The 46,920-nt window shown below is 73.7% G+C and carries 40 protein-coding genes; 20 read left to right on the top strand and 20 right to left on the bottom strand.

Annotated elements, in window-relative coordinates; genetic code table 11:
- Window positions 1-117 precede the first annotated feature (117 nt).
- The 11 genes from ACFPZN_RS44665 to tkt all read right to left on the bottom strand — a co-directional run bounded on the left by ACFPZN_RS44665 (window position 118) and on the right by tkt (window position 15,858).
- Window positions 118-795: a response regulator transcription factor gene (locus tag ACFPZN_RS44665; protein ID WP_378289048.1), complete on the bottom strand. Its 678-nt coding sequence runs from the start codon at window positions 793-795 to the stop codon at window positions 118-120.
- A 110-nt stretch (window positions 796-905) separates the two neighbouring features.
- Window positions 906-2,126 (bottom strand): sensor histidine kinase, encoded by a 1,221-nt coding sequence (locus ACFPZN_RS44670; RefSeq protein ID WP_378289050.1) that lies wholly within the window; start codon window positions 2,124-2,126, stop codon window positions 906-908.
- 83 nt (window positions 2,127-2,209) lie between these two features.
- A complete protein-coding gene (locus ACFPZN_RS44675) occupies window positions 2,210-3,397 on the bottom strand; it encodes a L,D-transpeptidase (RefSeq protein WP_378289053.1) in 1,188 nt (395 codons plus the stop codon).
- A gap of 147 nt (window positions 3,398-3,544) precedes the next feature.
- Window positions 3,545-4,324, bottom strand: coding sequence for a 6-phosphogluconolactonase (gene pgl, locus ACFPZN_RS44680; RefSeq protein WP_378289055.1), 780 nt, complete (start codon window positions 4,322-4,324; stop codon window positions 3,545-3,547).
- Window positions 4,321-5,385, bottom strand: coding sequence for a glucose-6-phosphate dehydrogenase assembly protein OpcA (locus ACFPZN_RS44685; protein ID WP_378289057.1), 1,065 nt, complete (start codon window positions 5,383-5,385; stop codon window positions 4,321-4,323). The genes pgl and ACFPZN_RS44685 overlap by 4 nt, the downstream gene beginning before the upstream one ends.
- Window positions 5,386-5,387: 2 nt before the next feature.
- Complete coding sequence (gene zwf / locus ACFPZN_RS44690) at window positions 5,388-6,917, bottom strand: glucose-6-phosphate dehydrogenase (RefSeq protein ID WP_378289059.1); 1,530 nt, start codon at window positions 6,915-6,917, stop codon at window positions 5,388-5,390.
- Between the two features lie 225 nt (window positions 6,918-7,142).
- A complete protein-coding gene (locus tag ACFPZN_RS44695; RefSeq protein WP_378289061.1) occupies window positions 7,143-8,948 on the bottom strand; it encodes a hypothetical protein in 1,806 nt (601 codons plus the stop codon).
- Window positions 8,945-10,669, bottom strand: a complete 1,725-nt coding sequence (locus tag ACFPZN_RS44700) for a phosphoheptose isomerase (RefSeq protein ID WP_378289064.1) — start codon at window positions 10,667-10,669, stop codon at window positions 8,945-8,947. The genes ACFPZN_RS44695 and ACFPZN_RS44700 overlap by 4 nt, the downstream gene beginning before the upstream one ends.
- Window positions 10,670-10,822: 153 nt before the next feature.
- Window positions 10,823-12,610: a glucose-6-phosphate isomerase gene (locus ACFPZN_RS44705; RefSeq protein ID WP_378289066.1), complete on the bottom strand. Its 1,788-nt coding sequence runs from the start codon at window positions 12,608-12,610 to the stop codon at window positions 10,823-10,825.
- Window positions 12,607-13,737: a transaldolase gene (tal, locus tag ACFPZN_RS44710; RefSeq protein ID WP_378289068.1), complete on the bottom strand. Its 1,131-nt coding sequence runs from the start codon at window positions 13,735-13,737 to the stop codon at window positions 12,607-12,609. The genes ACFPZN_RS44705 and tal overlap by 4 nt, the downstream gene beginning before the upstream one ends.
- A 69-nt stretch (window positions 13,738-13,806) precedes the next feature.
- A complete protein-coding gene (gene tkt, locus ACFPZN_RS44715; protein ID WP_378289127.1) occupies window positions 13,807-15,858 on the bottom strand; it encodes a transketolase in 2,052 nt (683 codons plus the stop codon).
- A gap of 855 nt (window positions 15,859-16,713) precedes the next feature.
- On the opposite strand from tkt, the gene ACFPZN_RS44720 reads away from it, so the two are divergent.
- The 4 genes from ACFPZN_RS44720 to ACFPZN_RS44735 all read left to right on the top strand — a co-directional run bounded on the left by ACFPZN_RS44720 (window position 16,714) and on the right by ACFPZN_RS44735 (window position 23,394).
- Complete coding sequence (locus tag ACFPZN_RS44720) at window positions 16,714-17,655, top strand: heme o synthase (RefSeq protein ID WP_378289129.1); 942 nt, start codon at window positions 16,714-16,716, stop codon at window positions 17,653-17,655.
- Between the two features lie 146 nt (window positions 17,656-17,801).
- Complete coding sequence (locus tag ACFPZN_RS44725) at window positions 17,802-19,019, top strand: PrsW family intramembrane metalloprotease (protein ID WP_378289070.1); 1,218 nt, start codon at window positions 17,802-17,804, stop codon at window positions 19,017-19,019.
- 49 nt (window positions 19,020-19,068) lie between these two features.
- A complete protein-coding gene (locus tag ACFPZN_RS44730; protein ID WP_378289072.1) occupies window positions 19,069-20,055 on the top strand; it encodes a COX15/CtaA family protein in 987 nt (328 codons plus the stop codon).
- 48 nt (window positions 20,056-20,103) lie between these two features.
- The gene (locus ACFPZN_RS44735; protein WP_378289074.1) at window positions 20,104-23,394 is read left to right on the top strand and encodes a DUF4132 domain-containing protein; all 3,291 of its coding nucleotides are present in this window, start codon (window positions 20,104-20,106) and stop codon (window positions 23,392-23,394) included.
- Between the two features lie 340 nt (window positions 23,395-23,734).
- Here ACFPZN_RS44735 and polX read toward each other — a convergent pair whose 3' ends face one another.
- The 5 genes from polX to ACFPZN_RS44760 form a co-directional block, all read right to left on the bottom strand.
- Entirely contained in the window at window positions 23,735-25,456 is a 1,722-nt protein-coding gene (gene polX / locus ACFPZN_RS44740) for a DNA polymerase/3'-5' exonuclease PolX (RefSeq protein ID WP_378289076.1), read from the bottom strand.
- Window positions 25,457-25,485: 29 nt separating this feature from the next.
- Window positions 25,486-26,328 carry a proteasome subunit beta gene (gene prcB, locus ACFPZN_RS44745; RefSeq protein ID WP_378289078.1) on the bottom strand — a complete coding sequence of 281 codons (843 nt, stop codon included), beginning with the start codon at window positions 26,326-26,328 and terminating at the stop codon, window positions 25,486-25,488.
- Window positions 26,329-26,472: 144 nt separating this feature from the next.
- Complete coding sequence (locus ACFPZN_RS44750) at window positions 26,473-27,408, bottom strand: EamA family transporter (protein ID WP_378289080.1); 936 nt, start codon at window positions 27,406-27,408, stop codon at window positions 26,473-26,475.
- Window positions 27,409-27,474: 66 nt separating this feature from the next.
- Window positions 27,475-28,275 carry an ABC transporter permease gene (locus ACFPZN_RS44755; RefSeq protein ID WP_378289083.1) on the bottom strand — a complete coding sequence of 267 codons (801 nt, stop codon included), beginning with the start codon at window positions 28,273-28,275 and terminating at the stop codon, window positions 27,475-27,477.
- Entirely contained in the window at window positions 28,272-29,198 is a 927-nt protein-coding gene (locus ACFPZN_RS44760) for an ABC transporter ATP-binding protein (protein WP_378289085.1), read from the bottom strand. Before ACFPZN_RS44760 ends, ACFPZN_RS44755 begins: the two co-directional genes overlap by 4 nt.
- A 198-nt stretch (window positions 29,199-29,396) precedes the next feature.
- Here ACFPZN_RS44760 and ACFPZN_RS44765 point away from each other — a divergent pair, with 198 nt between their 5' ends.
- The 9 genes from ACFPZN_RS44765 to ACFPZN_RS44805 all read left to right on the top strand — a co-directional run bounded on the left by ACFPZN_RS44765 (window position 29,397) and on the right by ACFPZN_RS44805 (window position 36,763).
- Window positions 29,397-29,786 (top strand): DUF3040 domain-containing protein, encoded by a 390-nt coding sequence (locus ACFPZN_RS44765; protein WP_378289087.1) that lies wholly within the window; start codon window positions 29,397-29,399, stop codon window positions 29,784-29,786.
- A gap of 337 nt (window positions 29,787-30,123) precedes the next feature.
- Window positions 30,124-30,933: a helix-turn-helix transcriptional regulator gene (locus ACFPZN_RS44770; RefSeq protein ID WP_378289089.1), complete on the top strand. Its 810-nt coding sequence runs from the start codon at window positions 30,124-30,126 to the stop codon at window positions 30,931-30,933.
- Window positions 30,930-32,342, top strand: coding sequence for a Fe-S cluster assembly protein SufB (gene sufB / locus ACFPZN_RS44775; protein WP_378289092.1), 1,413 nt, complete (start codon window positions 30,930-30,932; stop codon window positions 32,340-32,342). Before ACFPZN_RS44770 ends, sufB begins: the two co-directional genes overlap by 4 nt.
- Window positions 32,342-33,481 (top strand): Fe-S cluster assembly protein SufD, encoded by a 1,140-nt coding sequence (gene sufD, locus ACFPZN_RS44780; RefSeq protein ID WP_378289094.1) that lies wholly within the window; start codon window positions 32,342-32,344, stop codon window positions 33,479-33,481. The genes sufB and sufD overlap by 1 nt, the downstream gene beginning before the upstream one ends.
- Window positions 33,478-33,843, top strand: coding sequence for a non-heme iron oxygenase ferredoxin subunit (locus ACFPZN_RS44785; RefSeq protein ID WP_378289096.1), 366 nt, complete (start codon window positions 33,478-33,480; stop codon window positions 33,841-33,843). Before sufD ends, ACFPZN_RS44785 begins: the two co-directional genes overlap by 4 nt.
- A gap of 24 nt (window positions 33,844-33,867) precedes the next feature.
- Window positions 33,868-34,635 carry a Fe-S cluster assembly ATPase SufC gene (gene sufC / locus ACFPZN_RS44790; RefSeq protein ID WP_378289098.1) on the top strand — a complete coding sequence of 256 codons (768 nt, stop codon included), beginning with the start codon at window positions 33,868-33,870 and terminating at the stop codon, window positions 34,633-34,635.
- Window positions 34,632-35,894: a cysteine desulfurase gene (locus tag ACFPZN_RS44795; RefSeq protein ID WP_378289101.1), complete on the top strand. Its 1,263-nt coding sequence runs from the start codon at window positions 34,632-34,634 to the stop codon at window positions 35,892-35,894. Before sufC ends, ACFPZN_RS44795 begins: the two co-directional genes overlap by 4 nt.
- A 27-nt stretch (window positions 35,895-35,921) precedes the next feature.
- Window positions 35,922-36,377: a Fe-S cluster assembly sulfur transfer protein SufU gene (gene sufU, locus ACFPZN_RS44800; protein WP_378289103.1), complete on the top strand. Its 456-nt coding sequence runs from the start codon at window positions 35,922-35,924 to the stop codon at window positions 36,375-36,377.
- Window positions 36,374-36,763, top strand: a complete 390-nt coding sequence (locus ACFPZN_RS44805; protein WP_378289105.1) for a metal-sulfur cluster assembly factor — start codon at window positions 36,374-36,376, stop codon at window positions 36,761-36,763. Before sufU ends, ACFPZN_RS44805 begins: the two co-directional genes overlap by 4 nt.
- Window positions 36,764-36,847: 84 nt before the next feature.
- Here ACFPZN_RS44805 and ACFPZN_RS44810 read toward each other — a convergent pair whose 3' ends face one another.
- On the bottom strand, window positions 36,848-37,438 hold the full coding sequence (locus ACFPZN_RS44810) for a hypothetical protein (protein ID WP_378289107.1): 591 nt from the start codon (window positions 37,436-37,438) through the stop codon (window positions 36,848-36,850).
- A gap of 176 nt (window positions 37,439-37,614) precedes the next feature.
- Here ACFPZN_RS44810 and ACFPZN_RS44815 point away from each other — a divergent pair, with 176 nt between their 5' ends.
- The gene (locus ACFPZN_RS44815; RefSeq protein ID WP_378289109.1) at window positions 37,615-38,790 is read left to right on the top strand and encodes a sensor histidine kinase; all 1,176 of its coding nucleotides are present in this window, start codon (window positions 37,615-37,617) and stop codon (window positions 38,788-38,790) included.
- Window positions 38,787-39,452 (top strand): response regulator, encoded by a 666-nt coding sequence (locus ACFPZN_RS44820; protein WP_378289112.1) that lies wholly within the window; start codon window positions 38,787-38,789, stop codon window positions 39,450-39,452. The genes ACFPZN_RS44815 and ACFPZN_RS44820 overlap by 4 nt, the downstream gene beginning before the upstream one ends.
- A gap of 72 nt (window positions 39,453-39,524) precedes the next feature.
- Here ACFPZN_RS44820 and ACFPZN_RS44825 read toward each other — a convergent pair whose 3' ends face one another.
- Complete coding sequence (locus ACFPZN_RS44825; RefSeq protein WP_378289114.1) at window positions 39,525-40,685, bottom strand: EAL domain-containing protein; 1,161 nt, start codon at window positions 40,683-40,685, stop codon at window positions 39,525-39,527.
- Between the two features lie 225 nt (window positions 40,686-40,910).
- Window positions 40,911-41,306: an ABC transporter permease gene (locus tag ACFPZN_RS44830; protein ID WP_378289116.1), complete on the bottom strand. Its 396-nt coding sequence runs from the start codon at window positions 41,304-41,306 to the stop codon at window positions 40,911-40,913.
- 182 nt (window positions 41,307-41,488) lie between these two features.
- Here ACFPZN_RS44830 and ACFPZN_RS44835 point away from each other — a divergent pair, with 182 nt between their 5' ends.
- Genes ACFPZN_RS44835 through ACFPZN_RS44845 form a run of 3 tightly spaced genes read left to right on the top strand, consistent with a single transcriptional unit; the run spans window position 41,489 to window position 43,567 of the window.
- Window positions 41,489-42,127: an AIM24 family protein gene (locus tag ACFPZN_RS44835; protein ID WP_378289119.1), complete on the top strand. Its 639-nt coding sequence runs from the start codon at window positions 41,489-41,491 to the stop codon at window positions 42,125-42,127.
- Between the two features lie 2 nt (window positions 42,128-42,129).
- Window positions 42,130-42,783: an AIM24 family protein gene (locus ACFPZN_RS44840; protein WP_378289121.1), complete on the top strand. Its 654-nt coding sequence runs from the start codon at window positions 42,130-42,132 to the stop codon at window positions 42,781-42,783.
- A 7-nt stretch (window positions 42,784-42,790) separates the two neighbouring features.
- Entirely contained in the window at window positions 42,791-43,567 is a 777-nt protein-coding gene (locus ACFPZN_RS44845; protein ID WP_378289131.1) for an AIM24 family protein, read from the top strand.
- 93 nt (window positions 43,568-43,660) lie between these two features.
- Here the strand turns inward: ACFPZN_RS44845 and ACFPZN_RS44850 are convergent, their stop codons facing one another.
- Window positions 43,661-44,419, bottom strand: coding sequence for a VOC family protein (locus ACFPZN_RS44850; protein WP_378289123.1), 759 nt, complete (start codon window positions 44,417-44,419; stop codon window positions 43,661-43,663).
- 299 nt (window positions 44,420-44,718) lie between these two features.
- Here ACFPZN_RS44850 and ACFPZN_RS44855 point away from each other — a divergent pair, with 299 nt between their 5' ends.
- Together ACFPZN_RS44855 and ACFPZN_RS44860 are read left to right on the top strand one after the other, a co-directional pair.
- Window positions 44,719-46,317, top strand: a complete 1,599-nt coding sequence (locus ACFPZN_RS44855) for an ABC-F family ATP-binding cassette domain-containing protein (protein WP_378289125.1) — start codon at window positions 44,719-44,721, stop codon at window positions 46,315-46,317.
- A 116-nt stretch (window positions 46,318-46,433) separates the two neighbouring features.
- Window positions 46,434-46,646: a helix-turn-helix domain-containing protein gene (locus ACFPZN_RS44860; protein WP_012852589.1), complete on the top strand. Its 213-nt coding sequence runs from the start codon at window positions 46,434-46,436 to the stop codon at window positions 46,644-46,646.
- Window positions 46,647-46,920: the final 274 nt, after the last annotated feature.

The raw sequence follows: 46,920 nt of genomic DNA on the forward strand, positions 1-46,920 counted from the left end.
TCTCCCACACATCCGGACCGACCCTCTCCCCGGCCCATTCACCCATCACCACACCACACCACACTGGCCCCGCCGCAACCGCGACGGGGCCAGAACCCCAAGATCTTCAGCAGTCTTCTAGGAGCGGGCCGCGTCCTCGTCGTCGCCCGCGTCGTGCACCAGCAGGGCGATCTGCACCCGGTTGTTGAGCTCCAGCTTGGTCAGCAGCCGCGACACGTACGCCTTGACCGTCGCCACGCTCAGCGACAGCTCCTTGCCGATCTCGCTGTTGGTCTTGCCCCGGCCCACCAGCGTGGCCACCGCCCGCTCGCCCTCGCTCAGCCGTCCCAGCAGCCCGCGGGCCCGCTCGCGGCGCGGGTCGACGCCCGTGCCCGCCACGTACGACATCATCCGCCGCAGCACCGCCGGCGAGATCATCGGCTCGCCCGCCGCCACCTGCCGGATCGCCCGGATGATGTCCGGCGGCGGGGTGTGCTTGAGCAGGAACCCGCTGGCCCCCGCCCGCATCGCGCGCAGGATGTGGTCGTCGGTGTCGAACGTGGTCAGGATGATGATCTCGGGCGGCTCGCGGCGGGCGCGCAGCCGCTCGGTGGCGGCCAGCCCGTCCAGCCGCGGCATCCGGATGTCCATCAGCACCACGTCGGGACGGTGCTCGTTCACCGCCGGGATCACCTCGGTCCCGTCGGCGACGTCGGCGACCACCCGCAGATCGTCGGCGCCCGCCAGCATCATGGTCAGGCCCGCGCGTACGAGGGCGTCGTCGTCCACGATGAGGACGCGGATGGGGGAGTCCATCCCGCCACCCTACGAGTTCGGGCCCCGCCGCGCGCCCGTCCCGCCGACGCCCCCCCCGGCCGCCGCCGGGCCCGCCTCGGCGTTCCGGCCGATCGCCGGGATCCGGGTCGTCAGCCGGGCCAGGGGAGGTGGGCGCACAGGCGGAAATGGCCGTCGGGGTCGCGGCCGTGGTCGAGTGTGCCGCCCAGCATGTCGACGCGTTCGCGCAGGCCCAGCAGGCCCGCGCCCGCGCCCGGCAGCCCGGGGGGAGGGGGCGGGCCGGGCGGCAGCGGGTTGGCGACCTCGATCGACAGCGCGCCGCCCGGTCCCGTCGACTCGACCGTGACGCGCACGTGCGCGCCCGGCGCGTGCTTGCGCGCGTTGGTCAGGGCCTCCTGCACGATCCGGTACGCGTGCCGGCCGATCCGGGACGGCACCGCGCCCGGGTCGGGCAGCCGGTCGTCGAAGGTGACGTGCGCCCCGGCCCGCTGCGACTCCTCGATCAGCGCGGGCAGGTCGGTCAGCGCCGGCTGCGGGCGCTCGCCCTCGCCGTCCCCGCCCGGGGCGGCAGCGCCCGGTGCCCCAGCCCCCCGCCCGGACGCGGCGCGCTCGCCGGCCGGGTCGGTGCGCAGCATGCCGATCACCTCGCGCAGGTCCTCCATGGCCTCGTACGCGCTGCGGCGGATGATCCCGGCGGCGTCGCGCTGGTCGGCGGGCGCGTCGGCGTGGAACTCCAGCGCCCCCGCGTGCACCGCCAGCAGCGAGATCCGGTGGGCCAGCACGTCGTGCATCTCCCGGGCGATCCGCTCGCGCTCCAGGTGCCGGGCCTCCTCGACCCGCAGCCGCTGCCCCTCCTCGGCCTGCCGCGCCCGCTCCCGCAGCGACTCGATCAGCTGCCGGCGCGAGCGGACCAGCAGACCGGTGATCACCAGGACCGCGTAGCCGAGCAGGAACACCACGATCGACTCCACGCGCTCGCGGCGGTTCATCTCGTCGACCTGGGTGAAGATCACCGTGATGAGCGTGACGTTGAGCGCGGTGAGCGCGGCGGTCGCCCGCCACGCGGAGTGCACCGCCACGGTGAACAGCGCCATCGCCATCGCCCCCCACGCCGAGGCGGAGAGGAAGCCGACGACCGTGAGGCCCAGCGCGACGCGGACCGGCCAGCGCCGCCGCCACAGCAGCAGGCCCGCGCACGCGAGCGCGCCGATCACCAGGTCCCGCGCGAGATGGAAGTCGCTCGGATGGGGATAGGTCTGCCGCGAGCCCTCCATCGTCAGCAGCCCGATGCCGACGGCGCCGGCCGCGACGCACACGTCGCGCACCCCTTGACGAGCCCTGCGGAACCTCACCGGACCAACGCTACTCAGCCCGGGGCGCTCCGGGAGGCGCCGCACGTCGGTGACCGCACCGACTTTGGTCGCGTCCGCACCGCTCAGCGGAGCGGCACGCCCTTGACCGGGGCCCCCAGCGCGCTGCCCTTCACCCAGTCCTGCCACGACTTGGCCCAGGGCGTCGGGCCGTTGCCGAACCGCAGCTTCCGGGTGGTGCCGGTGACCTCGATGACGTCGCCGCGGTTGGTGAACTCGTAGAACCACCTGGCGTCGGCGGGGGAGGCGTTCACGCAGCCGTGGCTGACGTTGGCGCTGCCCTGCGAGCCGGTGGACCACGGCGCCGAGTGGATGAACGTGCCGCTGTAGGTCATCCGGACGTTCCACTTGGTCGGCGTGCGGTACTCGCCGGGGTTGCCGGTCGTGGACGAGTCCATGACCATCGCCGCCTGCTTCTCCTGGGCGATCATGACCCCGCTGTAGCTGTCGTCGCCGGGCTTGCCGAGGCTGACCTTCATCGTCCGCACGGTACGGCCGCCGTCGGTGACCGTCGCCTCGTACTTCCCGGCGTCGATCCTGGTGACGTGCCGCGGCCCGACGGTGAAGTTCAGCGTGCGGTCCTTGACGCCCCACAGCCCCTCACCGGCCCGGACCCCGGTCAGCCGGGCGACGACCTGGACCTTCTGCCCGACCGGCCAGTAGTCGCGCGGGCGGAAGTCCACCTCCTTGTCGCTGATCCAGTACCAGGCGCCCTCGACCGGCTCGGACATGCGCACCTCGAGGGCGCGCTCGACCGCCTGCCTGCCCTGCTTCGTGGTCACGGGCTTGCCGAGCAGCAGCTGGATCGGCATTCCCACGCCGACCTTCTCGCCCTCCAGCGGCGACATGCCGCTCTCGAGCCGCTGCGCCGGCGTCAGGGTGGTGAACGTGGACGACGAGGTCACCGGCTTGCCGCCGTCCGCGGCGACCTGCGCGGTGACCGTGTACGTCGTCGCCGGCCGCAGCCCCCACGAGGTCCGCCACGACCGGCCGTCCGCCGCGAGCCGCCCCTCCGCCCTGCGCCCCTTCGGATCCGCGACCGTGACCGCGCCGAGCCTGCCCTGGTCGGACTTCACGACCACGGGCTGGTCCGGCGCCACGTCGCGGCTGCCGTTCGCCGGGGTGATCGCGACCTTCGCGGCGGGTGCGTCCCCGCCGCCGTCGCCGCCGCCTCCCGACGAGCATCCCGCGGCGGCCAGGACGGCCGCTCCCGTGATCGCCGTGCCCGCCAGGACCGTCCGACCCTTGAGCACCTCGGACCCTCCTCCACGCTCGACCTCGCCACCCGCGGGGGCATTCCCCCGCCCGCCAGAGTATGCGGAGAGCAAAGGGAGAATCCGGGCGAATTTGGGTGAAGGGCGTCAAGCGCCGCGCGACTCGCCGGACGCGACACGCCCGGCTCAGGGCGAGGCGATGCGCTCGATGCCCGGGGGCAGCTGCGCCGCCGCCGGGCGGTCGAGCAGGAACAGCGTGCGCTGCCGTCCCCGCGCGCCCGCCACCGGGACCTGCACCGGACCGGCGCCCGACAGGCCCATCCGCACCGCCGTGGCCTTCGACCCGCCCGCCGCCAGCACCCACACCTCGCGGGCGGCCTGGATCGACGGCAGCGTCAGCGTGATCCGCGTCGGCGGCGGCTTGGGCGCGCCGCGCACCGCCACCACCGGCCGCTCGTCGTAGAGCGCGGGCATCTCCGGGAACAGCGACGCCACGTGCGCGTCCGGCCCGACGCCCAGCATCAGCACGTCGAACGACGGCACCGGGCCGTGGTCCTCGGGACGCGCCGCCGCCCGCAGCCCGGCCGCGTACCGGTCGGCGGCCGCCTCGGGATCGGAGCCGCCGGGGCCGTCGGAGGCGGGCATCGGGCGCACCCGCGCCGGATCGACGTCCACGTGGTCCAGCAGCGCCTCGCGCGCCCCGGTCTCGTTGCGCTCGGGATGGCCGGACGGCAGGAACCGCTCGTCGCCCCACCAGATGTCCAGGTGCCGCCAGTCGATCGCCTCGCGGGCGCCGCTGGCGGCCAGCTCGGCCAGCACCGCGGTGCCCACGCCGCCGCCGGTCAGGACGATCGACGCGCTGCCGCGCGCCGCCTGCACGTCCACGATCCGCGTCACCAGCCGCGCGGCGGCGGCCTTGGCCAGCAGCTCCTGGTCGCGGTGGACCAGCACGGCCGGCGGCGTCATCGCCCGCCCGCGCCTTCCGCGCCGCCGGCGTCCCCGTCGCCCGCGCCGCCGCCGTCGCCGGATTCCGCGTCGTCGCCGGTGTCCTCGACGAGGTCGCCGCCGCTCACCGCCACGGCCACCTGGGACGCCTGGTCCGTTTCCGTGGACGACGCCGCCAGGTCCTTGGCGAACCGGGCGGACGCCTCCTGGTAGACCTCGTCCGGGTCGAGTCGCCGCAGCTCCTCGGCCAGCAGCTCCGGCAGCGGCCGCCGCATCAGCGACACCTGCCGGTCGGGCTGCCCCGGGCGCGCCAGCGTCGCCACCCGGCCGTCCGGGCGCGACACCGCGATGTCACCGGCCCGCGTGGTCAGCCGCACCCCGGTGATCCCGGGCCCGTCGGAGACCACCCGCGACACCGGGACGGCCAGCCGCAGCGACAGCCACGCCGCCAGCAGCTCGGCGCTGGGGCTGTCGGGCTCCGCCGCGACCTCCCCGGACAGGATCTCCTCGTGGTCCTGGTCGAGCGAGGCGGCCAGCAGCGACCGCCACGACGTCAGGCGGGTCCAGGTGAAGTCGGTGTCGCCGGGCCGGTAGGCGTTCGCCAGCCGCGCCAGCGTGCCCAGCCGGTCGCGGGCCGCGTACGCGTCGGTCACCCGCCGCTGCGCCAGCCCCCCCAGCGGGTCGTCGCTGGGCACCTTGGGCACCTTCCCGCCCGGCCACCACGTCACCACCGGAGTGTCGGGCATCAGCAGCGGCACCACGACCGAGTCGGCGTGCAGCGCCAGCGGGCCGTACATCCGCAGGAGCACCGTCTCGCCCGGCCCGGTCTCGCCCATCCTGATCTCGGCGTCCAGCCGGGAGGAGCTGCCCCGCGAGTCGCGGGAGATGACCGTCAGCACCCGGCACGGGTGCTCGCGGGCCGCCTCCGTGGCCGCCCGCACCGCGTCGTACTGGGCCGACTCGTCGGTCACGATGATCAGGGTCAGCACCATGCCCACGGCCGGGCCGCCCATCAGGTGCCGCGCCTGGGTCAGCGCGTCCTGGATGCGGCGGGTGCTGGTGTCGGTGAGGTCGATGTTCATCTCTAGAGTCGCCTCCAAGCGCGCCCGTCGCGGGCCATCAGTTCGTCGGCGCTCTCGGGCCCGTAGCCGCCGGACTTGTACTGCTCGAGCTCACCGTGCGCGGCCCAGTACTCCTCGATCGGGTCGAGGACCTTCCAGGACAGCTCGACCTCCTCCTGCCGGGGGAACAGCGGCGGGTCGCCGATCAGCACGTCCAGCAGCAGCCGCTCGTAGGCCTCGGGGGAGGACTCGGTGAACGACTCGCCGTAGGCGAAGTCCATGTTGACGTCGCGGATCTCCATCGAGGTGCCCGGCACCTTGGACCCGAACCGCAGCGTGATGCCCTCGTCCGGCTGCACCCGCATCACCAGCGTGTTCTCGCTCAGCTCCTCGGTGTCGGTGTGCGAGAACGGCAGGTGCGGCGCCTGCTGGAACACCAGCGCCACCTCCGTCACCCGGCGGCTGAGCCGCTTGCCGGTGCGCAGGTAGAACGGCACGCCCGCCCAGCGCCGGTTGTCGATCTCCAGCTTGATCGCCGCGTAGGTCTCGGTCCGGGTGTCCGGCGGGATGCCGTCCTCCTCCAGGTAGCCGCGCACCTTCACGCCGCCCTGCCAGCCCGCCGCGTACTGCCCGCGCGCGGTGGCCAGGTGCAGGTCGCCCGGCACCCGCACCGACGACAGGATCTTGGCCTTCTCGGCCCGGACCGCCTCGGCGCTGAAGGAGGTCGGCTCCTCCATCGCGATCAGCGCCAGCAGTTGCAGCAGGTGGTTCTGGATGACGTCGCGGGCGGCGCCGATCCCGTCGTAGTAGCCGGCCCGGCCGCCGATCCCGATGTCCTCGGCCATGGTGATCTGCACGTGGTCGACGTACGACCGGTTCCAGATCGGCTCGAACATCGTGTTGGCGAACCGCAGCGCCAGGATGTTCTGCACGGTCTCCTTGCCGAGGTAGTGGTCGATCCGGAAGATCGACTCCTCGGGGAAGACCCGGTGCACGGTGTCGTTGAGCTCCTGGGCGCTGGCCAGGTCGTGCCCGAACGGCTTCTCCACCACCACGCGCCGCCACGACCCCGGCTCGCGCTCGGCCAGGCCGCTGCGCTGCAGCTGCTCCACCACCTGCGGGAAGAACTTGGGCGGGATGGACAGGTAGAACGCGTAGTTGCCCCCCGTCCCGCGGGTCTCGTCCAGCTCCTTGACCGCCATCGCGAGGGCGTCGAACGCGCCCGGGTCGCCGAACTCGCCCGGGACGAAGTGCATGCCCTCGGCCAGGTGCCGCCAGACGTCCTCGCGGAACGGCGTGCGCGCGTGCTCCTTGACCGCCTCGTAGGCGATCTGGCGGAAGTCCTGGTGGTCCCAGTCCCGGCGGGCGAACCCCACCAGCGAGAACCCCGGCGGCAGCAGCCCCCGGTTGGCCAGGTCGTAGATCGCGGGCAGCAGCTTCTTGCGCGACAGGTCTCCGGTGACCCCGAACAGCACCAGCACGCACGGCCCCGCCACCCGTGGCAACCGCTTGTCCCGGGGATCCCGGAGCGGGTTGGGTGTCTTGGTGGTCACGTGAGGGCCCCCTCTTCTCGCACGATGCCGAGGACCGGTGCAGGGACCGATCCCGCCCGCTGTGTCGTTGTGGTGTTTCTCATGCCATGGGTGTTCTGCCGTGCCCGGTCCGGTCATGCCCGGTCCTGCCATACCCCGTACCGCCGTGCGTGGTACGTGTCGGCCGCGCCGCCGGGCTCATGCCGTGCCTGCCGGGCCCTCCGGCCGCGCCGCGGTGCCTCCCGGTCATGCCCCTCCCCGAGCGGCCTCCAGCAGCCGGGCCAGGCCCGCCCAGCGGTCCTGCAGATGCAGCCGCACCACCGGCCGGCCGCCCTCGCGCGCCGCCCGGGCCTCCCCGAGCGCGCGTGCCGCCTGCAGCGGGCCCAGCCGCTGGTGCCGGCCCGGAACGGGCACGTCGTGGACGACGTTCCCGGTCATCATCAGGTATACGCCCTTCTCCTGCTGATCATTCCCGATCGCCGGGTAACGCCGCCCCCAGCTGATCGTCACAGGCCGCGCGCAGCGCGCGGCCAGCACCGCCGCCAGCCGCCTGACCTGCGAGCCCTGCCCGCGTGCCGGATCCGGGTCCAGATGCGCCACGATCGCCAGATGGCCGTCGGCGGCCGCCTGCCGCACCACCGCCTCCAGCAGCCCGGAGAGGTCGGCGGCGGCGGCGAACACCGGATCCGAGGTGTGCACCTCGACGGCCCGCCCCGGCTCGCCCTCCTCGAACACCGGCGCCCCGGGCGCGCCCTCACCGGGGTCGCGCTCCGGCGGGCGCAGCGGGTCGGCGCCGAGCAGGTAGGCGCCGACGGCGGCGGCGTACTCCCACACCACCAGCTGCTCCGCCAGCGGCCCCGACACGGTGGCGTCGTCCTGGTGGGGACGGCCCTCCAGCGTGACCAGGAAGAGGTCGTCGCCCGGCACGACCGGCAGCCCGCCGTGCTGGACCAGCGGCAGCACCCGGCCGCCCGTCGCCTCCGACAGCAGGGGCGCGATCCAATCGGCCAGCCCCGGCTCCGGCCGGGCCGCCGCCATCGCCGGATAGCCGCCCAGGACGACCGTCTCCCGGCCCGTGCGGACCGCGCCGCCCAGGATCGCGCCCAGCACCAGGCCCGGGTTGTTCTCCGGGCGGGTCAGGGACGGCAGCACCCGCGCGGCCTCGTCCAGCAGCGCCGCCACGTCGGCCCCGGCCAGCCCCGCAGGGACCAGCGCGTACGGCGACAGCGCCCCGAACGCGGTGGCCTCGGGCGCCTCGATCAGCGCGTGCCCGGCGTCGGCGGCCTTCTTGGCCGGGACGCCGCCCGGCGCCGTCACGACCACGAACCGCCGCGCGATCTCCTCCGGGCTCAGGTCAAGCTCGCCGAACAGCCGCACGAAGACCCGCCGCAGCGTGTCGGTGGCCTGGTCGTTCCCGGTCACCACCACCAGGGTGCGGCGCAGCCGGTCGCGGTCGCCGCCCAGGCGCATCAGCGGGCCCGGCTCCGGGCCGTCCAGGACGGTCAGCGACATCCCGCCGGGCCCCCGCTCGGGCTCGGCCGGCCAGGTGGAGGTCTCGAACGCCCCGACGGCCGCCGCCGGGCCCGCCGGCTCCGCGGCCCCCGCCGCCCGCTCCGGCTTCCCGGGCCTCTCGGGTATCTCCAGGAAACCCGCACCGGCGCCGCCGGCCGCCGCCGCGCCGTCCGCGTCCCCCGGCCCGCCGGCGGGGGAGCGCGCGGCGAAATGGCGGAAGATCAGGTCGGCGGCGCGGGCCGGGGCGCCCCGGCCCAGCAGCGCCACCTCGGTCAGCCCGGACTCCTCGGCCGCGGCGCGCAGCTCGCCCAGCCGCTCCAGCAGCGCCCGCGCCGGGCCCGGCTGGCCCGGCCAGCACAGCGTCCGGCCCTCCTCGGCGGCCCGGGCCGCCGACGGCCACAGCGCCGCGTCCTCCGACGCCAGCCGGACCGGGACCTCGTCGATCCAGAGCCGGCCCAGCGTGCGCTCGGCGGCCTCGCGGACCGGGCCGCGCGCGGTGATGGCCGTCCCACCGGAGACGACCGAGGTGTAGGTGGTCACGCCCGGGCCGCCATCCGCACCGCCTCGCCGAGCTGCTCCGCGCCCGCCACCGGGTCGCGCAGGTGCAGGCGCACCACCGGCAGCCCGCGCTGGCGCAGCGCGCGCACCTCCGCCATCGCCCGCGCCAGCCGCACCTTGCCCAGGCTGTACGGGCGGCCCGGCACGGGATGGTCGGCGAGCGCGTCACCGGCCGGCGGGTCGCCGCTCACGATCAGGAACGCCCCCGTCCCCGGGCCGTCCTTGTGCACCGAGCCGGTCGAGTGCAGGTAGCCGGGCCCCGGGCCGTACGACACCGGCCGCCCGGACCGGCGGGCCAGCGCCGGCGCCAGGTCGCGGCCGGACAGGCCGCCCGACAGGTAGGTCACGACCGACAGGTAGCCGTCCGGCGCCACGCTGGCCAGCAGCGCGTCCAGGATCGACGGGACGCTCGCGACCGGCGGGGCCGCCGCCGCGCCGCCCTGCCAGGCCAGATCGGCGTAGATCTCGATGTCGCCGTCGACGGAGACGGGCGGCCGGTCGGCGGCCAGCGGCGCCTGGCCGACCGCGCGCAGCATCGTCACCGCGTCGTCCTCGGCCTCCTGCACCACCGTGCCTCCCGGCTCGAACGGGTTGACGCCCAGCAGCCACCCGGCCACCGCCGCCGCGTACTCCCACAGCAGGAACTGCGCGCCCAGCGGGGCGAACAGCGAGGTGTCGGCGTCCCCGCGCGGCGACCGCGGATTGATCGCGATCTCGTGCGCGTCGGCCAGCGGCCCCGGGCTGCCGGCCGGGTCGAACGCCAGCACGCCGCGGCCCCGCTTGCCGGTGCCGACCGACAGCAGGTGGGAGATCCAGCCCGACAGCGCGGCCGGAACGCCCGGCTCGCTCAGCACCAGCTTGTCGCGCGGCCGCCCGTCCACGCCCTGCTGGGCGCAGCCGCCGAGGATCGCGCCCAGCAGCAGGCCGGGATTGTCCTCGTCCTTGCCCAGCGACGGCGTCAGCACCGCCGCCTCCTCCAGCAGCCGGTGCGCGTCGGCGCCCGCCAGCACGGCCGGGACCAGCCCGTAGGCCGACAGCGCGCTGAAGTGGCCGGGCAGGTGCGGATCGGTGAGCCCGATCCGGAAGCCGCTCTGCCGGGCGTAGTCGTGCAGCGGGCTGCCATGGTCGGTGATCACCAGGAAGCGGCCGGCGATCTCCTGCTCGGACAGGCCGTGCCGGCGGAACGCCTCGGAGAAGATCCGCCGGTAGGCGTCGCCCTCCAGCGACACCCCCGACTTGCTCGACAGCACCACCAGGGTCCGGTCGAGCCGCTCCAGCGCGAAGCCCAGCGCGGCGGTGTCGCCGCCGTCGAGCACGGTCAGCCGGCCGGGGCCCGGGCCGCCCCGGGCGCCGGGCGCCCCGGCCGCGCCCTCCCCGCCGGCGTCCGCGTCCGCCGCGTCCGCGGCCTCCGCCATGATCGCCTCAGCGGCCAGGCTCTCCGCGCCCAGGCCGATCAGCACGATGTGGTCCAGGCCCGTGTAGCGGACCTCCGTGATCAGCCCCTCGATCTGCTTGAGCAGCCCCTGGGACGCGTGCGGCAGATCCAGCCAGCCCAGCCGGCTGTGGTCCACCGCGCGACGGCCCCACAGCCGCGGGTCCTTGGCGGCGAGCGCGCCGGGAACGCCGCAGCTCACGAGATAGTCGCGTGCCTGCAGCGCCGCGTCGAGCACCTCGCCGCGCGTCAGTACGTCGAATCCGGACACCGTTCCTCCCGACGCCCATCGTTCCAGGAGTCAACGGGCGTCCGCGACCTTCTCCGCGATCTTCTGGTTCCGGAACGTGAGTCGCGGCCGGTCCCGCCCGCGGCGCGCGCCGGGCGCCCGGCCCGGGCGCCCGGCCCGGGCGCCCGGCGCGGCTCAGGCGGTGAGCGCCTTGGTGAGCTGCGCCAGCCCGTCGACCCGGTCGCGCTGGTGCAGCCGCACGGCCGGACGGCCGCGCGAGCGCAGCACCCGCATGTCGCCGAACGCCTGGGCCAGCTGCAGCTGCCCCAGCGTGTACGGCCGGCCGGGCACCGGCAGATCGTCCTTCACCCGCCCGGTGACCTGGACGAACGTGCCGTTCGGCGGCCCGCCCTTGTGGTACTGGCCGGTCGCGGGCAGGCACCGCGGCGCCCAGCCGAAGGTCACCGGGACCGGCGACCTGCGCACCGCCGCGCCCCGCTCGGCCAGCAGCGACCGCAGCCCGCCCGCGTCCGGGTCGCCCCAGCGGTCCAGGTACGCCATGACGGCGAGGTAGCCGCGCTCCGGCACGCCCGCCAGCACGGCCTCCAGCGCGTCGGTGAGCGTCCGGGCGCCGCCGATCAGGTCCTCGGGGCCGTGCACCTCGACCGCCCCCGACACCAGCGCCGCCGGACGCGCGATCACCGTGGGGGAGACGCCCTCCTCGGCCCGCAGCAGCGCGGCCGCGTTGTCCCGCGACTCGCGCACGTCAGGCCGCGCGAACGGGTTCACGCCGATCACCCGGCACGCCACCGCCGCCGCGTACTGCCACAGCAGGAACTGCGCGCCCAGCGGCCCGGTGACGCTCAGCCCCGCCTCCCGGCCCGGCTCGGAGGGTGCGGAGGACCGTCCCCCCGCGGTGGCACGGCCCTGCCCGGGCTCGTCGGGACGGTCGCCCAGCAGCACCCGGCGCACGTCCCCGGCCGCCCCGAAACCGGGCGCTTCCACGCCCTCGACGACCACCGGCAGGACGCCCTTGCCGTCCTTGCCCGTCGCGCCCGCGACCAGGTGCTCGACCCAGTCGCGCAACCCGGCCAGGCCCGGAGTGTGATCGGCGACGACCAGCTTGTCGCGCCCCGCCAGCGCCGAGGAGCCCAGCGCCGCGCCCAGCGCGAGCGCCGGATTGTCGTAGGGCAGGTCCAGGGTCGGCGCCAGCGCGGCGGCCTCGTCCAGCAGCCGCGCCACGTCCGCGCCCGCCAGCGCGGCCGGCAGGAGGCCCGCCGCGCCCAGCGCCGCGAACGGCCCGCCCGCGTCGCCCTCGGCCTCCACCAGCCGGTAACCGGACTCCTCGGCCAGCGCCGCCAGCGGCGAGCCCGGCACGGCCACCACCGCGAAACGGCGCCGCAGCGCGGCCCCGGAGATCCCGGCCCGCCGGAAGGCGTCCTCGAAGATCCGCCGGTGCGCGTCGGTCTCGACGTCGACCTCCGGCGGCCCGAACGACCGGAGCGCGCCGCCGGCCTCGCCCGGATCGGCGGTGCCGGTCAGCACCACCAGCGTGCGGGCCAGCCGGCCGTCGCCCAGCACGGCCCGGGCCTGGTGCGGATCGGTGCCGTCCAGGACGGTCAGCTCCACCCCGGCGGTCCGGGCCACGGCCTCGGGCGCCGGGCCCGCGCCGCCCCCGCCCGCCAGCACCACCCGGTCGAGCCCGGCGCCGCGCGCCTCGCCCGCCAGCTCCGCCAGCCGGCCCAGCAGCCCCCGCGACCGCTCCGGCAGATCCAGCCAGCCCAGCCCGCGCTCGGCCGCCGCGGCCGCGTCCGGCCCCCACAGCCGCGACGCGCGGGACGGGACGGACCCGCCCCGCGCGCCGGACGCCAGCCGTACCGGGACGCCGTCGGAGACCAGGCGGTCGAGCAGCGGCTCGGTCCCGTCCACGAGGGCGCCCCGCATGGTGACCGAAATCCCCCCGGCGGTCACCACCGATGTCACGCGCCGGCCCCCTGCTGGCCGGCGCCCTTGTCCCGGAGCTCGCCGGCGATGGTGGCCAGCAGCTCGTTCCAGGACGCCTCGAACTTCTCCACGCCCTCGTCCTCCAGGACGCGGACCACGTCGTCGTAGTCCACGCCGACCTGCTTGAGGGCGTTCATGTGGGCGCGGGCCTCGTCATAGGTGCCCTGGATCGGGGTGCCCGGCACCTCGGCGTGGTCGGCCGCCGCGTCCAGCGTCGCCTCCGGCATGGTGTTCACCGTGCCGGGCGCGACCAGGTGGTCGACGTACAGCGTGTCGGGCAGGTTCGGGTCCTTCACCCCGGTGGAGGCCCACAGCGGGCGCTGCGGCCGGGCCCCGGCGTCCTTGAGCGCCTTCCACCGGTCGGTCCCGGACTTCTCCTCGTACAGCGCGTAGGCCAGCTGGGCGTTGGCCACGCCCGCCTTGGACCGCAGCCCCTTCGCCTCGTCCGAGCCGACCTTGTCGAGCCGCTTGTCGATCTCGGTGTCCACCCGGCTGACGAAGAACGAGGCCACCGACGCGATCGCGGACAGGTCGTGCCCGTTCTCGCGGGCCTTCTCCAGACCCGCGAAGTAGGCGTCGATGACCTCCCCGTACCGCTCCAGCGAGAAGATCAGCGTCACGTTCACGCTGATGCCCTCCGCCAGCGCCCGGGTGATCGCCGGCAGCCCCTCCCGGGTCGCCGGGATCTTGATGAACAGGTTGGGCCGGTCCACCATCCACCACAGCGCCCGGGCCTCGGCCACCGTCTTCTCGGTCTCCCGCGCCAGCCGCGGGTCCACCTCGATCGACACCCGGCCGTCCAGGCCCTGCGTCCGGTCGTACACCGGGCGCAGCACGTCGCAGCCCCACCGGATGTCGAAGGTCGTGATCGAACGGGCGGCCTCCTCCACGTCCACGCCGCGCACCGCCAGGTCGCGGACCTGGTCGTCGTACGCCGAGCCCTTGCTCAGCGCCTTGGCGAAGATGGTGGGGTTGGAGGTCACCCCGACCACGTGCCGCTCCTTGACCAGCTGCTCCAGGTTGCCGGTCCGCAGCCGCTCCCGGCTGATGTCGTCGAGCCAGATCGACACGCCCTCGTCGGAGAGCCTCTTCAGGTTGTCGGTCATCGCTTTCTCCTCGTCGAGTTGCGGCGGGTCGCCGGGGGACGGCCCGTTGGTGAAGCCGGCGCCGGCCGGTCAGTTCCCCGTGGTCTCACCGCGCCCGGCGCCGTGCACCGCCGCCTTGATGAGGCTGGCGTGCGCCGCCGCCACCACGCGCTCGGCGGTGATCCCGAACTGCTGGAACAGCGTCTTGTAGTCGGCCGAGGCGCCGAAGTGCTCCAGGCCCACCGACTCGCCGGCGTCGCCGACGTACTGCCGCCAGCCCAGCGCGATCCCGGCCTCCACCGAGACCCGGGCGCGCACCGACGCCGGCAGCACCTGCTGCTTGTACGCGTCGTCCTGCGCCTCGAACCACTCCACGCACGGCATCGACACGACCCGGGCCGGGGTGCCCTCGGCCTCCAGCGCGTCCCGCGCCTCCAGCGCCAGCTCGACCTCGCTGCCGGTCGCGATCAGGACCACGTCCGGACGGCCGTTGGAGGCGTCGGCCAGCACGTAACCGCCCCGCGCGGTGCCCTCGGCGGGCGCCAGCCCGTTCTCGCGGTCGAGGGTGGGCAGCTTCTGCCGGGTCAGCGCCAGCCCGGCGGGCCGGTCGGTGTGCTCCAGGATCGTCCGCCACGCCACCGCGGTCTCGTTGGCGTCGGCGGGGCGCACCACGTCCAGGCCGGGGATGGCGCGCAGCGCCCACAGGTGCTCGACCGGCTGGTGCGTCGGCCCGTCCTCGCCCAGGCCGATCGAGTCGTGCGTCCACACGAACGTCACCGGCAGCTTCATCAGCGCCGCCAGCCGCACCGCCGGGCGCATGTAGTCGCTGAAGACCAGGAAGGTGCCGCCGTACGGGCGGGTGCCGCCGTGCAGCGCGATGCCGTTGCAGATCGCGGCCATCGCGTGCTCGCGCACCCCGAAGTGCAGCGTGCGGCCGTAGCGGTGCCCGGGGAACTCCTTGGTCTGGAACTCCTCGGGGATGAACGACGGCTCGCCCTTCATCGTGGTGTTGTTGGACTCGGCCAGGTCGGCCGAACCGCCCCACAACTCCGGCAGCACCGGCGCCAGCGCGCCCAGGATCTGCCCGGACGCGGCGCGGGTCGCCAGTGCCTTGCCCGCCTCGAACTCCGGCAGCGCCTTGGCCCACCCGTTCGGCAGCCGGCGCGCGGAGATCCGCTCGAACTCGGCGGCGCGCTCGGGGTTGGCCTCCCGCCAGGCGCGGAACCGCTTGTGCCACTGGGCGTTCAGCTCCCGGCCCCGGTCGGCGACCGCGCGGGCGTGCTCGAGCACCTCCTCGGGGACGTCGAACGACTTCGCCGGGTCCAGCCCGAGGATCTTCTTGGTCGCGGCGATCTCCTCGGCGCCCAGCGCGGCACCGTGGATCTTGCCCGTGTTCTTCTTGTTCGGCGCGGGCCAGCCGATGATGGTGCGCAGCGCGATGAACGACGGCCGCTCGGTCTCGGCCCTGGCCGCCTCCAGCGCGGCGGCCAGCTCCGCGACGTTCTCCTCGTAGTCGCCGCCGACGGTCCAGTCGACGTGGTGCACGTCCCAGCCGTAGGCGGCGTAGCGGGCGCGCACGTCCTCCGACAGCGCGATCGCCGTGTCGTCCTCGATCGAGATGTGGTTGTCGTCGTACAGCATGACCAGGTTGCCCAGCCGCTGGTGCGCGGCCAGCGCGCTGGCCTCGTGGCTGATGCCCTCCTCGATGTCGCCGTCGGAGCAGAACGCCCAGACGGTGTGGTCGAAGGGGGACTCGCCGGCGGGCGCGTCGGGGTCGAACAGGCCGCGCTCGCGCCGCGCCGCCATCGCCATGCCCACGGCGTTGGCGATGCCCTGGCCCAGCGGGCCGGTGGTGGTCTCCACGCCCGCGGTGTGCCCGTGCTCGGGGTGGCCGGGGGTGAGGCTGCCCCACTTGCGCAGGGCCTTCAGGTCCTCCAGCGTCATCGGGTAGCCCGACAGGTACAGCTGGATGTACAGCGTCAGGCTGGAGTGCCCGCAGGAGAGCACGAACCGGTCGCGGCCCGCCCAGGACGGGTCCGTCGGGTCGTGCCGAAGGAACCGCTGGAAGAGCAGGTAGGCGGCCGGCGCGAGGCTCATCGCCGTACCGGGGTGGCCGGAGCCCGCTTCCTCGACCGCGTCCATGGCGAGGGCGCGGACCGCGTCCACCGCCCGCCGGTCCAGATCGGACCATTCAAACGTGCTGATGTCCCCACTCACGGAACGCCAGGCTCCTCTCGAACCGAATCTCGACCGAAATCGTCGAACCGAATGTAAAGATGTCCGCCCACGTCCGGCCCGGGCCGTTCCGCCGCGCGCCCGCCCCCCGCACGGCCGCGCGACACGGCCCTTCCACCCGGACGTGGCCGCCGGGGCGTGTCTTCCCGGACGTGTCCTCCCAGGAGGCCGGTTCGCCGCGGAGCCGTCGCGCCGCGCCTGGTCCGGCCCCCGATCGCCCCGCCCACGGCCGCTGCGCGCGGCCCGGTGAAGATCATGCCTTGCCCTTCCCGAGCCTATCGAACGAGTCGGCCGCCACCATCGACGTCGATCGCCTGCGGCAGGGCTTCCCGCGTCCTTGTCGACCCTTGCCCGGACGATTTCGCCGTTAACCCCCCGCGCGGGTGAACCCCGGGGGGAACCCCGGCCACCCCGGCGGCGGCCCTCGGCCCGGGCCGCGCGGAGCGGGCGGGCCCGCCGTCCGCGGAACGGTCCCGCGGGCCCCCGCCGACCTGCGCCGTGGCGCCCTGCCGCGCGGCGCGGCGGCGCGTCGAGGTGCCCCGGTGCTCGACCTGCGGAGGGGGCGGACTACAGTGATTCCGCGGTTGGACAACAGTGGCCGCGAACAAATACCTGATCCGAGGTGCGGCCAGATCGCGCGGGGGCACACCGCCGAAGTGGTACGCGATTTCTCATGCCTAGTTGGACGTGGACCCGATTGTGACGGTGCTCAGTAACAAGCTCGCGGTCGAGCTCGACGACGAGATCCCGCCCGCGCCCCCGCTGCCGGCCGCGCCCCCCGCGGGCTCGGCCGGGAGCGCTCCCCGGACCGGCCGCCGCCCGGTCGGCGCGCTGCTGCGCGCCTACGTGGCGCTGACCAAGCCGCGCGTCATCGAGCTGCTGTTGATCACGACGCTGCCGGTGATGTTCCTGGCCGCCGGGGGCGTGCCGCCGCTGGGCACCGCGCTGGCCACGCTGGCGTTCGGGACGCTGTCGGCCGGCGCCGCCAACGCGATCAACTGCTACATCGACCGCGACATCGACGCCAAGATGCGCCGCACCCGCCGCCGCCCGCTGGCCCGCGCCGAGGTCTCCCCGACCGAGGCGCTGGTGTTCGGGGTGGTGCTGGCGGCCGCGTCCACCGCGGGGTTCTGGCTGGCCGTCAACGCCCTGGCCGCGTCCCTGTCGCTGTTCGCGATCCTGTTCTACATCTTCGTCTACTCGCTGCTGCTCAAGCGCCGCACCTCCCAGAACGTGGTGTGGGGCGGGATCGCCGGCTGCATGCCGGTCCTGATCGGCTGGGCCGCCATCACCGAGAGCCTGGCCTGGACCCCGTTCGTGCTGTTCGGCGTGGTGTTCCTGTGGACGCCGCCGCACACCTGGACGCTGGCCATGCGCTACCGCGAGGACTACGCCGTCGCCAAGGTCCCGATGCTCCCGGTCGTGGCGACCGAGCGGCGCGTGATCGTGGAGAGCCTGCTCTACACCTGGGCCACCGTCGCCTGCTCGGTGCTGCTGTGGCCGGTCGCAGGGATGAGCATGGTGTACGGGGCGCTGGCCCTGGTCCTGGGCGCGGTCTTCCTGCTGGAGGGCCACCGGCTGCTGCGCGCGGCGCGCGCCGGCGTGACGGGCGTGCACCTGCGGCCGATGAGGTTCTTCCACCTCTCCAACGTCTACCTCGCCCTGCTCTTCACCGCGGTCGCGCTCGATCCTCTGTTTACTTAAGTCTCGGCCTACGACGCTCGCCTGGCGGCTCGCGTCTAACCGAGCCTTGGCGAGCGCGGCATCGCGCTCGGGGTGGCTTAGGCCGCTGTGAAGGGCGGGGGCGACCTCGCGTGGCGTGAGCGGGAAACGGCGGTTACGCTCACGGAATGGCGCGTGTGGATCCGAAGGCGGTGCTCGAGGGGCGGGTGCCCGGGCGCCCGCCCATCGCTCTGATCATCGGGCTGTCGGTCTCGTCGGTGTGCGCGCTGCTGGCGCTGGGCGTCGACGCCGTGTACGGCGGGGCGGGATTCTGGGCGGGGCTGGTCCTGGCCATCCTGCCGATCCCGCTGCTGATCGCCCTGGTGCTCGCCCTCGACCGGCTGGAGCCCGAGCCGCCGCGGATGCTGCTGTTCTCGTTCATGTGGGGCGCGGGCGTGGCCGTGCTGGGCGCGCTGGTGTTCAACACCCTCGGCATGCTGTACGTCACCGTCCCCGTCTTCGGCGAGGACAAGGCCCACTTCGTCAGCGCCACGTTCGGCGCCCCGCTGGTGGAGGAGACCCTCAAGGGCGCCGTCCTGTTCGGGATGCTGTGGTTCCGCCGCAACGAGATCGACGGGTTCGTCGACGGCATCATCTACGCGGCCATGGTCGGGTTCGGCTTCGCCATGATGGAGAACGTCACCTACTACATGCGGGCGTTCGACGAGAGCGGCACCGACGGCCTGCAGGCCATCTTCATCCTCCGGGGGATCATCGCGCCGTTCAGCCACCCGCTGTTCACGTCCATGATCGGGCTGGGCGTGGCCTGGGCCGCCACGCACCGGCGCGGCCGGTTCGCCGCGCCCGTGCTGGGCCTGCTGGCCGCCATGGTGCTGCACGGCCTGTGGAACGGCGCCACCTCCTTCGGCCTGGGCGGCCTGGCGGTCGTGTACGTGCTGGACTTCTTCATCCTCGTCGCGCTGATCGCGGTGGTGTTCGTGGAGCGGCGGGCCACCGTCCGGCGCATCGAGTCCTACCTGCCCATGTACGCGGCGACCGGGCTGGTGACGCCCGCCGACGTCCAGATGCTGCGCGGGATGCACGGCCGCCGCGCCGCCCGCCGCTGGGCGCGGCGCGTGGGCGGCCCCGGCGCCGCCCGCGCCATGACCGACTACCAGCTCGCCGCCACCGAGCTGGCCCTGCTGCACAAGCGCGCCGAACGCGGCGTGGCCGACCCGCGGTGGTTCGAGACGCGCCGTGACGCCCTCCTCGGCCTGATGTCGGTGGCCCGCCAGGCGTTCCTGCGCACGCCGCCGCAGAACGCCCCGCCCTGGGCGCCCCGGCAGCCCTCGGGGTTCATGCCGCCCGCGGGCGGCGGCGGGACGGCTCCGCGCGCTCCCTGGTGAGGGGCGCTGGGCGGGGGTCGGATCCGAGCTTTCGGTCCCCGCCCATACGATGAATGCCGTGGCTGTAGGAAATCCCCTGACCCGTGCACGCGACGCCGTGTGGCGCCCCACGCCCGCCTCGATGCGGCTGCTGGCCCTGCTCGGCGTGATCGGCAACGCGGGCATCATCGGCACCGGCGGTGCCGTCCGCGTCACCGAGTCCGGCCTGGGCTGCCCGGCCTGGCCCAAGTGCACGGGGGACAGCCTCGTCCCGACCCCGCACCCCGAGCACGCCACGATCAACATGGCGATCGAGTTCGGCAACCGGATGCTCACCTTCCTGGTGCTGGCCGTGGGCGCGATGGTGTTCGTCGCCGCGCTGCGGATGCGGCCGCGCCGCCGCGACCTGGTGCTGCTGGCCGCGGCCCAGCCCGCCAGCGTGATCGCCCAGGCGATGATCGGCGGCATCGTGGTCCTCACCGAACTGCATCCGGCGTCGGTGTCGCTGCACTTCCTGGTCTCGCCCGCGCTGCTGATCTTCTGCGTGGCGCTGTGGGTGCGCGCGGGGGAGGGCGACGAGCCGCCCCGCCACCTGGTGGGCCCGGCGGTGCGGCGGCTGGCCGTGGCCCTGGCCGCCGCCACCGCGGTCGTCCTGGTCGCCGGGACGGTCGTCACCGGCACCGGGCCGCACGCGGGCGACTCCGACTCGCGCCGCTACGGCTTCAACATCGAGGACGTCTCCCGGATCCACAGCCTCCTCGCCTGGGTCACGGTCGTCCTCACGATCACGCTGCTGGTGGTCCTGTACCGGGTGAAGGCCCCGGCCGTGCTGCGGCGCCGGGCCATGGAGCTGTTCGCGATCGAGCTGGCGCAGGGGCTGGTCGGCTACGTTCAGTACTTCACCGGCGTTCCGGCGCCGCTGGTCGTCCTGCACATGGTCGGCGCCGCGCTGATGTGGATCGCCGCGCTGCGGGTGATCCTCGCCACCCGGGAGCGCGGGCCCGTCGCCGTCCCGGACGCCTCGGCGCCGTCCGAGCGCCAGCCGCAGCCTGCCTGACCCGGCGTTCCGGCGGGTTGTCGGACGGCGCGGCTACGGTGTGCGCCCATGAGCGATCGACACGCCCCGGCGCGCGGCGAGGACGTCCTGGAGCTCCCCGCCGAGCTGCGGCCGTACCTGCATCCCCGGCGGGGCGGTTCGGCGGGCGCCCCGGTCGAGGTCGACGCGTCCGCGGCGGTGTGGATCAGGGCGCTGGTGGACGAGGCGTTCCCGGGCCCCGGCTCCGTCCCGGACCGGCTGGCCGGGGACGCGGAACGGGTGGAGCGCGCGCGGGCGCACCTGGCCGGTGAGACGAGCCCCGCGGGCGCCGCCGCCGTCACCCTGGCCGCGTGGACGCGGCCGACGGCCGACCCCGCCCGGGGCGAGGGGGTCCGGCTGTACCCCGACGACGCGGCGCAGAGCGCCTTCGCCGACGCGTGGGTCGCCGAGCACGGGGTGGCGTTCGCGGCCTGCGCGCTGGTCGAGCTCAGCACGGTCACGACCGCGTGGGCCGGATTCCCGCCGTCCAGGGTGCGGATCCTGCCCGGCGAGGACGTCCGGCTGGGGTGGGAGACCGGCCGCCGCATGCGCACCCTGCTGGCCGAGGCCGCCGACGATGACCACCGGGACGCCGTCGAGCGGCTGGCCGCGCACCGCGGGACCCAGGCGCAGAAGGCCGTCGCCTCGTACCTGATCCCCACCCGGCAGGACTGGCTGGACGAGTGCCACGAACCGTACGGCAGGGAGAGCCCCAGGTGGTGGCTGCTGCGGCACGCCTACAGCACGCCTCGGCAGCTGGCGAAGGACGGGCTGCTCTTCCGCGACGACTGCCCGATGAGCCTGCTGGTGACGCTGGCGGACGCCGCCGCGGCCGACGCCGTTCCGCTGTTCGCGCGGACGCTGGACGAGGGGCACGTCGACGCGGCCGAGCGCAGGCGCCTGCTCGAGGTGCTCGGCCTGATCCCGGCCGACGAGGCGTTCCGGGCGCTGGTGGAGCGCATCGACGAGAAGTACGTCCGGCCCGTGCTGATCGCGGCGATGGCGCGGTACCCGGCGCGGGCGCTGCGGCGGCTGGCCGAGGCCGGTGTCACCGAGCCGCTCGCCGAGCACGTGCGGGCCCATCCCGAGGTGGCCGCCGCCGTCCTGCCCGCGCTCCCGGACGACGCCCGCGCGACCGTGGAGAAGGCCGTCGCGGCCGACGTCCGCCTCCCCGAGGCGAACACGGGCGACCTGCCCCGGCTGCTGGTCGAGCCGCCGTGGACCCGCAGGCGCAAGGCGCCGAAGGCGGTCGTCGTCACCGGCCTGGCCCCGCCCGCCGAGCAGCGGATGACCTGGGCCGAGGGGGAGCGGGAGGCGTGGTCGGTCCTCGCCCTCCCGAGCGGTGCCCGGCCCTACCCGGCCGGCGGCGACTGGTCGGCGGTGGCGGCGGCCTACCGGGCCGGCCGCGTCCGGTGGGACGTCCTGGTCGCGCAGGGGCCGCCGGAGATCGTCCGGCCGATGCTCGCCGAAAGGCACGACCCCCACTTCTTCTGGAACGCCGACGACGTCTCGTGGATGAAATCGGTCGTGGGCCGGTACGGGTTCGACGCGCTCCCGCTGCTGATGACCGCCGTCCGGAGCAATCCCGGCACCTGCGCCCGCGTGCTCCTGCCGTACCTGAACGCCGAGGTCGCGACGTTGATGGCCGAGTGGCTCGCGCAGCGGAAGACGGCGCGGCACGCCGCGATCACCTGGTTCGGCAGGCACGGCGCCGGCGCCGCGCGGATGCTGTTCCCGGCCGCGCTGGGCAAGGCGGGGAAGGCCCGGAAGCAGGCCGAGGGGGCGTTGCGGCTGCTGGCCGCCCGGCACGGCGCCGAGGAGATCGCGGCGGCCGCGCGCGACCTCGGCCCCGAGGCGGCCGGCGCGATCGAGGCGCTACTGGCGGCCGACCCCCTGGACATCCTCCCGGCCCGCGCGCCCGCCGTGGGCGACTGGGCCGACGCGGGCGCGCTCCCCCAGATCCTGCTGCGAGGGCGCGGGCGCGCCCTCCCGGCGACCGCCGCGGGGCACGTGATCACGATGCTGGCGATGTCGCGGCCGGGTGAGGCGTACGCGGGCCTGGACGTGGTCCGGGAGCTGTGCGACCGGAGGTCCCTGGCCGAGTTCGGGTGGGCCCTGTTCGAACGCTGGGAGCGGCACGGCGCGCCCGCCAAGGACGGCTGGGCCCTGGAGCAGCTCGGCGTGCTCGGCGACGACGGCACGGTGCGCGCGCTGGCCGCCGCCGTCCGCGCCTGGCCCGGCGACGCCCACCACAGGCGGGCCGTGACCGAGCTGGACGTCTTCGCCGCGATCGGCACCGACCTGGCCCTCATGCACCTGCACGCCCTCGCCGGGCACGTGCGGTCCACGGGCCTGCGGGCCCGCGCCAAGGACAAGATCGAGGAGATCGCGGCGGCGCGCGGGCTGACCCCGGAACGGCTCGCCGACCGCTTCGTCCCCGACTTCGGGCTCGACCCCGACGGCAGCATGACCCTCGACTACGGCCCGCGCCGCTTCACCGTCGGCTTCGACGAGGCGCTGCAGCCCTTCGCCGTCGACGGGGACGGCCGCCGCCGCACGACCCTGCCCAAGCCCGCCGCCGGCGACGATCCCGATCTGGCCCCGGCCGCCCACCGGCGCTTCTCCTCGATGCGGAAGGTGGCGCGCGAGGCGTCCGCCGAGCAGGTCCGGCGGCTGGAGGCGGCCATGGTCGCCGGCCGCGGCTGGACGGCCGGCGAGTTCCGGGCGCTGTTCGTCGACCATCCGCTGGTCTGGCACATCGCCCGCCGCCTGGTCTGGCTGGCCGGAGACGCCTTCCGCGTCGCCGAGGACCGCACGTTCGCCGACGTCCGCGACGAGCCGTTCACCCTTCCCGGCACCGCGACCGTGCGGATCGCGCACCCCCTTGACCTGGGCGACGACCTGGCCGCCTGGCGCACGCTCCTGGGCGACTACGAGATCCTGCAGCCGTTCCCGCAGCTCGAACGGCCCACCTACGCCCTCAGCGCGGAGGAACGGGCCTCGGCCCGCCTCGCCCGCTTCGAGGGCCTCAAGGTGCGGACGACACGGGTCCTGGCGCTGTCGCACCGCGGCTGGGACCGCGGAACCCCCGGCGGCGTCTCCCGCGTCCTGCCCGGCGCCCGCCACGTCGTCGTGGACCTGAACCCGGGCCTGCACTTCGACGGCGGCGACCTCGTACCCGAGCAGGTGATCGAGGCCGTCCGGCTCACCGACCACACCTTCGCCGAGACGGCCGGCCTCACCTTCGGCGACCTTCCCCCGGCGGCCGCCTCGGAAGTCCTGGCCGCCCTGACCACCCTGCAACCCGGCGGAACCCCCTGATCGTGCTCACGCCGTCGAGGGTCGTGGGTCCGGGAGGTTGAGCGCCGGGACGCGGACGGGGGTCAGATCGCGGCGCGGCCACGTCCTGGCAGGCCCTGCCAGGCGTTCGCCGCGGACCAGGTCGGCCTGGCCTCCAGCGCGATCCTGGTGGCCGCCCTCGCGAGATCTCGGCCGGGTGTCCAGGACACGCCCCCGCGGGGTGGTGTTCGCGGGACGGTCCGCCGACCGTCAGCCGCTCGGACATCGGCGGCCGTCGCCGGGCCTCCTGGCGACCTCGGGACGGCCCGGCGGACGCAGCGCGATTCCGCGGTGTCAGGGGTGGTAGGCGGGGCTTCGGCGGTCAGGCGGGCTTGTTGAGGAAGGCGCGGAGGTCCTTCAGCGGCCAGGTGTTGATGACGTCGTCAGGGGTCAGCCAGCCGCGCTGGGCGGTGCCGATGCCGTAGCGGATGTTGCGGTGGTGGCCCAGGGAGTGGGCGTCGGTGTCGACGGCGAACTTCACGCCGTGGTGGAGCGCGCGGCGGATCAGGTCCTCCGGCAGGTCGAGCCGGTCGGGGAAGGAGTCGATCTCCAGGGCGGTGCCGGTGCGGGCGGCGGTCTTGAAGACCTCGTCCCAGTCGGCGTCGACCGGGCGGCGCCTGCCGATCGAGCGGGCGGTGGGGTGGCCGATCACATGGACGTGCGGGTTCTCGCAGGCGCGGACCAGGCGGCGGGTCATCGCGGCCTGGTCCTGGGTGAAGTGGGAGTGGATCGACGCCACGCAGATGTCGAAACCGGCCAGGAAGCCGGCGTCCCAGTCGACGCCGCCGTCGGGGTCGATGTTGAGCTCGGTGCCGTGCAGCAGGGTGAGATCGGGATGGCGCTTCTGCAGCGCGCGGACCTGGTCGCGCTGGGCGAGCATCTTCTCGTCGGTCATCCGCTGCATGAACAGGTTGGGCGCGTGGTCGGTGATCGCGTAGTACTCCAGGCCGCGGGCGGCGGCCGCCTCCACCATCTCCTCCAGCGTGGCGACGCCGTCGGTGAGGTCGGTGTGGGAGTGCAGGTCGCCCCGGAGGTCCTCGACGGTGACCAGGCGCGGCAGCGCGCCCTTGAGCGCGGCCTCGATCTCGCCGCGGTCCTCCCGCAGGACGGGCGGGATCCAGGGCAGGCCGAGCCGGGCGTAGACCTCCTCCTCCGTCTCGGAGACGATCAGCTCCCCGGACTCGGCGTCGAACAGGCCGTACTCGGAGAGCTTGAGACCGGCGCGGACGGCGATCTCCCGGGTGCGGATGTTGTGGGCCTGGGAGCCGGTGAAGTACTGCAGTGCGGCGCCCCACGACTCCGGCGGGACGACCCGCAGGTCGACCTGGAGGCCCTTGGCGGTGCGGACGGAGGTCTTCTTCTCGCCGCTCGCGATGACCTCGGCCACGATCGGCAGCTCGGTGAACGCCTTCATGATCGGGCCGGGCTCGGTGGCGGCGACCAGGACGTCGATGTCGCCGATCGTCTCCCGCATCCGCCGCAGCGAGCCCGCGTACGTGCAGCGCAGGCAGCCGGTGACCGCGGACAGGGCGGCCGTGATCTCCTCGGCCAGATCGGTGGCCACGTCGATCAGGACCCGCTCGCCCGACTGCTGCATCAGCTCGATGCCGTGCAGGATGTTCTCCTCGGTCTTGGCGCCGAAGCCCTTGAGGCCGCGCAGCCGCCCCGCGCGGATCGCGTCGGCCAGCTCGCCCACCGAGGCGATGCCGAGCTCCTCGTACACCGCCAGCGCCTTCTTGGGGCCGAGGGTGGGGATCGCGGTCAGGGCGCGGACGCCCGCGGGGATCTGGGCGCGCAGCTCCTCCACCTGCCGGATGGTGCCGGTGGTGGTGTAGTCGAGCACCTTCTTGGCGATCGCCTCGCCGACCGTCGGGATGGTGCGCAGCCCGGCCAGGTCCATGCCGGCGATGTCGTCGGGGTGCCCGGCGATCGCCCGCGCCGCCTTCTCGTACGCCCTGATCTTGAAGGCGTCGCCGCCCGTGATCGACAGCAGGTCCGCCAGCTCCTGGATGAGTGCCGCGGCCTCTTCGTTCGCCCGTGCCATACCGCGAGTCTAGGGCGGGGGTACGACAGTCAGCGGAGCGGCGCGACCGGCCCGTCGGGACGCTCGTGGCGGGCCTCCACGACCCGGTCGACGATCTCCGCGACCTGCTCCTCGGGCAGCCTGCGGTAGCCGTCGGCGGTGACGACCGACACCACCGGGTAGATGCGCCGGGTGCGGTCGGGCAGGCCGGTGGCGGTGTCGTCGTCGGCGGCGTCGTAGAGCGCCTGCACGCACACCTCGGCCGCGTCCTCGACCGACAGGTCGGGCCGGTAGAGCTTCTTGAGGGAGCCGGCGGCGTACGGCGAGCCCGAGCCCTCGGCGTGGAAGTCGCGGGCGGGCTGCGGCGAGCCGGTGATGTCGTAGGTGAAGATCCTGCCCTCGCCGGTGTCGGGGTCGTACCCGGCGAACAGCGGGACGACCGCCAGGCCCTGCAGCGCCTGGGCGAGGTTGGCCTGGATGACGGCGCCGAGGCGGCGGGCCTTGCCCGGCAGCGACAGCGGCACGGTCTCCATCTTCTCGTAGTGCTCCAGCTCGACCTGGAAGAGCCGGACCATCTCCAGCGCGAGGCCGACCGTGCCGGCGAAGGCGACGACCGAGTACTCGTCGGCGCGCTGCACCTTCTCCAGTTCGCGGTAGGCGATCTGGTGGCCGCGGGTGGCGCGGCGGTCGCCGGCCATCATCACGCCGCCGGGGAACGTCAGCGCCAGGACGGTGGTGCCGTGGGGCAGTTCGAGCCCGGCGCCGCCGTCCCGCGGGACCCGGTTGACCGGGAGCGACTCGGGCGAATGGACCCGCAGGAAGTCGACGAACGACGGAGCGCCCGCCTCGAAGTACTCGGGCGGCAGTCCCTGATCCTCTGCCCAGCCGGTCACGGTGACCCCTCTCGAACTCCTCGCCGACACGCGTCCTGCGATGATCCTTGCACGGATCCTTTCACCTCCGCCGAGCCTCCCGCCACCGCGCCCGGGCTCCCAGGCCGCCCGGGCCCGCCCGGGGACGGCGCCGGCCCGCGGGCGTCAGGGCTCGGCGGCGGGCGGCGGTTTCGCCGGGCCCAGGGTGGCCCCGGCACAGGCGACGATCACGCAGGCGATCGCCACCCACTGCCGCCCGGTGAGGATCTCGCCCAGCACCACCACGCCGACCAGCGCGGCCACCGCCGGTTCCAGGCTCATCAGGATCCCGAACACGCGCGGGGGCATCCGGCGCAGCGCCTCCAGCTCCAGGGAGTAGGGGATCACCGACGACAGCAGCCCCACGCCGATGCCGAGCGCCAGCAGCCGCGGGTCGAGCAGGGCGGAGCCGCCCTCGGCGACGCCCAGCGGCAGGATCGCGAACGTGCCGACGACGCTGGCCAGCGCCAGCCCGGACGACCCGGCGAACCGCCGCCCGGTGGCGGCGCTGAGCAGGATGTAGGCGGCCCAGCAGGCCCCGGCCAGCAGCGCGAAGCCGATGCCGACCAGGTCGGCCTCGCCGCCGCCGCGCGCCAGCATCACCACGCCCCCGCCGGCCAGCGCCGCCCAGACCAGGTCGCGGGGACGGCGGGAGGCCACGATCGCCACCAGCAGCGGCCCCAGGAACTCGATCGTGACCGCCATGCCCAGCGGGATCCGGGAGAACGACTGGTAGATCGAGAAGTTCATCAGCGCCAGCGACAGGCCGAAGCAGGCGGCGACGGCCAGGCTCGTGCGGGAGTGGTCGCGCAGCACGCCGCGGAGCGCCCCGCGGGCCAGGAAGCCGAGCACGATCGCCGAGGTGAGCAGCCGCATGAGCACCATCGCGCTCGGCGGCATCCGGTCGAACATGTGCTTGGCCATGCCCGCGCCGATCTGCAGCGACAGGATGCCCAGCAGGATGAGGGCGGGCGGCGGGAGCGCGCCGAGCGACAGCAGCCGCAGGCGCTCGGGGAAGCCGCCCGCACGGCCGTAGGAGCCGGGGGCCTCAGCCAGTGCCATGCGTCGCTCCCGTCCGTTCCCTTCCTGGGTCCCTTCCCGTGCTCTGTACGGCCCCGCCCGTCGGCGTCACTCCCATCGGAAGAAGCGGGCGGCCAGGGCGAGCCCCGCCGCGGCCCACACCGCCAGGACGAGCAGCGGCCCGCCAGGGAACGCCGCGCCGTGCTGGAGAACGTCCCGCAGCCCCTCGGCCAGTGCCGAGATCGGCAGCAGCTCCAGCGCCGAGCGCACCTCCGAGGGGAAGCGCTCCAACGGGAAGACCACTCCGCCGACGGCCAGCAGCAGCACGTACACCAGGTTGGCGGCGGCCAGGGTGGCCTCGGCGCGCAGCGTGCCCGCCATCAGCAGGCCGAAGCCGCTGAACGCCGCGGTGCCGAGCAGGATCAGCGCCAGCGCCGACACCGGGTCGCCGTGCGGGCTCCAGCCCATGGCCAGCGCCACCGCGCAGATCACGGCGGCCTGGAGCGCCTCCACGGCCAGCACGGTGAGGGTCTTGGCGGCGATCAGCCCGGAGCGCGGCAGGGGCGTGGCGCCGAGCCGTTTGAGCACGCCGTAGCGGCGCTCGAACCCGGTGCCGATGGCCTGCCCGGTGAACGCGGTCGACATCACCGCCAGCGCGAGGACGCCGGGGGCCAGGAAGTCGACGCGCGGGCCCGGGCCCAGGTCGAGCAGGGACGTCCCGCCGAACAGCGCCAGCAGCACCACCGGGATGATCATGGTGAGCAGGAGCTGCTCGCCGTTGCGCAGCAGGGTCCGCAGCTCGTAGCCGGCCTGGGCGAGGATCATCCGCGGCAGCGGGACCGCGCCCGGCGCGGGGGAGAGGTCGAGCGGAGGTCCGGCGGACGAGGGTGCGGGCTCGGCGGTGGTCATGAGCGCAGCTCCCGTCCGGTCAGCTCCAGGAAGACGTCCTCGAGGGTGCGGCGCTCGATGCGCAGCTCCTCGGCCATGACGCCGTGCGAGGCGCACCAGGCGGTCACCGTGGCCAGCAGCTCGGGCCGCACGTCGCCCTCGACCAGGTAGTGGCCGGCCGGGGACTCCTTGGCGGCGCTGCCCAGCGGGAGGGCCGACAGCAGCTCGTCCAGGCCCAGCCCGGGCCGCGCCCGGAAGCGCAGCTGCCGCTCCGCTCCGGCGAGGTCGGCGGGGGCGCCCTGCGCCACGACCGTCCCGTGGTCGACGATGACGACGTGGTCGGCCAGGCGCTCGGCCTCCTCCATGTAGTGCGTGGTGAGCACGACCGAGACCCCGGCGCCGCGCAGCTCCTCGACCAGCTCCCAGGTGGAGTGGCGGGCCTGCGGGTCGAGGCCGGTGGTGGGCTCGTCCAGGAAGACCAGCTCGGGCCTGCCCACCAGCGCGACCGCCAGCGACAGCCGCTGCTGCTGGCCGCCCGACAGCCTGCGGAACGGGGTGCGGGCCTGCCCGGTCAGGCCGAGCCGCTCCAGCAGCGCGGCCGGGTCGAGCGGGCGGCTGTGGAAGGAGGCGATCAGGCGCAGGAACTCGCCGGCCCGCGCCGTGCCCGGCACTCCCCCCGACTGCGGCATCACGCCCACGCGGGGCTTGAGGGCCTTGCCGTCGGCGGCCGGGTCGAGCCCGAGGACGCGGACGAGCCCGGAGCCGGCGCGGCGGAAGCCCTCGCAGATCTCGATCGTGGTGGTCTTGCCGGCGCCGTTGGGGCCCAGCATCGCGGTCACGGCGCCCCGCGCGGCGCGGAACGAGAGCCCGTTCACGGCGGTGACCGGTCCGTAGCGCCTGACCAGGTCCGCGACCTCGACCGCGCTCTCTCCAGGGGGTGCCATGGACCCGAGTTTAGGTCGGCCCCCGGACGCCTCCGCGCGCGCGTGCCCCGGTCTGCGGTGGAACGGTCCCGTGGAGGGTGATCCAGGTCACAGCAATGGCAAGGTCAAAAATTGGACACGCGTGACAAAAGCAAATAAACCTGCTTTGTCACCCGCGCACTGGAACCATCGCAACCCGTAGGCCTTTGGGGGTCGGATATGGCGCTGTCGGCAGAGGAGATCCGGACGCTGAACGAGATCGCCCGGCGCATGGCCGAGGAGGATCCCGAGCTCGTCCGGCGCCTGGTGTCCGACGGCCTCCACGGCCCGGCGGAGCGCGAGGGCGGCTCCGCGGAGGGCGGCGACGGCGCGGCGGAGAACGCCGGCGGATCCGAGGCGGAGCGCGTCGTCCGGCGCATCGAGGTCGTCGAGGTCGGCTCGCGCCGCCGGCTCGCGCGCTACCTGGCGTCGCTGCGGGCGGTCGCCCCGGCGGCCCTGGTGGGGGCGCTCCTGGTCTCGGGTGTCGTGGTGTCCTTGCTGGTGGCGGCTCAGAACGCGGACAGGGCCGGGACGCGCTCGCGCGGCCCCCGCGGGCGCCTGCGGCCCTGACGCGCCTGACGCCTTCCCCGCGCCGCATCGGACGGCCGTTCGCCCGCGCCCTTCGATCGGGCGACGAATTCCACGCCGCTTCAAGCCGCTTCAAGCCGCGACCATGATCTGCCCGCCCCGGGGCAAAATCTGTCCGCCCCGGGCGAAGCCGGGTCGCGCGGCACGGCATCCGAACGCCGGCGGCGTCCCATCCGACGCGCCCTGGCCGGACCCGCCCCCGGGGGGCCGGAGAATCGCATCATCGCAGGTTAGGTAAGGCTAACCTGCGTGAGCCATGACATCCGGGAAGGCGTTGGTCGCCGGGAAGGAATTACGGCACACTGATGTTGTGAAAAACGTGGGCGAGAAGACGACGAGCGGGGTGACCGAGCGCGACACACGCGCCCGGGTGGCCCGGCTCGTGCTCGAACACGGTCCCATCACCGCCTCGGCGCTGGGTGACCGGGTGGGTCTCACGCCCGCCGCGATCCGGCGCCACCTGGACGCGCTCCTGGCCGAGGGCATGATCGAGATCCGCCGGGCACGGCCGCAGACGCGGCGCGGCCGCGGGCGGCCGGCCAAGTGGTTCGCGATCACCGACGCCGGGCGCAGCGCGTTCGTGCACGCCTACGACGATCTCGCCTCCAGCGCCCTGCGGTTCCTCGCCGAGAAGGCGGGGGAGCGCGCGGTATCGGAGTTCGCCCGGCGGCAGATCGCCGACCTGGAGCGCCGCTACCTGCCGGTGGTGCGGGACGCCCCGCCGCACCAGCGGGTGCGCAAGCTGGCCGAGGCGCTCTCCGGCGACGGCTACGCCGCCGCGGCCGCCAAGGGCCCCAGGCCCGGCGGGGGCGAGCAGCTGTGCCAGCACCACTGCCCGGTCGCGCACGTCGCCGCGGAGTTCCCGCAGCTGTGCGAGGCCGAGACCGAGGCGTTCAGCCGCCTGCTGGGCACCCCCGTCCAGCGGCTGGCGACCATCGCCCACGGCGACGGGATCTGCACCACCCACGTCAGCCCCCGCTCCCTCACCAGGGGGGACGGGGACGAGGACGGCGATCCCGCCGCGGCCGGCGAGCGGTCGGGCGCCGATCCGTCCGCGCCGACAGGTGCGGCCGGGGACGCGTCGAACGGTGACACAAGCGACGAGGAGTCCGGGAGGACCCCCATATGACGACGGCAGCCCACCCGGAGCTGGAAGGGCTCGACAGGTACAAGTTCGGCTGGTCCGACCCTGACGCGGCCGGAGCATCGGCGCGCCGCGGCCTGAACGAAGAGGTCGTGCGCGACATCTCCGGCAAGAAGGGCGAGCCCGACTGGATGCTCGACCTGCGCCTCAGGGGTCTGCGCCTGTTCGGCAAGAAGCCGATGCCGAGCTGGGGGGCGGACCTGTCGGAGATCGACTTCGACAACATCAAGTACTTCGTGCGCTCCACGGAGAAGCAGGCGGCGACGTGGGAGGACCTCCCCGCCGACATCAAGGCCACCTACGACAAGCTGGGCATCCCCGAGGCCGAGAAGCAGCGGCTGATCGCCGGGGTCGCGGCCCAGTACGAGTCCGAGGTCGTCTACCACAAGATCCGTGAGGACCTGGAGGAGAAGGGCGTCCTGTTCCTGGACACCGACACCGGGCTGCGCGAGCACCCGGAGATCTTCCAGGAGTACTTCGGCTCGGTGATCCCGGTCGGCGACAACAAGTTCGCCGCCCTCAACACCGCGGTGTGGTCGGGCGGGTCGTTCATCTACGTGCCGCCGGGCGTGCACGTGGAGATCCCGCTGCAGGCATACTTCCGGATCAACACCGAGAACATGGGCCAGTTCGAGCGGACCCTGATCATCGCGGACGAGGGCTCGTACGTGCACTACGTCGAGGGTTGTACCGCTCCGATCTACAAGTCCGACTCGCTGCACTCGGCGGTCGTGGAGATCGTGGTGAAGAAGGACGCCCGCGTCCGCTACACCACGATCCAGAACTGGTCGAACAACGTCTACAACCTGGTGACCAAGCGCGCCGTCGCCTACGAGGGCGCCACCATGGAGTGGGTCGACGGCAACATCGGCTCCAAGGTCACCATGAAGTACCCGGCGGTCTACCTGCTCGGCGAGCACGCCAAGGGCGAGACGCTGTCGATCGCGTTCTCCGGCGAGGGCCAGCACCAGGACGCCGGCGCCAAGATGGTGCACGCCGCGCCCAACACCTCCAGCACGATCGTGTCCAAGTCGGTGGCGCGCGGCGGCGGCCGCACCAGCTACCGGGGCCTGGTGGAGATCCAGGAGGGCGCCGAGCACAGCAGGTCCACGGTGAAGTGCGACGCGCTGCTGGTCGACCAGATCAGCCGGTCCGACACCTACCCCTACGTGGACGTCCGCGAGGACGACGTGGAGATGGGCCACGAGGCCACCGTCTCCAAGGTGTCGGAGGACCAGCTGTTCTACCTGATGAGCCGGGGCCTCAACGAGGACGAGGCGATGGCGATGATCGTGCGCGGGTTCGTCGAGCCGATCGCGCGCGAGCTGCCCATGGAGTACGCCCTGGAGCTGAACCGGCTGATCGAGCTGCAGATGGAAGGAGCCGTCGGCTGATGGGGCTGGAGACACGGCCTCTCTCGACGTTGCACGAGAGGGCCTCCTACGAGGTCGCCGACTTCGAGGTCCCGACGGGCCGCGAGGAGGAGTGGCGGTTCACCCCGCTGCGCCGCCTGCGCGGCCTGCACAACGGCACCGCCGAGCCCGACGGCAAGGTCATCGTCGAGGCCGACGCGGCGCCCGAGGTGCGGGTGGAGTCGGTCGGGCGCGACGACGCCCGGCTGGGCAAGGCGTACGTGCCCGCCGACCGGGTGAGCGCGCAGGCCTGGGCCTCGTTCACGCAGGCGATGGTGGTGACCGTGCCGAAGGAGACGGTCGCGTCCCGGCCGACGGTCCTGCGGCTGCGCGGCGAGGACGCCTCCGCGGCGGCCTACGGCCACACCACCGTGCTCCTGGAGCCGTTCGCCGAGGCCACCGTGGTGCTCAGCCACCGCGGCCCGGCCACCTACGCCGACAACGTCGAGTTCGTCGTCGGCGACGGCGCCCGGCTCTCGGTGATCAGCCTGCAGGACTGGTCCGACGACACCGTGCACGTCTCCCACCAGCACGCGCTGCTGGGCCGCGACGCCCGGTTCGTCTCGCACAACGTGACGCTGGGCGGCGACCTGGTGCGGATCTCCCCGACGGTGTCCTACGACAAGCCCGGCGGCGACGCCGAGCTGTACGGGGTCTACTTCGCCGACGGCGGCCAGCACCTGGAGCACCGGCTGCTGGTCGACCACGCCGTGCCGCACTGCCGCAGCCGCGTCGACTACCGCGGCGCGCTGCAGGACCGGGACGCGCACGCGGTCTGGATCGGCGACGTGATCATCCGGGCCGAGGCGGAGGGCACCGACACCTACGAGCTCAACCGCAACCTGGTGCTGACCGACGGCACCCGGGTCGACTCGGTGCCGAACCTGGAGATCCTCACCGGTGAGGTCGCGGGCGCGGGGCACGCCTCGGCGTCCGGCCGCCTGGACGACGAGCACCTGTTCTACCTGCAGGCGCGGGGGATCACCTACGACGACGCCCGGCGCATGGTGGTGCGGGGTTTCCTGGGCCAGCTGATCGAGCGGATCGAGGTCGAGGAGGTCCGCGAGAAGGTGGCCGAGGCGATCGAGGCCGAGCTCGACCGGGGAGCCCGGGAGAGATGACCTCGGACGCGAAGCCCGCGGGGGCCGGGGGGACGGCCTCCCAGGACGGGTACGTCAAGGTGTGCGCCCTGACCGAGATTCCCGCGGACGGCGCGCTCGGCGTCGAGATCGACGACACGCCGGTGGCGCTGGTGCGCGCCGGCGAGGCCGTGCACGCGGTGAACGACATCTGCTCGCACGCCGAGGTCTCCCTGTCCGAGGGCGAGGTCTACAACGGCACCATCGAGTGCTGGCTGCACGGGTCCTGCTTCGACCTGCGCACCGGCAAGCCCACCAACCCGCCGGCGACCCAGCCGATCGCCACGTACAAGGTCAAGGTCGAGGACGGCGACGTGTACGTCTCGCTGGGCTCCGGCGACTGAGAGACGACTGAGAGATACAAGATCATGACCACCCTAGAGATTCGCGACCTCCACGTCTCCGTCGCCGACGGCGCCGACGGGAGCAAGGAGATCCTGCGCGGGGTCGATCTGACCGTGCGGGCCGGTGAGACGCACGCGCTGATGGGCCCCAACGGCTCGGGCAAGTCCACCCTCGCGTACGCGATCGCGGGCCACCCCAAGTACGAGGTGACCTCCGGCTCGGTCGCGCTGGACGGCGAGGACGTGCTGGGCATGAGCGTCGACGAGCGCGCCCGCGCGGGGCTGTTCCTGGCCATGCAGTACCCGGTCGAGGTGCCCGGCGTGTCGGTGTCGAACTTCCTGCGCTCGGCGGTCACCGCCGTCCGGGGCGAGGCGCCGAAGCTGCGCGATTTCTCCAAGGAGATGAAGCGGGCGATGGACGCGCTGTCCATCGACCCGGCCTTCGCGCAGCGCTCGCTGAACGAGGGCTTCTCCGGCGGCGAGAAGAAGCGGCACGAGATCCTGCAGCTGGAGCTGCTCAAGCCCAAGATCGCGGTGCTGGACGAGACCGACTCGGGCCTGGACGTGGACGCCCTCAAGGTCGTCTCCGAGGGCGTCAACCGGTTCTCCGGCTCCGGCGAGACGGGGGTGCTGCTGATCACCCACTACACCCGGATCCTGCGGTACGTGAAGCCCGACTTCGTGCACGTGTTCGCCGGCGGCCGGGTCGTCGCCGAGGGCGGCCCGGAGCTGGCCGACACCCTGGAGAACGAGGGCTACGAGAAGTACGTGAAGGCGGGCGCATCGGCATGACCCTGCTCCCCGAAGAGCTCAAGAAGGACTTCCCGCTGCTCCAGCGCACCGTGCGCGGCGGGCGCGACCTGGTCTACCTCGACTCCGGGGCGACATCGCAGAAGCCCGTCCGGGTGCTGGACGCCGAGCGGGAGTTCTACGAGCGCCACAACGCGGCGCCGCACCGCGGGGCGCACCTGCTGGCCGAGGAGGCCACCGGCCGGTACGAGGACGCCCGCGCCACCATCGCCACGTTCATCGGGGCGGTGCCGGGCGAGCTGGTGTTCACCAAGAACGCGACCGAGGGCATCAACCTGGTCGCGTACGCGATGAGCAACGCGGCGACATCGGGCCCTGAGTCCGAGCGGTTCAAGGTCGGCCCCGGCGACGAGATCGTCGTCTCGGAGATGGAGCACCACGCGAACCTGGTCCCCTGGCAGCAGCTCTGCCAGCGGACCGGGGCCACGCTGCGCTGGTTCGGCATCACCGACGAGGGCCGGCTCGACCTGGAGCACCTCGACGAGATCATCAACGAGCGGACCAGGCTGGTCGCGCTGACCCACCAGTCCAACGTGCTGGGCACGGTGCCGCCGATCGACCTGATCACGGCGCGGGCCCGGCAGGTGGGCGCGCTGGTGCTGCTGGACGGGGCGCAGTCGGTCCCGCACCAGCCGGTCGACGTGGCCGCGCTGGGCGTCGACTTCCTGGCGTTCTCGGGGCACAAGATGCTCGGCCCGACCGGGATCGGCGTGCTGTGGGCCCGCCGCGAGCTGCTGGAGGCCATGCCGCCGTTCATCACCGGCGGGTCCATGATCGAGGTGGTGCGGATGGAGGGCTCGACCTTCATGCCGCCGCCGCAGCGGTTCGAGGCCGGGGTGCCGATGACGGCGCAGGCGATCGGCCTGGGCGCGGCCTGCGACTACCTGACCGAGCTGGGGATGGACCGGGTGCACGCGCACGAGGAGGCGCTGGTCGCCTACTCGCTGGAGCGGCTCGGGGAGATCCCCGGCGTCCGGCTGATCGGCCCGCTCAGCACCGACGCGCGCGGCGGCGCGGTGTCGTTCACCGTGGACGACATCCACCCGCACGACGTGGGGCAGGTGCTGGACGAGCTGGGCGTGGCGATCCGGGTGGGGCACCACTGCGCGTGGCCGATCTGCCGCCGCTTCAACATCCCGGCGACCACGCGGGCGACGTTCTACCTCTACAACACCCTCGCCGACGTTGACGCCCTCGCCGACGGGGTACGGCACGCGCAGAAGTTCTTCGGCACGCACTGACGGCCCCTCGGAGGAGAAAAGGACGACATGCAGCTCGAGGCGATGTACCAGGAGGTCATCCTGGATCATTACCGCAACCCCCTGAACAAGGGGCTGCGGGAGCCGTACGAGGGCGAGGCGCATCACGTCAACCCCACGTGCGGCGATGAGGTGACCCTGCGCGTGCACCTCGACGGCGAGGGGCAGGACGCCCGCGTCGCGGACGTGTCCTACGACGCCATGGGCTGCTCGATCAGCCAGGCGAGCGCGTCGGTGATGAGCGATCTGATCATCGGCAAGTCCGTCAAGGAGGCGATGGCGGTCGGCGAGGAGTTCCTGGCGCTGATGCAGTCGCGCGGTCAGGGCGAGCCGGACGAGGACGTCCTGGAGGACGCCGTCGCCTTCGCCGGGGTCTCGCAGTACCCCGCCAGGATCAAGTGCGCCCTGCTCGCCTGGATGGCGTGGAAGGACGCGACCGCCCGAGCACTCGGAGAGGCATCATGAGCGACACCCCCGCAGACACCACCGGCACGGACGCCGCGGAGGCCGCGGAGGCCGCCGCGGGCACCACGGCCGTCACCTCGAACGAGGCCGAGGAGGAGATCCTCGAGGCCCTGCGCGACGTGGTCGACCCCGAGCTGGGGATCAACGTGGTCGATCTCGGCCTGGTCTACGGCGTGAACCTGGCCGACGAGGTCGCCACCCTGGACATGACGCTGACCAGCGCGGCCTGCCCGCTCACCGACGTGATCGAGGACCAGGCCGCCAGCGCGCTGGACGGGCTGGTCAAGGACGTCAAGATCAACTGGGTCTGGCTGCCGCCGTGGGGCCCGGACAAGATCACCGAGGACGGCCGGGACCAGCTGCGCGCCCTGGGCTTCAACGTCTGACGCGCTTTCGACGTCCGGCCCGAACGACCGCCGGCGCCCCGCCGCCTCTTCGCGAGGTGGCGGGGCGCCGCCGTTTCCGGGCCGTCAGCGGTGGGTGGCGGACGCGCCGTGCGCCTGGCCTGCGGCGGGCTCCTCCTCGCCGGGCTTGGGCTTGGCGGGCCACAGGGTGTGGCTGATGGGCCAGATCGACCAGATCGCCAGCACCGTCAGCAGCCGCTGCGTCCAGCCCAGCAGCGCCTCGGTGCGGGCCGTGTCGTCCACCATCACGATCATGCTGAGCAGCACGCCGCAGGCGATGGCCGTGGCCAGCGACGCCTTGCCGAACTCCCGCCACTCGTAGCGGACGCGGGCGCGGCCGTACCTGGGCTTGCCCTTGGGCGGCGGCCCGCCCGCGAAGCGGTGCGCGAAGCGCTCGTCGGCCCAGCGGATCATGCTGCGCCCGAACACGACCGAGTAGCCCAGGTAGGCGGCCGACAGCCCGTGGGTGAAGTTCGCCGTGCCGCCGCCGCGCAGGTCGGCGACGGTGGCGGTCAGCAGGATGACGTCCAGCAGCGGGACGCACATCAGCAGCGCGGCCCCGAGCCGGCGGCGGCCCAGCAGGTAGCGCACCGCGAGACCGGCGAGCAGCAGCAGCCAGAACCCGATCTCGCTGGCGGCGATCAGCGCGAGCAGCAACGTTCCCCCTTGGTCGGTCCTGCCTTCGATGGTGTCGCGGCGGCGGGGCCCGCGCCTCCTCACGGATGCCGAAAACGGGGGTCGTCCGAACGATGTACGGCGCGCCGTCATCCAGGCGGAGGCGGAGCGCTCCCGGGGGATGCTGAGATGGGAGGGTGCGATCGACGAGACCACCCGTGCGCCTCCCGCGCGTCACCCGGAACGACACGCTCGTGGCCGTGGTCGCGCTGGCGGGCGGCCTCCTGCTGATCGCGGCGAAGGGGTACGCGACCTGGGCGCAGGGCTGGGACGCGGGGAAGGGCTGGCGGGTGCTGCCGCTGCTCGGCCTGGTCGCGGCCATACCGTTCCGCCGCACGGCCCCGCGCATGGCGCTGCTGGCCGCCACCCCGTTCAACATCGCCGATCTGGTCCTGGGACCGGGGTTCGCCTCGGCGATCATCTATGGCGACCTGCTGTACGCGGCGTCGCTCTACGGGCGGCGGCGCACCGCCGAGCGGCTGCTGGCCGCGACCGCCGCCGGCACGCTCGCCCTGAGCGGCTTCGCGCTGGTCACGACGCACAGCGTCAGCCTCACCGTGATCGTCGCGGCGATCGCCGGGGTGACCTGGTTCATGCCGGTGATGACCGCGATGGCGGTGCGCGAGCACCGGTTCACCGCGCAGGCCGAGCGGCAGCGGGCCGAGCAGATGGCGCGGCTGGCCGAGCTGGACCGGCGCGGCGCCGTGAACGCCGAGCGGGCCCGGATGGCGCGCGAGCTGCACGATGTGATCGCCAACCATCTCAGCGCGGTGGCGCTGCACTCCTCGGCCGTGCTGAAGGTGCCCGACCTGGACCGGGAGGCGCTCAACCGGGCGATGGAGATCATCCGGGAGAACAGCGTCCAGGGGCTGGCCGAGATGCGGCGCATGATCAGCCTGCTGCGGGAGGGCGAGGAGGAGGACCGCGATCCGCCCGCCGCGCCCCGGCTGGAGGGGCTGGAGCGGCTGGTCGGGCACACCCGGCGCGCGGATCTGACGGCCGCGCTGGAGGTGCGCGGCGAGCCGCCGGAGCTGCCCGCGGCGGTCGAGCTGGCCGCGTACCGGATCGTGCAGGAGTCGCTGACGAACGCGCTCAAGCACGGCGGCCCCGGCAGGGCCCTGGTCCAGGTGGGCTACCTTCGCGACAGGGTGGTCGTCGAGGTGCGCAGCCCGCTGGGGCCGGACGGCCCGCGGCTGCCCGGCTCGGGCGCCGGGCTCATCGGGATGCGGGAGCGGGCGGCGATGCTGGACGGCACGTTCGAGGCCGGGCCGTGCGACGGCGCCTGGCGGGTGCGCGCCGAGCTGCCGGTCGAGGTGGAGAGGGAGAACGCGTGATCAGGGTGCTGGTGGCCGACGACCAGGCGGCCGTCCGGGCCGGGCTGGTGCTGATCCTGGGCTCCGCGCCCGGGATGACCGTGGTCGGCGAGGCCGCCGACGGGGAGCGGGCGGTGGCGCTGGCCCGGGAGCTGCGCCCCGACGTGGTGCTGATGGACATCCGGATGCCCCGCCTGGACGGGATCTCCGCCACCCGGGAGATCGTCGGGATCGCGGACGTGCTGGTGCTGACGACCTTCGACGTGGACGAGTACGTCTTCGGCGCGCTGCGGGCGGGGGCCGCCGGGTTCCTGCTCAAGGACGTCGACGCCGACCGGCTGGTGGACGCGGTGCGCACGGTGGCGTCGGGGGAGGGCATCATCGCCCCCAGGGTGACCCGCAGGCTGATCGGCGCGTTCGCGGCCGGTCCGGCGCCCGCGGCCCCGCCCGCGGTGCTGGCCGACCTGACGCCGCGGGAACGGGAGGTGTTCGCCTGCCTGGGCGAGGGCCTGTCGAACGTGCAGATCGCCGAGCGGCTGGACATGGCCGAGACCACGACCAAGACCCATGTCAGCCGGATCCTGGGGAAGCTGGGGCTGCGCAGCCGCGTGCAGGCGGCCATCCTCGCCCAGGAGACGGCCGCGGGCGCCCCGCCCGGCCGAGAGTCCGGGCCCACGCCGTAGCCGCTGCCCCGGCCGCGGCTCCGCCCGCGGCTCCGGCCCGCGGTTCAGACCGGCGGTTCAGATCGGGGGGCGTCAGGGGGAGAGGCTGCGGATGAGGTCGGCGACCCGGACGATGCCCAGGCAGCGCCCGAGCTCGTCGGTGACGACCAGGTCGTCGTAGACCCGGTCGTTCTCCTGGCCGGCGGCGCGCAGGGCCGCGATGGCCGGCACGGTCCGCGGAACGAGGCGCGGTACGTCGGCGAGGATGCCGGCGGGCTTCTGCGCGTACAGGGCGTGCCCGTACGCCCCCGAGAGCCGCAGCAGGAACCGGGTGCGGTCCACGGTGGCCCTGGGCCGCTGCCGCTCGTCGATCAGCACCACGCTGGTGGTGCCGGTCTCGGCGTTCAGCACCTCGAGCACCTCGTCGGCGGTGGCGGTGTGCGCCACGGTCACCGCGGGCAGCGTGAACTCCGAGACGCGCGGGCCGAGGAGCGCCTCCGGCCGTTCGCGGCGGGGCTCCTCCCGCGCCGCCACCGGCACCGTGACCCGCATGCCCGGCCGCCACTCGGGCGGGGCGAGGGCGGGCCCCTGGACGAGGCGGACGCCCAGCTCGCGCTGCGCCAGTACCTGCTCCTCGCTGGCCAGGCCGGGCGCCAGGACGTGGACGCCCAGCCGGTGCGCCAGCTCCACCAGCGAGGTGACCAGCGCGGCGCGGCGCGGGTCGGCGCCGGCCCGGCGGGCCAGCTCGGGGTCGAGCTTGACCAGGTAGGGCGAGCCTTCCACCAGCAGGTCCAGCGGGGCGTGCACGGCCCCGAGCCCGGCCAGGCCGATCAGGTACCCGGCCTGCCTCAGCTTGCGGATCGCGGTGGCGACGGCGGGCCGCTGCGCGGGCGGGAAGCCGCCGTGGACGCACAGGATGATCTCGTGCGGGCGGCGGCCGGCCTCGCCCAGGCCCTGGTGCAGCTCGCCGAGGAAGGCCTCGCCGAGCCCGAGCGTCTCGGCGCGCAGGCCGATCTGGAGGGGCAGCCGGGTGCGCAGGTCCGCGGTGGCGCGGGCGGCGGCCACGGCCCGGCGGACGTCCTCGCCGGCCGGGTCGATGCGCAGCGCGGGGTAGTGGGGGGAACGGGGGTCCTCGGGGGTCTGCGCCGCCGGAGGGCCCGCATGGGTCTCGACCGCGACGACATGCCCGGTGTCGAGATCGACCACCGGCTGGAACACCGCCCGGGAGGGAAGCAGGACATCAACGGCTGACACATCCGCATCATGCCGTACTAAAACGGATGAAAGCGCACTTGTTAGGAGATGTTTACGCACAATTCGTCGGCGACGTCCCTGGTCACCGCGTATGCGCGAGCCGCCGCTGACGCTCCGTCACCGTCGTTCCGGCACCCGCGCGGGACACCCCCGACGGCGCGTTCGGGGGCCCGTTTTCGGCGGCGCGTCCGGAGTCGCTCGGGCGGCCCTTCGGGGGCGCGGCGCTCAGAGGGCGCGGGCGCTCGCCATGGCCGACAGCGCGTAGGTGCCTCCCGCCAGCGCCGCCGGCCACACGTACGGCATGATGTCGGCGCCGCGCAGCCCCTGCACCACCACCGCGGCCACCAGCGCCGCCGTGACGACGTCGCCGGTCATGGCGGCCGCGCGCAGGTGGGCGCGGGCCCGGTGGCCGGTGCCGAACCCCTCGCTGATCGTCAGCGCCGGCTCGTTGCGGCGGTAGGCCAGGGCGGCGGCGTACCCGGCCAGCACGGCCAGCGCGATGAGTCCCGTTTCCGTCCGGCCGTCGGTGGCCAGCACCGTCGCGACCACCGCGCCGGCGCCGAGCACGATCCCGGGCACGATCCACCGGCTGAGGCTCCGGTTCTCGGGGGCGATCCACATGAACGCCATCCTTCCTGATCTGTACCGCGAACGGCGCCTGCAACGCGCGAGATTTTGCGCCTCCCTGGCACAGGGTCGTACCCGCCGTGCCCAAAGCCGCGTGCCGCGCCGAAACCAAGCGAAACCATGTCCGTGCGCGTGACCGGGGGACGCGGCCGCTCCACCCGGTATCTTGTGGCCTCGTGGCGCAATTCCGAATGAACGGCTCCAAGATGCTGGCCGTCGATCTGGGCGGCGAGACGATCAGAGCGCTGAACGGGTCCATGGTCGCCTACGAGGGGCAGATGTCCTTCAAGCGGCAGGGTATGACCGGTGGCGAGGGCCTGCGGGGGGCGCTCAAGCGCCGCATCGCCGGCGAGGGCATGACGCTGATGGAGATCAGCGGCCAGGGGACCGTCTACCTGGCCAGCGAGGCCACCGAGGTCACGCTCGTGCAGCTGACCGGCGACACCCTGTTCGTGGAGTCCGAGAGCCTGCTGGCGCTGGACGGGCAGCTGCAGACCGGGGTGGAGTTCGTCGGCCTCCGCGGCATGGGCACCGGCCAGGGCCTGGCCACCACCAAGGTCGGCGGGCACGGCACGGTGGCGATCCTGTCCAACGGCCCCGCGATCGCCCTGGAGGTGACCCCGCAGATGCCGCTCTGCGTCGACCCGCACGCCTACGTCGCCCACCACGGCCAGCTGCAGCAGGACGTGGTGACCGACGTCAACTGGCGCACCGTGCTGGGGCAGGGCTCGGGCGAGAGCGTGCAGTTCCGGTACCAGGGGCACGGGCTGGTCTACGTCCAGCCGGCCGAGCGCGGCGGAATTCTGGAGATCTGAGCATGCCCGGATACGAGTCGATCAACTCAAAGATGCTCCAGGTGGCGATCGCGCCGGGCCGGGAGGTCTACAGCAAGCGCGGCGCGATGCTGGCCTACAGCGGACGGGTGTCGTTCGCGCCCACCAGCACCTCCGGGCAGGGCCTCGGCGGCGCCCTCGGCCGCGCCGTCGCCGGAGAGCACACCTCGATGATGCACGTCACCGGGCAGGGCACCGCGATGTTCGGGCACGCCGGGCTGTACGTGGAGGTCATCGAGCTCAACGGCGCCGACACGCTGGTCGTCGAGGCCGACCGGCTGTTGGTGCACGACGCCACCCTGCAGGTCGGCACCATGTTCATGGGCAAGGACGGCGGGATCGGCGGCGTGATCCGCGGCGCGGTCAGCGGCCAGGGCCTGTTCACCACCACCCTCAGCGGGCACGGGTCGTGCGCCCTGCTGTCGCACGGCGGCGTCATGCAGATGCCCATCAACCCGCAGCGGCCTGTCCACGTCGACCCGCAGGCCTACGTCGCCCACCGCGGCCAGGTGCAGAACAAGCTGACCACCGCGGTGGGGCTGCGCGACCTGGTCGGGCGCGGCTCGGGCGAGGGCTTCCAGCTGGAGCTCAGCGGCACCGGCGTCGTCTACGTCCAGGCGAGTGAGAGGAAGATCTGACGTGAGTATGCCGCCTCCCGGGCCTCCGCCCGCGCCGCCCGCCACGTTCAACGCGATGACGCTGCCGTCCAACGACAACGTCAACGCCTACTCCTTCAGCGTGGACCTGAACGGCCAGTGGTTCGCGCAGAAGGGCAAGATGATCGCCTACTACGGGCAGATCAGGTTCGAGGCGCTGTCGTCGGGCCCGCTGGACTCCCTGGTCGCCTCCACCTTCCACTCCCCGCTGTACGCGCACGACTGGATCGTCGCCCAGGGGCAGGGCAAGCTGGTGCTGGCCGACCGGGGCTTCGACGTCAACTCCTTCGACCTGGACCAGGGCAACCTGACCATCCGCGCCGGGAACCTGCTGGCGTTCGAGCCGGGGCTGGAGCTCAAGCAGTCGATCATCCCGGGGTTCCTCACGCTGATCGGCACGGGCCGGTTCGTGGCGGCCTCCAACGGCCCGGTCCACTTCGTGGAGCCGCCGATCCGGGTCGACCCGCAGGCGCTGCTGGGCTGGGCCGACTGCCCCTCGCCGTGCCACCACTACGACCACTCGTACATGAGGGGCGTGCTCGGCGCCGCCCGCATGGTGTTCGGCATCGGCGGCACCTCGGGCGAGGAGCACCAGTTCGACTTCACCGGGCAGGGCACCGTCCTCATGCAGTCCTCGGAGGTCGTGACCGGCGAGGACACGCTGCTGCGCGACCTGGAGGGCCAGGTCGGCATGCTCGGCACCAACGGCCTGCAGCGGCTGCACCACACCATCGGGCAGCGGCTGGCCGCCGAACGCCAGGACTGACCCGCGCCCGGCGCCGTGCGAACGGGCGCCGTGCGGGCGGTGCGGGGGCGGCGCGCCACCTCCGCACCGCCCGCACGGCGTGCCCGGCGCCGGCTACATCTCGGACGGCCTTATCAGGTGGAACCTGACGCCGAACGGGTCCTCGGCCGTGCCGATCCGGCCGTAGGGCGTGTCCTGGGGCTCGTCGACGACCGTGCCGCCGAGGTCGCCGACCTTGCGCGCCGCCGCGTCGGGGTCGTCGACGTCGAAGTAGGTGAACCAGCCGGACGAGGCGCCGGGCGAGCCCATGACGCCGCCGATGCTCTGCCCGTCGGGCCGGTGGAGCACGGTGTAGTCCATATCGCCCTGGATCGGCTCCAGCGTGTACTCGAACACCGCCCGGTAGAAGTCGGCGGCCCGTGCCGAGTCCGCGGTCACCAGCTCGTTCCAGACGAACGAGCCGGGCTCGTTCACGATCCGGGACCCGATGTGCGCGCGTCCCTCCCACAGGCCGAACTGGGCGCCCACCGGGTCCTTGAGGATCGCCATCCGGCCCTGGTCCATCACGTCCATGGGCGCCTCGACCGCGCTGCCGCCCGCGTCGGTGACGCGCTTGACGGTGCCGTCGCAGTCGTCGGTGGCGAAGTAGACGTTCCACCAGTAGTCGCCGGTCGGCTCGGGGAGCTGCATGATCCCCGCCACCGGCTCGCCGCGCAGCAGGCAGGCGTGGTAGTGGCCCGCCTCGGGCCCGTAGTCCTGGAACTCCCAGCCGAACAGGCCCCCGTAGAACTCCTTGGCCCGCCCGAGATCGGGGATCCCCAGGTCGAGCCAGGTGGGCGTGCCCACCGGCGGGTTGCTGGTGAGATGGGTCATCGGACGCACACTCCTTCGTGTGGTGGTGCCGTATTCGTGTGGTGCCGCTTCATGTGGCGGCATCATGTGGCGGTGCCGCCATGCGGCGCCGCCGCCGGGCGGCGGCGCGCACGGTCCGGGCGGCCTCGGCATGGCCGGGACCGGCCGCCGGCGTCACGTACACTGATCAGATGGTTTCGTTCCCGAGCTGACCGGCTCCAAGCGCGTCATGATCACGGATCGTGACGCGCTGTTTCGCGTCCGTGCGACCCTCCCGCCGAGCCAGTCCGCCGTGTCCTCCGTCAGGGGAAGCCCTCACCGTGATCATTGCCAACGACATCGAGCTGCGCGCCGGATCCCGGCTGCTGATCGAAGGCGCCGCCTTCCGCGTCAACCCCGGCGACCGGGTGGGGTTCGTCGGCCGCAACGGGGCCGGCAAGACCACCCTCACCAAGGTCCTGGCGGGCGAGGCGCAGCCCGCGCAGGGCAGCGTCACCCGTTCGGGCACGGTCGGCTACCTGCCGCAGGACCCGCGCGGCGTCGACCTCGAGGAACTGGCCCGCGACCGGATCCTGTCGGCGCGCGGCCTGGACGAGGTGATCCGCGACCTGCGCGACGCCGAGGAGCGGATGGCGACCGCGACCGGCGCCGACCGCGACAAGGCCGTGCGCCGGTACGGGCGGCTGGAGGAGCGGCTGCACGTGCTCGGCGGCTACTCCGCCGAGGCCGAGGCCGCCTCGATCGCCTCCAGCCTGGGCCTGCCCGACCGGGTGATGTCCCAGCCCCTGGGCACGCTGTCCGGCGGGCAGCGGCGCCGGGTGGAGCTGGCCCGCATCCTGTTCTCCGGCGCCGACACGCTGCTGCTGGACGAGCCCACCAACCACCTGGACGCCGACTCGATCGTCTGGCTGCGCGACTTCCTGAAGTCCCACCAGGGCGGCCTGGTGGTCATCAGCCACGACGTGGACCTGCTCGACGCCGTGGTCAACCGGATCTTCCATCTGGACGCCAACCGCAGCGTGATCGACATCTACAACGTCGGCTGGAAGAAGTACCTGCAGCAGCGCGAGACCGACGAGCGGCGGCGGCGCCGGGAGTCGGCCAACGCGCAGCGGCAGGCCGGCGCGCTGCTCTCGCAGGCCGACAAGATGCGGGCCAAGGCCACCAAGGCCAAGGCCGCCCAGCAGATGGACCGGCGCGCCCGGCAGCTGCTGGCGGGGGTGGAGGGCGAGCGGAAGGCCGACAAGGTCGCCAAGATCCGCTTTCCCGACCCGGCGCCGTGCGGCAAGACCCCGCTCACCGCGGAGGGTTTGTCGAAATCGTACGGATCTTTGGAGATTTTCACCGATGTTGATCTGGCCGTCGACCGCGGCAGCCGGGTCGTCATCCTGGGCCTGAACGGCGCCGGCAAGACCACGCTGCTGCGGCTGCTGGCCGGGGTCGACAAGCCCGACACCGGCACGGTGGTGGCCGGACACGGCCTGCGCGTCGGCTACTACGCCCAGGAGCACGAGACCCTCGAGGTCGAGCGCTCGGTGCTGGAGAACATGCAGTCGGCCGCGCCCGGCCTCGCGCCCGTCGAGGTGCGCAAGATCCTGGGCTCGTTCCTGTTCACCGGCGACGACGTGGACAAGCCCGCGGGCGTCCTGTCGGGCGGCGAGAAGACCCGGCTCGCGCTGGCAATGCTGGTGGTCTCCAGCGCCAACGTGCTGCTGCTGGACGAGCCCACCAACAACCTCGACCCGGCCAGCCGCGCCGAGATCCTGGCCGCGCTGCGCACCTTCACCGGCGCGATCGTCCTGGTGACCCACGATGAGGGCGCGGTGGGCGCGCTCCGGCCGGAAAGAGTGATTTTGCTGCCCGATGGTGTGGAAGACATCTGGAGTGACGAGTTTGCCGATCTGGTGGCGCTTGCGTGACCTGCAGGACGTCCCACGCAGATCTTTTCTGGTGGAGTGGGTAGCCGAACGCGCGGGAATGACTGATCATGGCGGGGGATAACGCAGCGGTCACCACATCACTACGGGAGGTACTCGTGGCCGAGACCCTTAAGAAGGGCACCCGCGTGACCGGTGCCGAGCGCGACAAGCTGGCGGCGGAACTCAAGAAGAGGTACGACTCCGGCGAGAGCATCCGCGCCCTGGCAGCCGCCACCGGCCGCTCGTACGGGTTCATCCACCGGATTCTCACCGAATCCGGCGTCAACCTGCGCGGTCGCGGCGGCGCGACCCGCGGCAAGAAGTCCTGAAACGGAGGCTTACCACCCCCGGTTGAGCGCACCGCCCGGCCCGCCGTCCCGACCGTCCGAGTAAGGTTCGGTCGCGGCGGCGGGCGGGCCGCGGGGAACCCGGTCCCCGCACCCGCCGCGCGTCCGGCGCGGCCGCGCCGGACGCGGTCGCACCCGATCGATGCGGGCGCGGAAGGGGAACGGGATGGCGGACGACAGGGTCGGGCGGGCACGGCCGGAACCGGCCACGCGTCCGGAGGCCGCGGCGCGCGCCGCGGCCTCCGGCGACGCGGCC

This window comes from Actinomadura rugatobispora (assembly GCF_042656285.1).
In the GTDB taxonomy this organism is placed as follows: domain Bacteria; phylum Actinomycetota; class Actinomycetes; order Streptosporangiales; family Streptosporangiaceae; genus Spirillospora; species Spirillospora rugatobispora.

Coding starts and splice junctions, on each gene's coding strand:
- ACFPZN_RS44850 (WP_378289123.1), bottom strand. CDS start 44,419: ATGACCCATCTCACCAGCAACCCGCCGGTGGGCACGCCCACCTGGCTC.
- sufB (WP_378289092.1), top strand. CDS start 30,930: ATGACGACGGCAGCCCACCCGGAGCTGGAAGGGCTCGACAGGTACAAG.
- ACFPZN_RS44765 (WP_378289087.1), top strand. CDS start 29,397: ATGGCGCTGTCGGCAGAGGAGATCCGGACGCTGAACGAGATCGCCCGG.
- pgl (WP_378289055.1), bottom strand. CDS start 4,324: ATGACGCCGCCGGCCGTGCTGGTCCACCGCGACCAGGAGCTGCTGGCC.
- ACFPZN_RS44730 (WP_378289072.1), top strand. CDS start 19,069: ATGAATGCCGTGGCTGTAGGAAATCCCCTGACCCGTGCACGCGACGCC.
- tkt (WP_378289127.1), bottom strand. CDS start 15,858: ATGGACGCGGTCGAGGAAGCGGGCTCCGGCCACCCCGGTACGGCGATG.
- ACFPZN_RS44760 (WP_378289085.1), bottom strand. CDS start 29,198: ATGGCACCCCCTGGAGAGAGCGCGGTCGAGGTCGCGGACCTGGTCAGG.
- ACFPZN_RS44725 (WP_378289070.1), top strand. CDS start 17,802: ATGGCGCGTGTGGATCCGAAGGCGGTGCTCGAGGGGCGGGTGCCCGGG.
- sufU (WP_378289103.1), top strand. CDS start 35,922: ATGCAGCTCGAGGCGATGTACCAGGAGGTCATCCTGGATCATTACCGC.
- sufD (WP_378289094.1), top strand. CDS start 32,342: ATGGGGCTGGAGACACGGCCTCTCTCGACGTTGCACGAGAGGGCCTCC.
- tal (WP_378289068.1), bottom strand. CDS start 13,737: ATGACCGACAACCTGAAGAGGCTCTCCGACGAGGGCGTGTCGATCTGG.
- sufC (WP_378289098.1), top strand. CDS start 33,868: ATGACCACCCTAGAGATTCGCGACCTCCACGTCTCCGTCGCCGACGGC.
- ACFPZN_RS44750 (WP_378289080.1), bottom strand. CDS start 27,408: ATGGCACTGGCTGAGGCCCCCGGCTCCTACGGCCGTGCGGGCGGCTTC.
- ACFPZN_RS44755 (WP_378289083.1), bottom strand. CDS start 28,275: ATGACCACCGCCGAGCCCGCACCCTCGTCCGCCGGACCTCCGCTCGAC.
- ACFPZN_RS44805 (WP_378289105.1), top strand. CDS start 36,374: ATGAGCGACACCCCCGCAGACACCACCGGCACGGACGCCGCGGAGGCC.
- ACFPZN_RS44685 (WP_378289057.1), bottom strand. CDS start 5,385: ATGAACATCGACCTCACCGACACCAGCACCCGCCGCATCCAGGACGCG.
- ACFPZN_RS44845 (WP_378289131.1), top strand. CDS start 42,791: ATGCCGCCTCCCGGGCCTCCGCCCGCGCCGCCCGCCACGTTCAACGCG.
- ACFPZN_RS44785 (WP_378289096.1), top strand. CDS start 33,478: ATGACCTCGGACGCGAAGCCCGCGGGGGCCGGGGGGACGGCCTCCCAG.
- ACFPZN_RS44840 (WP_378289121.1), top strand. CDS start 42,130: ATGCCCGGATACGAGTCGATCAACTCAAAGATGCTCCAGGTGGCGATC.
- ACFPZN_RS44665 (WP_378289048.1), bottom strand. CDS start 795: ATGGACTCCCCCATCCGCGTCCTCATCGTGGACGACGACGCCCTCGTA.
- polX (WP_378289076.1), bottom strand. CDS start 25,456: ATGGCACGGGCGAACGAAGAGGCCGCGGCACTCATCCAGGAGCTGGCG.
- ACFPZN_RS44795 (WP_378289101.1), top strand. CDS start 34,632: ATGACCCTGCTCCCCGAAGAGCTCAAGAAGGACTTCCCGCTGCTCCAG.
- ACFPZN_RS44830 (WP_378289116.1), bottom strand. CDS start 41,306: ATGTGGATCGCCCCCGAGAACCGGAGCCTCAGCCGGTGGATCGTGCCC.
- ACFPZN_RS44735 (WP_378289074.1), top strand. CDS start 20,104: ATGAGCGATCGACACGCCCCGGCGCGCGGCGAGGACGTCCTGGAGCTC.